The following is a 57,016-nucleotide window of genomic DNA, read 5'->3' as shown; positions in this document are numbered from 1 at the left end:
GTGAAGCCGACGAAGGCGACGAGGAGAAGAGCTGCGACCGCAAGCGCGCCAAGCACATAAAGGCAATAGCGCAGCGTCGCGCGAAGGAAGCGGACGACGTGATTCATGATCTACCCATAACGCAACTTGTGTCGCTGCGGAATCTTTGCAGGCAGAAACTCCGGGCGCTCGTGCGAAATTTGCCGGCTGCGGCGCAGAAATCGGCTGGAACCGGCGCGGATCAGAAGGATTGGCCGATACCGGCATAGATGCCGTAGCTGGTGCCGCCGGGATATTTGTTGAGCGGCATCGCCACATCGAGACGGATCGGTCCGAACGGCGTCTGATAGCGAAGGCCGATGCCGGCGCCGGCGCGAATGTCGGAGAAATCGGGCGTGGTGCTGGCAGACACGGTGCCGGCGTCGATGAAGGGCACGATGCCGATCGTGTCGGTGATGGCGATGCGCGCCTCGACCGAAGTGTTGACATAGGAGCGTCCGCCGGTCTCGTCGTTGTTGCTGTTGCGCGGGCTGATCTCCTGGTAGGAATAACCGCGCACCGAGCCGCCTCCGCCAAGATAGAAGCGGCGGTTTGCCGGTATGTCGGCAAGGCCGTCGCCGCCGACCAGAACGCCCGCACCGATCCTGCCGGCAAGAACGAAACGCTTCTCGTCGCCGAGCGCTTGGTAACCCGATGCCGCTGCTTCGAAGGACGAGAAGAAGGTCTGGCCCTTGATCTCGTAGCTTGGTTTGGCGTTGACCAACGCCCGGTAGCCCTCGGTCGCGTTCAGCTTGTCATCGCGGGTGTCGCGCACATATTCGAGCGGAATGGCAGCTGTCAGGTAGGAATTGGAGCCGAAGGCGTCGTCGATATTCGCCCAGCTCAGCTCGCCGCCACCGGAAAAGGTGTCGGTCGGCGACAGTTCGAATGTGGCGCCGGCCGCACCGGTCAGGATCTTGGCGCGATAGGCATCGGGATCCTGGATGTTGGCCTTGAGGCTTGCGGTGAAGGTCGAGGCCGGACCGAAGGCGCCGGGCTTGGCAAAGAGGATGCCCGCGGAATAGTCGAGCTTATCGAGTTCCTGGGTCTCGCCGATACGGTCGATCGAGCCCTCGACACGCAGCGATTCCGCACGGCCGAACAGATTGCGGTGTCCCCAGTAGCCGGAAAGCCCGAGACCGTCCGTGGTCGAGACCTGGGCGCCGAAGCCGAAATACTTGTGCTTGCCCTCGGACACCTCGATCTTCATCGGGATCGAGCCGTCGGGCGAAAGCGTGTTGGCTTCCTTGATGGTCACGCTCGAGAACACGCCGAGTTGACGCAGCCGCTCGGACGCCTTGCGGATGTCCTCGGGCGAATAGGGGCGGCCCTCGTTGAGCCGCGAATAATCGCGAACAAACCCCGGATCGACGGTCTTGGTTCCGGAAACGCTGACTTCGCCAACGGGCGCCACCGGCCCGCTTTCGGCTGATATCACCACGTCGACGGTCGAATCTGCATGATCGGCAACGACGCTGCGCTCGGTCAGCTTGGCAAGCGGCCGTCCCTGCTCGCGCAGATCGTTGACGACCTTTTCGCCGGCCTTGATGATCCGCGTCGAATCCGCCCGGGTTCCGAGCGCGAGATCGTAGTCGGCGGGATTGAGGCCGGCGGCGTCGCCTTCGAACTTGACCGAGCCTAGCGAAAACACCGGGCCCGGCGTCACCCTGACGGTGACGGGTATGGCCTTGCCGTCAGGGAAAGATGGATCGGGTGGCAGGCTGTCGATGTCCTGACCATTGATCTGGATTGCGACGGTGCCGCCGTATCGGGCCTTCTCATAGAGTGCCGCCAGCAGGCGGTCGCGGTCGTCGCGGGCGCGGATCGCAAGGCCAAGGTTGCCTGAAACCGGTTTTTCCTGGCCCTGGACCAGCTGCGAGCTGTTCTCAAGCGCCTCTTTCAATTCCTTGTCGTCGGTACCGGCGTCGAAGGTGAGGGTGTAGTTGACGGGGTCGATGACCTGGGCCGCGTCCTCGTCACCCTCGAAAAACTTCATGCCGAAGATCTTGAACGCATAGGCCTTGGTGACGGACATCGGGCCGAGCGCGCACGAGGCGGCAACGGCGAGCGCAGTCGCTGCCTTCCAGTACGCAATACTCGACCGTGGTGGGGACATTCGCTTCCGCATCCCGTCTTAAGGCGACCCAATACAAACTGCCTTCATGCGGCGGGGTCACTATTGCATGCCTAAGGTTTTCCATCTGTTAACGATGACGGCCGGCCGCATCCACCCCTGAGGCCCAGATTCCGGGTCGATTTCCCTGAAAAAGAGCCGGAATGTTGTCAACGCAGCACAAAAACCGGGCGCCGCCGCCACAACGTCGGCGGTGGCTCCGTGCTCGGGATTGCCGTTTGCGGGGTGTCAGATGGTCGCGCTGATGCGGTTGAATGGGGTCAAGCCGGTTCGGGCAGGCCCTGCAAACGGGGAACCTGGGAGGCGATGATCACCAGGAACTGGATGAGGAACCCGGTCGCCGCGACCACGAGGCAAGCCTTGACGCCGAAGTGGGTGGCGACGAGAGCGCCGAGCGCCGCGCCGATCGGCCTTGCGCCGAATGTCGCCGTGGTAATGAAGGCTGAAACCCGCCCCAGCATCGCGTTTGGGGTGATGGCCTGCCTGAGCGTGAGGGTGGCGATCGACCAGAGAATCGGCCCCGCACCGAAGAGAAAGAAGCTCACTCCCGCAAGCGCGCCGAGGGGGAACCAGACCGTCAGCAGCATGACGACGGCGGCGAGCAGACCACCGAGCGGACCGAGCGCGATCATGACGCCGAAGGGGATACGGCGCGCAAGTGTCGGGGCGGCATAGGCTCCGATCATCATTCCGGCTCCATAGATGCCGAGCGTGACACCGACGCCCGTTGCCGTCAGTCCGAGTGTGCGGACAGCATAGGCGACATAGACCGCCTGCAGCACGAACCAGGATGTGTTGAACACGACCGCGGAGACAAGTATCGGCCGCAGGAGCGCATGGCCGGCAAGGAAGCGTGCGCCTTCGATCAGGTCATCAAGCAGATTGCGTTGCGGCCCGGCCGCTTGCTCCTGTTCGCGAAGGCCGGCGAGCAGCACGACGGCGAGAAGGGAGAGCGTGGTGGCCGCAACATAGGCGAGCGAGGCACCGGTCCAGGCGATGATTGCTCCGCCGATTGCCGGACCACCGGAATAGGCGAGGCTGCGGGCAAGCTCCAGCCAGCGATTGGCGTCGGCGAGCTGCGTGCGCGGAACGATGGCCGGGATCAATGCCGGGGCGGCGACACTGTAGCAGACCGTTCCGATTGCGCCGACAAAACCCATGATCGCCAGAAGCGGCAGGGTGAGCATACCGCTCGCAATCAAAAGCAGAGTGGCGACCAGGGAGAGGGCACGCAGCATTTCCGAGAAGACCATTAGCATTCGCCGCGAGGCGCGGTCGACGAGCAGGCCGGCCGGAATGGAGAGCAGCAGAAACGGCAGCGTCTGGGCCATCTGCAGCCAGCCCGATTCCGCGGGGCCAGCCGAAAGCAGAAGGACTGCCGCAAGCGGTGCTGCGGCCAAGGCGATTTGCTCGGAGAATTGCGCAAACAGGTTGGACCAGGCGATGTGTTTGAAAGCTGGCGGCAAGGTAGTTGCAGGCGGTTTCAGCATGGAGTGGGCCTCGATCAAGCTATTTCGAGGCAGCTGACAGGATTGTGTTGTCGCGGGCCACCCGATTCCTGCGCGCTCGATACGGCTGCCGGGATCTGATGGCTGATCGGCAGATTGCCGAGACAGTCAGGAAAACGAAAACCCCTCACGGCAGGTGGCCATGAGGGGCGATGTTTCGTCCGGTCCGTCATTTGACAGGTGGACGTCGTGTCGATGTTGTCGACCGTCCTTGCGGCTTAGCGCGGGCAGGAGTCGATGTAGCGGCGGCCGTAGCGGTCGCGGTAGTAGCACTGGCCCGGCTGTTCGGTGACATGGCCGATGACCGCGCCCGAAACGCCGCCGATCGCAGCGCCCACAGCTGCGCCACGAACGTCACCGGTGATCGCGCCGCCGATGATCGCGCCCGAGACGGCGCCGATGCCGGCACCCTTTTCAGTCTGGGTGCAGCTCGCAACCGACAACGCAACCAGCACAAGTGCGATGGCTTTCTTCATTATTGTTCTCTCCGATCTCTACGGATTTCAGCCTGTCGCCTCGTCCGTCCCTGAGTGATTGGCGCAAAGACGAGATGTCTTTCTCCACTTGAACTTGCAAATTCAGAAAATAAACCGGCCGCTGTGAAAGTCTACAGGAGGTCTGGCGGATTCTCTTCGCCGCCAACATAATGATATCGTTCCTGAACGGGACATGAAGGCCCGATTTCAGCTAACACAACCATCACGCAAAATTTTTATCGCGCCTGACCCTTGGGCGGTTGCGACATTCCAAAAAAAGACAATGATACAAACAAGCCGCGGGAACCCGGAGGAGGGATATCGAGGCGAAGGGCATCGATAGCAGTTGGCGCGTACCTGGTCGCGTGAACAGATCATCACCCGGCTTACCGTTCGCGCTCGTGTTGGCATTGACCCACCCGGAGGAGCGAAATGGCGAAAATTACAATGACGGTCAACGGCCGTCAGGTGAGCGGTCAATGTGATGACCGGACGTTGCTGGTGCATTTCATTCGTGAGAACCTTGGGCTGTCCGGCACCCATGTCGGCTGCGACACGTCGCAATGCGGCGCGTGCGTCGTTCATATGGACGGAATGTCGGTCAAGAGCTGTTCCACCCTCGCTGCGCAGGCGGCGGGCTCACAGGTCACCACCATCGAAGGACTGGCCGCCAATGGCGAGCTGCACCCGGTGCAGGCCGCCTTCAAGGCCAATCATGGCCTGCAATGCGGTTTCTGCACACCCGGCATGGTGATGACAGCGGTCGACATGATCCGCCGGCATGGCGGGCAGCTCGATGAGGCGACCGTGCGCGCCGAACTCGACGGCAATATCTGTCGTTGCACCGGCTACCACAACATCGTCAAGGCGATCCTTGCGGCGGCAGCCGAGATGGGCGGCGCCCGCGTCGCTGCCGAATGAAGTCCGGCCCGCGGCGATGACGTTTCGCCGCGATCACATTTCACCGCAGGACTTTCGCTGGATATCTCGGGAGGAGATCGGCAATGGGCGTTGAAGGTATTGGCGCGCGGGTGGCGCGCAAGGAAGACAAACGGTTCCTGACCGGCAAGGGGCGCTATACGGACGACATGTCGGTGCCGGGCATGAAATATGCGATCTTCGTGCGCAGTCCCTATGCGCATGCGAAGATCAAGTCGATCGACGCGGCGGCGGCCAAGGCCATGCCCGGCGTGATCGGCGTGCTCGACGGCGAGCAACTGCTCGCCGACGGTATCGGCAATCTCATCTGCGGCTGGATGATCCATTCCAAGGACGGATCGCCGATGAAGATGGGCGCCTGGCGGCCGCTCGCGCACGAGACGGTGCGTTACGTCGGTGACGCCGTCGCCATCGTCGTTGCCGACAGCATTGCGGAAGCGAAGGATGCCGCCGAAGCCGTCGTCGTCGATTACCAGGAACTGCCCGTCGTCACCGATGCGACCAAGGCGCTGGAGCAGGGGCAGCCGCAGCTTCACCCGGAAGCACCCAACAACTTGATCTTCGACTGGCAGATCGGCGATGCCGCCGCCACCGACAAGGCGATCGCCTCGGCTGCGCATGTGACCGAGATCACTATCCACAACAACCGCCTGTCGCCGAACGCGATGGAGCCGCGCGCCACGCTCGGGATCTATGATGGCGGCGACGATCACTACACCTGCTACACCACCAGCCAGAACCCGCATGTGGCGCGGCTGGTGATGAGCGCGTTCTATAATGTCGCGCCCGAAAACAAGCTGCGTGTCATCGCGCCGGATGTCGGCGGCGGCTTCGGCTCGAAGATCTTTATCTATCCGGAAGAGGTCGTCTGTCTCTGGGCCTCCAAGCGTACCGGCGTGCCGGTGAAATGGACCTCCGACCGCACGGAAGCCTTCCTGACCGATGCGCATGGCCGCGACCACCACTCGAAGGTGAAGATGGCGTTCGATGCCAACAACCGGATCATCGGGCTGAAGGTCGATACGGTTGCCAATCTCGGCGCCTACATGTCGTTGTTCTCCTCGTCGGTGCCGACCTATCTCTATGCGACGCTCCTGTCGGGCCAGTACGACATACCGGCGATCCACGCCAATGTGCGCACCGTCTACACCAACACTGCCCCGGTCGATGCCTATCGCGGCGCTGGCCGCCCGGAAGCGACCTATCTCCTGGAGCGCACCATGGAGACGGCGGCGCGAGAGCTTGGAGTTTCGCCGGCGGAACTCCGGCGGATCAACTTCATCCGCACCTTCCCGCACCAGACGCCCGTCATCATGAATTACGATGCCGGCGATTACGAAACCTCGCTCAATGCCGCGATGCAGGCCTCCGACTGGAACGGGTTTGCTGCCCGCAAGGCGGAAGCCGCTAAACGCGGGATGAAGCGCGGCATTGGCATGAGCTGCTATATCGAGGCCTGCGGCATCGCGCCGTCGGCGGCGGTCGGCTCGCTCGGTGCCGGCGTCGGTCTCTGGGAATCGGCCGAGGTCCGAGTCAATGCCGTCGGCACCATCGAGGTTCTGACCGGGTCGCACAGCCACGGGCAGGGGCATGAAACCACCTTCGCCCAACTGGTCGCCGATCGCTTCGGCGTGCCGATCGACAGCGTCAACATCGTCCACGGCGACACCGACAAGGTGCAGATGGGCATGGGCACCTACGGCTCGCGCTCGGGGGCGGTCGGCATGTCGGCCGTCGTCAAGGCGCTCGACAAGGTTGAAGCCAAGGCGAAGAAGATCGCCGCCCACCTGATGGAGGCGGATGAAAGCGACATCGTCATCGAGAACGGCGAACTCAAGGTCGCCGGCACCGACAAGACGGTACCGTGGTTCCAGATGGCGCTTGCCGCCTATACCGCCCACAACCTGCCGCCGGGCATGGAGCCGGGGCTGAAAGAGGGCGCGTTCTACGATCCGGCCAACTTCACCTTCCCCGCCGGCTGCTACATCTGCGAAGTGGAGGTCGATCCCGATACGGGGCAGACCAAGATCATCCAGTTCGTCGCCGCCGACGATTTCGGCAACATCATCAACCCGATGATCGTCGAGGGGCAGGTGCATGGCGGCCTGGCGCAGGGCATCGGCCAGGCGCTGCTCGAGGGCGTTCACTACGATCCGGCAAACGGCCAGCTCTTGACGGCAAGCTACATGGATTATGCCATGCCGCGGGCCGACGACCTGCCGTCATTCACGGTCTCGACCTCGAACACGCCCTGCCCGAACAATCCGCTCGGGATCAAGGGCTGCGGCGAGGCCGGCGCCATCGGCTCSCCGCCGGCGCTGATCAACGCCATCACCGACGCCATCGGCAACAACCGGCTGACGATGCCGGCGACGCCGCAAAAGGTGTGGGCTGCCGCCCATGCCGCAAACTGAGCGGGAGGACGTGTCATGTACGAGACCCATTATCACCGGGCGTCCTCTATCCAGGATGCCGTCAAACTCAAGCAGGCCGCAGGCGAGGGCAAATATCTCTCCGGCGGGATGACGCTGATCCCGACGATGAAGCAGCGGCTTGCCGCACCGACCGACCTCATCGATCTCAGGCATGTCGCGGAAATGAAGGGCATCAAGGTGACGGGGCGAACCGTGAGGATCGGTGCTGCGGCCACCCATTTCGACGTGGCGTCCTCCGCCGAGCTGGCGGCCGTGTGCCCGGCGATCTCAGGGCTTGCCAGCCATATCGGCGACCCGCATGTGCGCCACATGGGCACGATCGGCGGCTCCATCGCCAACAACGATCCGGCTGCCGACTACCCTTCGGCGATGCTGGCGCTCGATGCGACCATTGTCACCGATAGGCGGGAAATTGCCGCCGGCGATTTCTTCACCGGTCTTTTCGAGACCGCGCTCGAAGACGGCGAACTGGTGACCGCGATCGCCTTCGAGGCTCCGGCAAAGGCAGCCTACCAGAAGTTCGCCAACCCGGCCTCGCGCTACGCCATGACCGGCGTCTTCGTCGTGCGCCGGGACAATGGCGATGTTCGCGTCGCGGTGACGGGGGCCGGATCGAGTGGCGTCTTCCGGCACAAGGACATGGAGGCGGCGCTTTCGTCGCAGTGGTCGCCGGATGCGCTTGCCAATGTGCCGGTCGACGCTTCCGACCTGCTTTCCGACATCCACGCGGATGCCGCCTATCGCGCCAATCTGGTCAAGGTGATGGCAAAACGCGCGGTGGCTGCAGCATGAGCAATGCGGGCCTGTCTTGATGCGTCAAAAAGGGCGGTTTCGGCCGCCCTTTTTTCGTCCAAGCTTGACTTCGATCAAGCTTGGAGGGATTTACATGCGCTAAGGCTTTCTTTGGAACGGTTCAAAACTAGAGGCCTTTTGCCGCAGGCGGCGGCCGCGTCGCATTGCGGGGTTGACCCCCGGTCGCTTTGAATCAAAAAAAGCGGCAGGGCACTGGAGAAGATGATGGATTTCGAGAATTTCTTTAAAACCGAGCTGGACGGGCTGCATCAGGAAGGTCGCTACCGGGTTTTCGCCGATATCGCTCGCCATCGCGGCAACTTTCCGAAGGCCGCGCGCCACACGGCTGAAGGCATTCAGGAAGTCACCGTCTGGTGTTCCAACGACTATCTCGGCATGGGCCAGCACACCATCGTCACCGAGGCGATGAAACGCGCCATCGACGAATGCGGCGCCGGTGCCGGCGGCACCCGCAACATTTCCGGAACCAACCACTACCATGTGCTGCTCGAGCGCGAGCTCGCAGATCTGCATGGCAAGGAATCGGCGCTTCTGTTCACCTCGGGTTACGTGTCCAACTGGGCCGCCCTTGGAACGCTCTGTTCGAAGATTCCCGGTGTCATCGTCTTCTCAGACGCCGGGAACCACGCTTCGATGATCGAGGGGATTCGTCATTCCAAGTGCGAACGCGTCATCTTCAAGCACAACTCGGTGGCCGACCTCGAAGCCAAGCTTGCCGCAGCCGATCCGCGCGCGCCGAAGATCATTGCCTTTGAATCCGTCTATTCGATGGATGGCGACATTGCCCCGATCAAGGAGCTCTGCGATCTCGCCGACAAATACGGCGCGATGACCTATCTCGACGAAGTGCACGCCGTCGGCATATACGGCCCGCGTGGCGGCGGTATCGCCGAGCGCGAAGGCCTGATGCATCGCCTCACCGTCATCGAAGGCACGCTCGGCAAGGCCTTCGGCGTCATGGGCGGCTACATCACCGGCTCGACGGCGCTTTGCGATTTCATCCGCTCCTTTGCTTCGGGCTTCATCTTCACGACGGCGCTGCCACCGACGCTTGCGGCCGGTGCGCTTGCCTCCATCCGTCATCTGAAGGAAAGCCAGATCGAACGCTTCGCCCATCAGGAGCGCGTGCGCCGGCTGCGCTCGCTGCTCGACCAGCGCGGCATTCCGCATATGCCGAACCCGAGCCATATCGTGCCGGTCATGGTCGGCGACGCCGCCAAGTGCAAGTGGATCTCCGACCTGCTGCTCGACCATTTTGGCGTCTATGTGCAGCCGATCAACTACCCGACGGTGCCGACGAAGACCGAGCGCCTGCGCATCACTCCGACGCCGCTGCATTCGGATGCCGATATCGACCATCTGGTCGGCGCGCTGCATTCGCTGTGGTCGCGCTGCGCGCTGGCACGGGCCGTCGCGTAAGGCTTCACTTATCTTTCGAGAAATCTGCCCCTAACCTTCTCTCCGCGTGCGGGGAGAAAGTGGCGGCAGCCGGATGAGGGGCGGGAACGCCCGATCAGCAAACTATCGGATCAGCCCGGCAGCCAGTTGTCGGGCTTTTTCGTCGGCGGCAAAGACATCGTCCATGGTGACGGCCGCAGGCAGGTCCGAGAGCTTGTCCATTACCTGCTCGACAATTTCGGCCATGTCCAGGAACCCGGCCCGACCGGCGATGAAGGCTTCCAGCGCCGTCTCCTTGGCGCCGTTCAGCACGGCCCCCTGCACGCCGCCCTGTTCCATGGCGCGGCGCGCCAGGCGGATTGCCGGAAACCTGATTTCATCGGGCGCTTCGAAATCGAGGCGCGACAGCTTGGCGAAGTCGAGCCGTTCGATCGGCAGGTCGCAGCGGCTGGGATAGGAGAGCGCATAGCCGATGGCGGTGCGCATGTCGGGGCAGCCGAGCTGCGCCAGCACCGAGCCATCGGTGTAGCCGACCATCGAGTGGATGACCGACTGCGGATGCACGATCACCTCGATCTGCTCCGGCCTGAGGCCGAACAGGTGCTTGGCTTCGATCATCTCCAGCGCCTTGTTGAACATCGAGGCGCTGTCGATCGAGATCTTCAGACCCATCGACCAGTTCGGATGGGCGCGGGCGACGTCGGCCGTCACGTGGCGCATCTCTTCGAGTGTCTTGGTGCGGAAGGGGCCGCCGGAGGCTGTGAGGATGATGCGCTCGACGGCATGGCGCTGGTGCTCTTCCAGCACCTGGAAGATGGCGTTGTGTTCGCTATCGACCGGCAAGAGGCGGCCGCCGCCCTTCCTGACCGCTTCGATGAACAGGCTGCCGGCGGAAACCAGGCATTCCTTGTTGGCAAGCGCGATGTCGGCGCCGCGGCTTGCGGCGGCCAGCGTCGGGGCAAGTCCGGCATTGCCGACGATTGCCGCCATCACCCAGCCGGCGTCGCGCTCCGCCGCCTCGATCAGGCCGCTCCTGCCTGACGCAACCTCAATGCCGGTGCCGGAGAGCGCTGTCTTCAGGCTGGCGTAATGGCTGTCGTCGGCGGTAACGGCAAGCTCTGCGCCGTGGACAATCGCCTGCTGCGCCAGCAGCGGAATGTTGCCGTTTCCGGTCAGAGCGACGATCTCGAAACTGTCGCGACCGCCCAGCCGCTCGACGACATCGAGCGTATTGGTGCCGATGGAGCCGGTCGAGCCCAGGATCGTCAGTCGGCGCTTCGCGTTTTCGCGGGATGCCATGCCAATTCCCATGTTCTTGTTCGTTCTTCCAGCCTTACAGCGGGGCGGGGGCGCAAGCGCCCGGCCGAGCGCCTAACGCTCGCTCCGACAGAGGGAAGCCGCGTTTTGGTTTTGCCGAAAACCGATGCCGATCTTCATTGTATGCGCTAGGCTCTACAGGCGAAATCGACGTGCAACAAGGGCGCGGTCTTCAATCCGGCGTGTGATCGGGCTAAGAATCGGACGACGAGTCGAAGCGCGAAGGAGTTCCCGATGCTGAAAGTCGCCACCGCCCTTTCCTGCGCCTGCGTGCTGATCGAAATGGCCTCAATGCAGACGGTCGCTGCCGAAAACGTGCCGCAACAGCTTGTCGGCATCTGGCTTGCCGAAGATATCGCCGGCCGCGGGGTGATCGACAATCTTCAGTCGACGCTGGAGATCCGCGACGATGGAACCTATGGCGGCATGGCCGGCTGCAACCACTTTACCGGTACTTTCAGCCTTTCCGGTGCGAAGATCACCTTCGGCCCGGCGGCCTCGACCCGCAAGATGTGCGTGCCGGCGGTGATGGATCAGGAACAGAAATTCCTGGCGGCACTGCGCACCGAGCTTTCCTGGGATGTCGAAGGGTCGAAACTGGTCCTCGGCAAGTCGGCCGGCGCGCCGGCGCTGACGCTGGCGTCGATGGCAGCGGGCGGATCGGGCAGTGTCGATGTCACGATTTCGGTTCCGGGGGCAGAGACCGTCGATCGCCAGTCGGCGCGCTATGACTGCGGCGGCAAGACGGTCGAAGCCGAATACATCAATGCCGGCCCGGCCTCATTGGTGACCTTCACCCTCGACGGCAACTTCACCGTCGCCTCTAACGTGATTTCCGCATCGGGTGCCAAGTATGCCGGCGGCCAGTATATCTGGTGGACGAAAGGTGACGAGGCAACGCTCTACGATGCGACGAAGGGCGAGAATGATGCCGGGATCGCCTGCAAGGCGGCCGGCTGACACCCTTCTCCCGATCTTCCATGCAATCAACGCTGATGAGCCAGTCGTGCGCGGCATGATCGCCGCGAGCTCTGATTTCGTGTGCGCGGAACTGCTGCCAGTCGGCAGGGACGGAGGCCGGAACCCAGCCTTATCTAAATAAGTATTTGCCAGTATTGGAACTTTTCGGCTCGCCTCATAGTTACAACTCAGACGACTTCGCGTCGCCTTGAAAAGGGAGTTTGTCTATGGGGCTTCTTATCAGCATTCTGATCACGTTCCTCGTCATCGTGCTCGTGCTTTATCTGGTTCAGCGCCTGCCGCTGGACGGCCGGGCGAAACAGATCGTGCAGGCTATCGTGCTCGTTATCGGTATCATCTCGCTGTTGAAATATCTGGCCGTCTTCTGACGCAGACGCCGACCTCAGTGGTTAGCATGGTCCGACAAGGCCGCCGGCTCCATCCTCGGAGCGGCGGCTTTTTTGCGCCGGGCATGATTTCGATGCTGACAAAAGCTGACAGTGGCACGCGCTAGCTTGCGACCATCGAACAACGGAGATGATCGACGATGCTGACCCCGAACCTCATCCTGCTTTACGTGGAAGATCCTGAACAGAGCGCCGCCTTCTACACACGGCTGCTTGGCCGTGGGCCGGTTGCGGCCTTTCCGGCCTACGTCGCCTATGCCCTCGATAACGGCCTGAACTTCAGCCTCTGGTCCACCAAGGCCGCGAACTTCGTCTCCTCCGGTTCGGGCCACCGGATGGAGATCGCCTTCATGGTCAAGGACGACGCCGAGGTCGAGCGGCTTTACGCGGAATGGCGCAAGGCTGGGATCCCGATCGAGCAGGACCTGATGACCGCCGTCTTCGGCCGCACCTTTGTCGCGCTCGATCCCGATGGCCATCGCCTGCGCGTCTGCACGCCAGACAAGTGACGGCGCGGTTTTAAGCGCCCGCTTTCTACACTTGCACGAAGTGCTCCGCCGAAATCTGGCGGTACTGCCGCTCGCCCACGACATAGTCGGGCGCGCGCATCGGGCTCTTGATCTCGTCGCTGGCGACATTGCGCCTGGTGTGCCGCCGGGTCGGATCGGCGATCGGCACGGCTGCCATCAGCTTGCGGGTGTAGGGGTGCTGCGGGTTTTCGAAGATATCGGTGCGCGGGCCGATCTCGACGATCTCGCCGAGATACATTACCGCGACACGGTGGCTGACGCGTTCGACGACGGCCATGTCGTGCGAGATGAAGAGATAGGCAAGGCCGAGGCTCGCCTGCAGGTCGAGCAGAAGGTTGATGACCTGCGCCTTGATCGAGACGTCGAGGGCCGAGACCGATTCGTCGGCAACGATGACCTTCGGATCGAGCGCCAGCGCCCGCGCAATGCAGACACGCTGGCGCTGTCCGCCGGAGAATTCATGCGGGTAGCGCGCGGCCATGTCGGCCTGCAGGCCGACGCGCTCCAGCAGGTCGGCGACCTTGTCGCGGGCCTGGCTCGCGGTGCCGAGCTTGTGCTCGAGATAGGGTTCGGCGATCGCAGCCCCCACGGTCATGCGAGGATTGAGGCTGGCGAAGGGATCCTGGAAGATCATCTGCATGGTCCGGCGCATTTCGCGCAAGCGTTTGCGATCCATGGCCAGCACGTCCTGGCCGTTGAGAACGACCGACCCGCTCTGCGGTTCGATCAGCCGCATGATGGCGCGACCGGTGGTCGACTTGCCGCAGCCGGATTCGCCGACGAGCGACAGCGTTTCGCCCGGCTGCAGGCTGAAGGAGACGTTTTCGATGGCGTGCACGCGGCCCTGCAGCTTGCCGAGCAGCCCGGCATGAATGTCGAAGCGCTTGACGAGGTTTTTCACCTCAAGGATCGGGCGGGTCTGAGCGACCGTGCTCGTTCCCTCGGCCGGCGTATCCGGCAGGCCAGTGACGCTGTCGATAACAGGAAAACGCAGCGGCTGCGGCTTGCCCTTCATCGAGCCGAGCATCGGTACGGCCGAGAGAAGTGCGCGGGTATAGGGATGTTTGGCGCGCAGGAAGATGTCGTCCGTCCGGCCGGTTTCCACCGCTTCGCCGCGGAACATCACCACGGTGCGGTCGGCGATCTCCGCAACCACGCCCATGTCGTGGGTGATGAACAGGACGGACGTTCCTTCCTCCTCCTGCAGCACCTTGATGAGGTCGAGGATCTGTCCCTGGATCGTCACGTCGAGGGCGGTCGTCGGCTCGTCGGCGATCAGGAGCTTCGGACGGCTGGCAAGCGCCATGGCGATCATGACGCGCTGGCGCATGCCGCCGGAGAAGCGGTGCGGGTATTCGTCGAAACGGGAAGCGGCCGACGGGATCCTGACCTTGTCGAGCAGGCGAATGGTCTCGGCCTTCGCTTCCGCCTTGCTCATCGGTCGATGGCAGAGCAGCGCTTCGGAAATCTGGTCGCCGATGGTGAACAGCGGGTTCAGGCTGGTCATCGGCTCCTGGAAGATCATCGCCACTTCGTTGCCGCGCACGCGGCGCATGTCGCTTTCCGGCAGATCGAGGATGTTGCAGCCGCCGAGCATGACTCGCCCTTCGGTTCGGCTCATGTCCTTCTGCAGCAGGCGCATGATCGAAAGGGACGTCACGCTCTTGCCCGAGCCGGATTCACCGACGATCGCCACCGTCTCTCCCGGCATGACCGAGAACGAGATGTCCCGCACCACAGGCTTCCAGGCGCCGTCGACCAGAAACGAGGTTGTCAGGTTCTCGACCGAAAGCACAGCTTTCGACGGATCGGTGGCAGCGTCGGTGCGGGTCATGTCTCACATTCCTTGTCGTTCTGCACGGGGTGGGCGGATCGGTCTCAGTCGGGCCAGCGCAACAGGCCGGCGAAGCGGCGGGCATTGCGCTCATGAAGCGGCGTGGCGATGATCTCGTTGGAGCTGCGCGCCTTTGTCAGCTCCTCGGAAAGGCGGTCTGCCACGATGGTTTCCTGGCCGGGGTGCAGGTTGCAGGGGTCGAGATAGAAGTAATTGTGCTCGACCTCGTGGTCGCGCACGATGATCGGCGGCTGACCGCGCGCCAGCGCATCGGCGAGATCCCAGGCGGTGATGTGGGCTTCCTGCGGATCGATGGTGACGCGCAGGCGGTCGAGCGGATTGCCGGTCGGGTCAGCTTCGATCACGTGCTTGACGCCCGGGCGGCCGTCGAGCGTGTCGCGCCAGAGATGGAGATAGCCGGCCTCGCGGTCGCGGATCCCCTGGTGGTCGCGCGTTTCCCAGGCGATGAGGGCTGCCATCACGCCGAGCATGCTTTCCTTGCCGACCTTCATGCCGCGGCCGATGCCGAGGTTCTGCAGGAAGGCGTTGCGCACCAGCGTCTTTTCGCCGGCGACGATGCCGGAGGTCGGGCCGCCCAGGAATTTGTGACCGGAATAGAGGACGATGTCCGCGCCCTGTTCGAGGAAGATCTTCAGATCATATTCGGATGCGGCATCGACGATGACCGGCACGCCCTTGGCATGGCAGGCCTCGGCGAATTCCTTGAGCCCGATAAGGCCGTACTGAACCACATGGTGGGAGACGACATAGATGGCAGCCGCCGTGCGCTCGTTGATGGCGGCTTCGATGTGATAGCGATAGGCCGACGTCGCCTGGCCGACGAGCACCGGCTTGCCGCCGGCAATGCGGATCGCCTGGTCGACCGGCGCACCATAGCTGACGACATGGCCCATCTGGATGATGACTTCGTTCTTCAAGCCCGTGGCATCGGGCAGGCGCTCGATCGCGGCGAGGTCGTTGCCGGTCATGGTGCCGGCGACTGCAAGGCTGATGCCGGCGGAGCAGGAGGCGGTGATGAAGCCGGCCTCGGCGCCCGTCAGCCGGGCAATCACCGGGCTGATCTTGCGCTGCAGGTCGTTGATCTCGACGAATTGCGGCAGTATGCCTGTCATCGCGGCGATCGCTTCCGGAACCACGATCGATGCGCCGAGGCTGGTCATCGTGCCGGATACGTTGATAACGGGCCGAAGTCCGAGAGCTTCGCGGATGTCGCGGTCAGGCATGGTGGTCTCCATATGATTTTCTGGCAGTCGGAACAGGTTAAGCTATTCCGTTTTCGCGGAATATCTACCATAGTAATGAGATATGAACGGGCCGTTTCGGATCGCCGAACCGGCCGTTGTCGCGGGTGAGACGGAAAGCCGTTGCTGACCGCCCATCTGATGCGAATTTCGAATTGCATGGGAGTAGACCCTTGGACAAGACGACGATTGCCGCCGAAGCCGGCGACGACATGGAGCCGACCGGCAAGACCCGCCGTTCGCGCGTAAGCGGCATGGATCGGGCATTGCAGGTGCTCGACTTCCTCTACGAGACCGGTTCTCCGAGCGGCGTCTACGCGATTGCCAAAGCGGTCGGCGCGCCGCTGTCGACGGCCTATGTCATCGTCGACGACATGGTGGAAAAGAACCTGCTCAGCCGCGATGCCGACGGCCAGGTCTGGCTCGGTGACAGGCTCTACCATTACGGTCTCGCCTATGCGCGCTCGCTCGATTTCCTCGGCGTGGCGACGCGGGAGATGCATGATCTCGGTCGCGAGGTTGCCGAAACCATCCAGCTCTGCGGTCGCGACGGCGACTACATGCAGGTGCTCGCCATGGCGGACGGCCCCGGCCATTTCCAGGTGACATCCAGGGTCGGCACCCGGGTGCCGCTTAACTGGACGGCCTCCGGACGATTGCTGGTCGGCCATCTGCCCTCCGACGAGAGGTTGGAGCTGTTCCGCCGTTGCGCCCGCACATCGCCGACGGGCCGGGCCGATGTAGATCCGGCCGCACTGTCGAGCCAGGCCGAGACGGCGCTTGCCGCCAAGCTTTCGATCCAGGCCGGTGAATCCGACTATGCGGTCGCCTGCGTCGCCGCCCCGATCCTCGACGACAAGGGCAGCTGCGTCGCGACCATCTCCATCGTTCTGCCCGAACAGAAGATCGTCGACGATCGCAACTTCTACGCCGATCACGTCAGGGTTTCCGCCGAGCGGATCGAGAAGATGATGGGCTGGCGCAGCCATTGATCCGACCTCCCTTAAACCGTCACTCGTGAAGCGAGACGATCGCTTCGATCTCGACGGTGATGTTGCCGGGAAGCGATCCGAAACCGACGGCCGAGCGGGCATGCTGCCCCGCTTCGCCGAAGACGTCGATCAGCAGGTCGGAGCAACCATTGATCACCTGCGGATGATCGGCGAAGTCCGGTACGGCGTTGACCATGCCGAGGAGCTTGACGATGCGCTTGACGCGGCCGAGATCGCCGAGCGCATCATGCATCACCGCCAGCAGATTGATGCCCGTCAGCCGCGCGTGCTCATAGGCGCTTTCAACGTCGACGTCGGCGCCGACCTTGCCGGCATGCAGGTGGCCGTCGACCTCGCGCGGGCCCTGTCCGGAGAGGTAGAGAATGTTGCCCTCCTGAACATGGGTGACGAAGTTGGCGATCGGCGGCGGTGCCGGGGGCAGGTCGATGCCGAGGGCTGCAAGCCTCTGGTAGGGCGAAGCCGGCACACGGCCCTTGGTCTTATGGTCCAAACTGTTCACGCGATATCCTGCCAGTTTCTGTGTTCTGTGATGGTTCAACGGTAGCTGAAGCCGTGGCTGTGGTCGGGGCATTCGACATGCTGCGGCTGGTATCTGTTTGCCGCCACGACGTCCGTGCCCATGAGCGCATATCGCGGCTCGAAGAGGCGGTTGAGATGCGCTTCGGCTCCAAGTGAATCGAAGACGCGCAGTTCGGAATCGACGAGATCGAAGAGGGTGAACTCGGCGCGCGCGCCGACGGTCAGAAGCCCGTCCATCGGCAGGCGAATGACCGAGGCCGGAGCCTGCGTCACGGCCTCGACGACCTTTTCGAACTGCATGCCGACGCTCAAGAGCTTCGACATGGTGGTGCCGAGGTCCCAGACTGACTGGTTCATGCTGCGCAGGTGCACATCGGTGGAGATCGAGAAGGGCAGCAGGCCGCGGGCAATGGCGACTTCCGCGACGCGGAACGAAAACGACGCGCCGCCATGGCCGATGTCGAGCCGGATGCCTTCGCCGGCGCAGCGCTCGGCAAGCTCGAACAGGTCTTCGTCCTCGATGATGCTACTGCCGGCCTTGCCGTTGAAGCAATGGGTGACGATGTCGCCGGGGCCGAGGATTTCAAGCACTTCGTCATAGAGCGCCGGCGGTTCGCCAACATGCACCATCATCGGGATCTTGAGGATCTTGGCGATCTTCTTGCCGAGCTTGACCGGGGTTACGCCCCAGGAGCCGGTGATCACGTGGCTGGCGCGCACTTTCAGGCCGACGATATGCTCGCGGTTTTCCTGGTAGCAGGCGATGATGCGGTCGATGTCAATCGAGCGGATGTCGCTGAGCTCGCTGACGCGGTTGCAGGCGACGAGGCCGATCGAGCCGAGATTGAGGAAGGCCTTGATGCGCTCGCGCGCCGGCTCGATGATGTATTCGCGAAAACCATGGAAGTTGGCTTCGCCGGCCGAACCGGCGTCGACGATGGTGGTGACGCCGCGCTCCATGCCGCAGAGTTGCGGCCGGACCGAAATGTCGGTGCCGCCATGCCAGACATGGGCGTGCAGATCGATCCAGCCGGGCGAAATCCAGGCACCCTTGCCGTCGATGCGCTGGGTGCCTTCAGGCGCCGACAACTGGCTGCCGATGCGGGCAATGGTGCCGTCGCCACCGATCAGGATGTCGACGGTTTCGCTCGGTGCCGCCATGCCGAAGGCGACGGGCTTCACGTTGCTGATCAGCACGGGGCTGGTGCTACGGGTTGCGGTGGGCATGGATCACAGGTCCTTTCTGAGGCGGGGGTCGAGCATGTCGCGCAAACCATCGCCAACCATCTGCAGGGACAGAACCGAAAGCACGATGGCGATGCCGGGAAACAGCGTCACCCAATCGGCCTGTCCGATATATTGCCGGCCCGAGGCGATCATCGTGCCCCAGGTCGGGATCTCAGGACTGACGCCGACGCCGAGGAAGGAAAGCCCGGCTTCGGCCAGCATGGCATGGGCAAATAGGAACGTGCCCTGCACCAGGATCGGCGAGAGCAGGTTGCGCAGCACATGCCGCGTCATGATGTGCGGCGTCGAGATGCCGAGCGCGCGAGCCGCCTCGACATAGGGCAGCTCGCGGATCACCAGCGTCGAGGCGCGCACCACCCGCGCCAGCCGCGGCGCGTAGACGACGCTGAGCGCGACGATCACCGTCGTCAGCGACGGGCCGAGGGCGGCGACGAGCGCGATCGCCAGCAGGATATCGGGAAAGGCCATCATCGCGTCGATCAGGCGGGCGATCGGCGCGTCGAGCTTCGGAAAGAAGCCGGCGACGAGGCCCATGACGACACCGACGATCGTTGCGAGCGTGACGACGGCGGCGCCGACGAGCAGCGAAAGCCGGCCGGCATAGAGCGTGCGCGAAAACACGTCGCGCCCGAATTCGTCAGTGCCGAAGAACCATTGCAGGCTCGGCGGCGACAGGCGGTTGACGATCGACAGCTTGCCGGGCGCATAGGGCGCGATCAGCGGCGCGAAGACGGCCAGGAGCACGAAGACGACGAGAACGAAGAGACCGAAGGCAACGGTCTTGCGCTTGAGCAGGCGGCGCAGGAACTTGGCACGCTCGCTTGCGACAGGGGTTGATACGGTGGCGGTCATCAGTAGCGAACCCTTGGATCAACGAGGAGATAGAGCATGTCGATCGCGAAATTGATCAGCACGTAAAGAGCGGCGATGACGAGCAGCGCGCCCTGGATCACAGGGTAGTCGCGCCTGAGCACGGCGGAGACGACGAGATTGCCGACGCCCGGAAGGCCGAAGACGGTTTCTGTGACGACGGCGCCGGAGATCAGAACCGCGGCGGTGAGACCGATGATGGTCAGGATCGGGATGAGGGCATTCTTCAGCGCGTGTTTCATTACCACCTTGCGTTCGCCGAGACCCTTGGCGCGGGCGGTGCGGATGAAGTCGTCGCCGAGCACATCGAGCATCGAGGCGCGGGTAAAGCGCAGGATCAGCGCCGAGGAGACGACCCCGAGCGCAATGGCCGGCAAGGTCAGATGGTACATGCGCTCTGCGAAGGATGAACCCGGCCCGCCGTAACCCGAAACCGGGAACCAGCCGAGGCGGACCGCGAGGAACTGGATGAGGATCAGGCCGAGCCAGAAGCTCGGAATGCTGGCGGCAAGCATCGCCAGCGTGGTGGCCGCCTGGTCGACGAAGGAGCCGCGGCGGTAGGCGGCGTAGATGCCGATCGGCAGCGCAATGCCGCTGGCGATCAGAATCGAGAACAGGGTCAGGAAGAAGGTCGGCTCGGCACGCTCGGCAAGCGCCGAAGTGACCGGCTGGTTGAGGAAGATCGACTGGCCGAGATCGCCCTGCAGCAGCTGCCCGATATAGTAGACATATTGCAGGCCGAGCGACTGGTCGAGACCAAGCTTGGTGCGCAATTCGGCGATGTCTTGCTGCGTCGCTTCCGGTCCGAGCATGACGGCGGCGGGATCGCCGGGTGTCACGCGGACGATGACGAAGACAATGGTGACGACGAGCGCCATGACCACGATCATGCCGAACAGGCGCTGGAGAATATAGCGTATCATGGGTGCCTCGAACTTCTTCCGCACGGGCACTGGCAAGGCAGCGCCGGGCTATCCGGCGGGCAGCAATCCGTGAAGGGAAAGACCGCCCGCCGAAGGCTTCAAGTGGATGAAAGCTTACTTCTTGATCGAAGCGTTCCAGAAGTAGGGCCACGGCGCGGGGGAGACGCCGTCAAGCGTCTTGGTCTTTGCCGACAGGGCGTTGAAGTCGCCGATCTTGATGAACGGCACTTCCTCGTAGATCACCTTCTGGACGTCGGCCCAGAGTGTGACGCGCTTGCCAGCATCCGATTCGGCGTTGAAGGCATCGACGGCCTTGGCGCGGGCCGGCGTATCCCAGTTTCCGGGCGCCTTGGTCGACATCATGCCGATCAGCGCCGGTTCCGGCAGGAACGGGCTGTGGGTGATATAGATATCCCAGAGTGTCGGGTCGGCGCGGCGCTGGGTGAGCGTTGCCCAGTCGACCACCTGCAGATCGACGGTGAAGCCCGCGAGCTTCAGATACTCGGCGGCGACCTGTGCCATTTTGTAGTGGAACTCGTACTGGCGGCTGGTCAGGATGCGCAGCGGCTCACCCTTGTAGCCGGTAGCCTTCAAGAGTTCGCCTGCCTTTTCCGGATCGGCGACATTGTAGCCGCCTTCCGTGCCGGCTTCGGTGCGCCAGACATACTGCGCCGGGTAGAGGGCGGCATCGAGCGCGTAGAAGTCGGTGCTGCCGAAGGCGGCCGCCATCATGTCTTCCATGCTGAGTGCGGCGCGGATCGCCTTGCGCAGTTCCAGATTCTTGGTCATGCCGTTGCCTGAGTTGAGGACAAAGACAGGCCAGCCGAAAGGCTGCAGCATCACAGGTTCGGAAGCGCTCGAGCCTTTCACCCGTTCGAAGGATTCGACCGGCAGCGAATCGACGTAGTCGTACTGACCGGAGACGGCGGCCTCGACACGGGTGTTCGGGTCGGGAACCGGCACGAAGCGGATCTCGTCGGCATACTGGTGACGCGCGCCGCCATAACCGTTGCTTTCGCCCTCGGGCGAGACATAGCCGTCGTAACGCTCAAGCTGGATGTACTGGTCGGCCTTGCGCTCCTTGAGCTTGTAGGGGCCGGTGCCGACGAAATCGACCATCGGCTCAGCCTGCTTTTCCGAAGGCAGTACGATTGCCGCGGAATTGTTGAAGGCGAGCAGCGAGACCAGCGGCGCATAGGGGGTGTTGAGCGAGATCTTGACCGTGGTCGGGTCGACGGCCTCGATGCCGGCGATCGTCGTTGCCGTCTGCTTGCCGCGCGAGGCGGTCTTCGTCCAGCGCTCGAGCGAGGCGACGACGTCGGTCGCATCCATGTCGGTGCCGTCATGGAACTTGACGCCGGAGCGCAGCTTGATCGTGTAGGTTTTGCCGTCGGCGCTGATTTCCGGCATGGCCACAGCCAGAAGCGGCGTCGGCTTCCAATCCTTGTCGAAGGTGTAGAGCGTCTCGAACATATGCTGCGAGACGATGCCGACCAGGTCGGCCGTCGAAGCCATAGGGTCGAGCGTCGGCGGCTCGCCGACCGTGGCGACGTTGATGACGCCGCCCTTTTCCTGCGCGAAGGCGAAGGACGAGGAGGCGATGAGTGCCGTTCCCAGAAGCAGTGCAATCCTTGCTGATTTCATCTTATGTTCCTCTCTTATAGTTATATCATAGTTATGTACTAAGATACTTTATATTGGAATGATAAGGTCAGCCTTACGGAAATGTCAAGCCGCAGCCAAAACCGACGGTCATCATGGCAGCGGGGCCGGCGACGCTGATCAGTCAGGGGAGGGATCGATGAGGGAGCACTTTTCGCTTTGGGCGGGCACGCATTGATCAAGCGGAGCGCGCTGCTCGACGCTTGAACACGACGAAATCGGCTGTCCTGCGCTCAGGAAAGTGCTTGCCTTACATCAGGTTATGCTTTCACCCGCCGCCCAGACGGGCGGCAGGGCCTTCATCGCAGGTTTACCGATAAGGCGAGTAGCAGGCGCGGCGGGCGCCATAATAGGGCTGGAAGGTATTGTCCCATGCCCGGTAGGAGCTGTATCGACTGTAGCACCAGCTCGTATGGGCGTTGCCGCCATAGTACCGTCTCGGCTGGGCCATCAGCCCGCCGATGATGGCGCCGGCGGCAAGGCCGCCGATGATCGCGCCTACATTGTCATCGTCGTCGTCGTCATCCCAGTGGCGGTGACGGTAATAGCGCCGATCGCCCCGCCATCGGTAGCCATCGTATCCGCGATACCAGCGGCGGTGATAGTACTGCACGGTCTCGACGTCGGAGATGCCTGCCTTCATGGGTGTTACCGACGGGAATGCCTGTACCGGGGCTGCGCTGGAGAAGGCCGTTGCCAGCGAAAGCGCAACAATTGCCAGCTTTTTCATTGGCTTCACCATTTCCTTTCATTGGGGAAATGGATGAGGGCATGTTTTGTGCCGGAGAACGGGCAGAAACTCACGGCTTCGTGAATGCGCGGCAATCGGTTGGCTAGACGCTGAACTCTTCGAGCCTCTGCATGAAAATGCCGAAGCCGGCGCGGCGATAGGTGTCCTGTGCCTTGGCGTGATCCCAGGTATCCGTGTGCAGCCAGACGCGATCCGGTGCCCGATCCCAGATGGCACGCAGTGAGCCATCGAGAAGAAACGGCCCCAGCCTTCTTCCCTGCGCTTGCGGGATCAGGCCGAAATGGGTGAGTTCGACATCGGAAGTGTCAGCGCGCTCGAATTCGCAGAGCCCGACGGCACTGCCTTCCACCCGCAGGATATAGAGCGCGGTCGACGGGCTGCGCAAAAAGGCATCGAGCTCATCGGCAGGCATGCGCAGTCGCTGATCCCAGCGCAAAGGTTCGGCGACTGCGCGGTAGAGCGAGAGGAATTCCTCTGCTGCCAAGCGCTCAGGCGCAAACGCCGTGCCCTCGACAGGCGGCAGCAAAGGCTCGCCAGTCGGCCGAGTGCGCATTTCCATGTAGGTCACAAGCAGCTGAACCATGATCGCTTACATCGGCATCGGGTGCATCGGCATCGCAAGAGCCGGCTCGGCGGAGCGTCGCGCCTGTGATTTGTCCTGCTGACGAGAAGGATGGTGATCCCGGCGCGATTCGAACGCGCGACCCCCAGATTAGGAATCTGGTGCTCTATCCTGCTGAGCTACGGGACCACTCGGATAGCACCCATACAAAAGCAAGGCCTCTTCGCCAAGTGTTTTTGCGCGGTGCCTTCGCGAAATAGGGCATGGCGTGCGGTGCCGGGAATGCAGGGGATAGCGGAAGGCGCCTGTCCAATCCGGTTTCCTCCTCTACCGAGGCGTGCCGAAATCGGGGGCTGGTGTTTCCCGTCTTTCGGATGCTAAGCAGTGATCAGCGCCGGCTTGAGGAGGCTGGCGCTCCTTCATGCGACCTTCACCCAGAGACCTGATCCAGACATGTTCATCGGAATTGATTGGGGCGGCACGAAAATGGAAGTCATCGCGCTTGATCGCGATGGTGAAACGCGCGCCCGCCACCGCGTCGCGACCCCGACCAGCGGCTATGACGACTGCATTCTGGCCGTTCACGGCCTTGTTGCCGCCGCCGAAAAGACGGCGGGCGAACAAGGATCGATCGGCATCGGCATTCCCGGCAGTCCCAATCCGCGCACCGGTATCGTGCGCAACTCCAACGCTGTGCTGATCAACGGCAAGCCGCTCGGGCGCGACCTCGAACAGGCGCTCGGCCGCAAGGTGCGGCTCGCCAACGACGCCAATTGCCTGGCGGTGTCGGAGGCAGTCGACGGTGCCGGCAAGGACGCGCAGACAGTGTTCGGCGTGATTGTCGGCACCGGCCATGGCGGCGGGCTGGCGATCGGCAAGAAGGTGCATGCCGGCTACCAGGGCGTCGCCGCCGAAATCGGCCACTATCCGCTGCCATGGATGACCAAGGACGAGTATCCCGGCCACAAATGCTGGTGCGGCAAACACGGCTGCCTCGACATGTACGCCTGCGGCACCGGGGTCGAGCTCGACTATCGCCTGACCACCGGCGTCGAAAAGCGTGGTCGCGATATCATCGAGGCGAAGCGGGCCGGCGATCCGGCGTCAACAGGCGTCTACAATCGTTTCGTCGACCGGCTGGCGCGCAGCCTTGCGCTTTTGACCAACATCGTCGACCCGGATGTCTTCGTGCTCGGCGGGGGCATGTCGAATGTCGACGAGATCTATGAGGATGTGCCGCCGCGGGTGGTCAACTACCTCTTTGGCGACAGTTTCGAAACGCCTGTTCGCAAGGCGATGCACGGGGACAGTTCCGGCGTGCGCGGCGCGGCTTGGCTCTGGAAGGATTGAGCGGAGGCTTCATGAATATCGACAATGATCTCAAGCGCATCGGCCAACAGGAGCGCGAGCTGCAATTCGACAGTTTCGACCTGGAAATGGCATGGCAACTGGGCACGACGTTGCGCCGCATGGCCGCCGAACGCAAGCTCGGCGTCGTCATCGATGTCACGCTGTTTTCGATGCAGGTGTTTTATACCGCGCTTGAGGGCGCGACGCCTGACAATCCGAACTGGGTGCGCCGCAAGCGCAACACCGTTTTTCGCCTGTTCAAGAGCAGCTACTCGACCGGCCTCGGGCTGTTGAAGCAGCAGACCAATCTGCAGGCGAAGCTCGGGCTTCCGGATGCCGAATATGCGGCCCATGGCGGCAGTTTCCCGATCGTCGTCAAGGGCACGGGCTGCATCGGTGCGGTGACCGTGTCCGGCCTGCCGCAGCGCGAGGACCACAACATGGTGGTCGAGGCGCTGGCCGAGCTGCTCGGCAAGAACCATGATGAACTGAAGCTCGAGGGCTGAACCGTTGCCGCAGGATATTTTCTCGCAATCCGCTATCTTGTCGGCGTGGCTGGCCGAAAGGGCCCTGCCGCTCTGGCGCGAAAAGGGCGTCGATGCCACGGGCGGCGGTTTCGCCGAAACCATCGACATGGCCGGCGAGCCAACGCGGGCCAATCGCCGGGCGCGGGTGCAGCCGCGTCAGGTCTACTGTTTCGCCGAGGCCGGCAGGCGCGGCTGGGCGGGCGACTGGAAGAGTGCCGCCGAGGGCGGGCTTGCCTATTTCGATCGGGTCTATCTGCAGCCGACGGGCTTTTACGGCGCGCTTGCGGATGCCGACGGCAACCTCATCGATGCCGCCTTCGACCTCTACAATCAGGCTTTCGCGTTGCTGGCCTTTGCCTATCTGGCCGAGGTCTTCCCCGAGCGCAGGCCGGAAATGATCGAGCGCAGCAACGGTTTGCGCCAACGCATCGAGGCCCACTGCAAGCACCCGCTCATCGGCTTTGAAGAGGACGATCCGTCGCGGCTGCCGCTCTGCTCCAATCCGCACATGCATCTGTTCGAAGCGTGCCTGGCGAGCGAGGAGGTCGTCGGCTTTGATCGCGTCGCCTGGTTCAACCTTGCAGACGAGATCGCGCATCTGGCGATGGATCATTTCATCGACGGCGGTACCGGCGCGTTGCGGGAGTTCTTCGACCACGACTGGGCGCCGTTCCCGGGTGACAAGGGGCGTATCGTCGAGCCCGGCCATCTGTTCGAATGGGCGTGGCTGTTGCTGCGCTGGGCCGAGCGGCGCGGCAATGCCGAGGCGATCGTCAAGGCGCGGCGGCTGTTTGCGATCGGCGAGGCGCACGGCATCTGCCCGACCCGCAATGTCGCGGTCATGACGCTCTTCGACGATTTCTCGGTCGCCGACCCGATCGCACGGCTTTGGCCGCAGACGGAATGGCTGAAGGCTTCGGTTCGTTTTGCAGCCCTCACAGAAGGCGCGGAGCGTGAGCGCTATCTCGCCTCGGCGGCGCGGGCGGCTTCGGCACTCAACCTGTTCCTGGAGACACCGGTGGCCGGGCTGTGGCGCGACAAGCAGAAACCAGATGGCAGTTTCGTCGACGAACCGGTGCCGGCGAGCAGTTTCTACCATATTCTCTGCGCCATCTATGAAACGCAGGATTGCCTCGGCCGTCTTTAGAGCATTTCCAGGAAAAGTGCGAAGCGGTTTTCCGTCAGGAAATGCGGAAAAACGAAGCGACAGAGCGTTTCCGCGGCTCAATTTAAGCCAGAAACGCTCTGAGTTTGTCTTCTGATGGCATTCGCATGGCTCGCTGCGGTCGCGGCGGGCCATTTTCTTTGCCGTGGCGTTCACCCAAAAGGCGGAATCGCCTTTCTGTCGCTCCTGTGCGCAGACTGAAACCGCATGCGCCAAGGCTACCAAGCCAACGTCATTGCGGCAAATTAAATCCGTTCATATGTTGACATAAAGATGTCTTTATGTGATTGACTTGACTATTGCTTGTCGTTTTCAGAACGGGAGATTTCCCATGTCCGCCATCGACGCCCTTTTCGGCGACCTTTCCTCCAAGCCGGATGGCTCCGAAGTCATGCGGGCGCTGAAGCAGGCGGCCAGCGAGCGCATCCTGATCATGGATGGTGCAATGGGCACGGAAATCCAGCAGCTGGGTTTCGTCGAGGATCACTTCCGTGGCGATCGCTTCGGCGGTTGTGCCTGCCATCAGCAGGGCAACAACGACCTGTTGACCCTGACGCAGCCGAAGGCGATCGAGGACATCCACTATTCCTACGCCATCGCCGGCGCCGACATCCTGGAAACGAACACGTTCTCCTCGACCCGCATTGCCCAGGCCGACTACGGCATGGAAGACATGGTCTACGACCTCAATCGTGACGGCGCCCGCCTGGCGCGCCGGGCGGCAAGGCGCGCCGAAGCGCATGACGGCCGTCGCCGGTTCGTCGCCGGAGCGCTCGGCCCGACGAATAGGACCGCGTCGATTTCGCCTGACGTCAACAATCCGGGCTACCGGGCGGTGACCTTCGACGATCTCAGGATCGCCTATGCCGAACAGATCCGCGGCCTGATCGACGGCGGCGCCGATATCATCCTGATCGAGACGATCTTCGATACGCTCAACGCCAAGGCGGCGATCTTCGCCACCAAGGAAGTGTTCGCAGAGAAGGGTATCGAACTGCCGGTGATGATCTCCGGCACGATCACCGATCTTTCCGGCCGTACGCTGTCGGGCCAGACGCCGACGGCGTTCTGGCATTCCGTGCGCCATGCCGAGCCTTTCACCATCGGGCTCAACTGTGCGCTCGGCGCCAATGCCATGCGCGCGCACATCGACGAACTTTCGAGTGTCGCCGACACCTTCGTCTGCGCCTATCCGAACGCCGGCCTGCCAAACGAATTCGGGCGATATGACGAGACCCCGGACCAGATGGCAGCCCAGGTCGAAGCCTTTGCCCGCGACGGTCTCCTCAACATCGTCGGCGGCTGCTGCGGCTCGACGCCCGCCCATATCAGCGCGATCGCCAAGGCGGTTGCCAAACACCCGCCACGCCTGATCCCCGATGTCGCGCCGCTGATGCGGCTCTCGGGCCTCGAGCCCTTCACGCTCACCTCAGACATTCCCTTCGTCAATGTCGGCGAGCGCACCAACGTCACCGGCTCGGCCAAGTTCCGCAAGCTGATCACCGCCGGCGACTATTCCGCAGCGCTCGATGTCGCCCGCGATCAGGTCGCCAACGGCGCGCAGATCATCGACATCAACATGGACGAGGGCCTGATCGATTCGAAGCAGGCGATGGTCGAGTTCCTCAACCTTATCGCTTCCGAACCTGATATCGCCCGCGTGCCCGTCATGATCGATTCGTCGAAGTGGGAGGTGATCGAGGCCGGATTGAAATGTGTCCAGGGCAAGCCGCTGGTCAACTCGATCTCGATGAAGGAAGGCGAAGAGGCGTTTCTGCATCACGCCAGGCTTTGCCGCGCCTATGGCGCTGCCGTCGTCATCATGGCCTTCGACGAGGTTGGGCAGGCAGATACCAAGGCGCGCAAGGTCGAGATCTGCACCCGCGCCTACAAACTGCTGACCGAAGAAGCCGGCTTCCCGCCCGAAGACATCATCTTCGACCCGAACATCTTTGCCGTCGCGACCGGCATCGAGGAACACAACAACTACGGCGTCGACTTCATCGAAGCAACGCGCGAAATCATTGCGACGCTGCCGCATGTGCACATCTCCGGCGGGGTCTCCAACCTGTCGTTCTCCTTCCGCGGCAACGAACCGGTGCGCGAGGCGATGCACGCCGTGTTCCTCTACCATGCCATCCAGGCGGGCATGGACATGGGCATCGTCAATGCCGGCCAGCTTGCCGTCTATGACGGCATCGATGCCGAGCTGCGCGAGGCCTGCGAAGACGTGGTCCTGAACCGCCGCGCCGATTCGACCGAACGCATGCTGGAGATTGCCGAGCGCTATCGCGGACAGGGCGGCGCCCAGGCCAAGGAGAAAGATCTTTCCTGGCGTGAATGGCCGGTCGAAAAGCGACTCGAGCACGCGCTGGTCAACGGCATCACCGAATATATCGAGGCCGATACCGACGAGGCGCGGCTTTCGAGCGCCCGGCCGCTGCATGTCATCGAAGGTCCGTTGATGGCCGGCATGAATGTCGTCGGCGATCTTTTCGGCTCGGGCAAGATGTTCCTGCCGCAGGTGGTGAAATCGGCGCGCGTGATGAAGCAGGCGGTTGCCGTTCTGCTTCCGCACATGGAAGCCGAGCGGCTGGCCGCCGGTGGCGAAGGCGAGCGCCAGAGCGCCGGCAAGATCCTGATGGCGACGGTCAAGGGCGACGTGCACGACATCGGCAAGAACATCGTCGGCGTCGTGCTTGCCTGCAACAATTACGAGATCATCGATCTCGGCGTCATGGTGCCATCCGCCAAGATCCTCGAGGTGGCCAAGGCGCAGAAGGTCGACATCATCGGCCTTTCCGGCCTGATCACGCCATCGCTCGACGAGATGGTGCATGTTGCCTCGGAGCTCGAGCGCGAAGGTTTTGATATCCCGCTGTTGATCGGCGGCGCGACGACGAGCCGGGTGCATACGGCGGTCAAGATCAATCCGCGCTACGACCGCGGCCAGACGGTCTACGTCACCGATGCGAGCCGTGCGGTCGGGGTCGTCTCCAGCCTGTTGTCGTCGGAAGCCAAGGGCTCTTACGTCGAGACGATCCGCGCTGAATATCGCAAGGTTGCCGACGCCCATGCTCGCAACGAGGCGGAAAAGCGCCGCCTGCCGCTATCGCAGGCGCGCGCCAATGCTCACAAGATCGACTGGAGCGGCTATCAGGCCAAGGCTCCCTCGTTTCTCGGTACGCGGGTGTTTCAGGGGTGGGAGCTGGACGAGCTGGCGCGCTACATCGACTGGACGCCGTTCTTCCAGACCTGGGAACTGAAGGGCGTCTATCCCAAAATCCTCGATGACGAGAAGCAAGGGCAGGCCGCACGTCAGCTGTTCGAGGATGCGCAGGCCATGCTTGCCAAGATCATCGCCGAGAAATGGTTTGCCCCGAAGGCGGTCGTCGGCTTCTGGCCGGCCGGAACCGTCGGCGACGACATCCGGCTGTTTACCGAGGAAACGCGCGGCGAGACGCTCGGCACCTTCTTCACGCTGCGTCAGCAGCTGAGCAAGCGCGACGGGCGACCGAACGTGGCGCTGTCGGATTTCGTCGCACCTGTCGACAGCGGCAGCAGAGATTATCTCGGCGGCTTCGTCGTCACGGCCGGTATCGAGGAAGTGGCGATCGCCGAGCGCTTCGAGCGCGCCAACGACGACTATTCGTCGATCATGGTCAAAGCACTGGCCGACCGGTTCGCCGAAGCCTTTGCCGAGCGCATGCATGAATACGTGCGCAAGGAACTCTGGGGTTATGCTGCGGACGAGACATTCTCGCCGCAGGACCTGGTCGGTGAGCCCTATGCCGGTATTCGCCCGGCACCTGGCTATCCGGCTCAGCCCGACCATACGGAAAAGGAAACGCTGTTCCGGTTGCTCGACGCCGAAAAGGCGATCGGCGTGACCTTGACCGAGAGCTTTGCGATGTGGCCCGGTTCGTCCGTCTCCGGTCTCTATGTCGGCCATCCCGAGGCCTATTATTTCGGTGTCGCCAAGGTCGAGCGGGATCAGGTGGAGGATTATGCGGGGCGCAAGCGTATGCCGGTGCGCGAGGTCGAACGCTGGCTGTCCCCGATCCTCAACTACGTGCCGATGCCCGAAGCAGAGGCAGCCGAGTAATCTCGGGAATCCAACAATAGTGCTGGCGGGCAATCATGCCCGTCAGTCTCGCGCTTGAAGCGAGGCGGTCTGCAAGGCCGGTCATGCGGCGAAACCGTCTTTCCCACTTGCCTCAATCCAAGATGAAACTGCGCCGAGCGCTTGGCGATGCCGGCACTTGCCGATTTCTTGAAGCCTCTATGCTTTCCTGAACTGGGCTATTGCTCTGTATTCGTCGTTTATGGTCGGTAGCGCCAATATATTTCTTGAGGCGCCCAAAAATAATGGGATGGAAATTCCGAAAGGATTCCAATCGAAACGAACGTGATTCAACGTTGTTTTTCGGCAGTGCCGCTGCATTTCGGGCCGTATTCCAAATGAAACATTGAAAATCCCGAAAAAAGAATTATATGGGTGCAATCGAATATTGCTTGCGACCTTTGTCAAAGCGCTGAAAAGCGTTGTCAGATTTCCTCTCAACATCGACACGGCTCGGCGAATACCCGTCGAGCGAAATCAACGATTGAAAGGAGATCGTTATGAATTCAGGCACTGTAAAGTGGTTCAATGGCACCAAGGGTTTTGGCTTCATCCAGCCGGATGACGGTACGACCGACGTGTTTGTTCATGTTTCCGCTGTAGAGCGTGCAGGCATGGGCTCGCTGGCGGAAGGCCAGAAGGTCACCTACGACATCGTCCGCGACCGCAAGACCGGCAAGAACTCTGCCGACAATCTCCGGGCGGAATGAATCGTCATCTGCCTCCCCCGACCACGGATGTACTGGCTGGGGACGTTTGATTGACGGGAAGAGGTCGGGTGAAGCCCGGCCTTTTTGCGTCCGGACCCTGCACATTCCGGGGAAGGAAACTATCATGACCCGCAGAATTTGTGCCGTTGGCGACACGGTGACCGTAAGGGCCGATTTCACCAAGCTGGCACCCGCCGTCAGGACGTGCCGGATCATCGGTGTTCTGCCCGCCGACCACGGCGAGACCCAATATCGCGTCCGTTTCGACGGCGAGAACTTCGAACGTCGCATCGTTGCAAGCGACGTCGAGACCACTGAGGCGGCCTCTCCCATCGAAGAGGGACCGTCGCGCATCATTGCCAAGGGTGAACCCTGGCTGAAACCGTCGCGCATCCGGATCGGAAGATAGCTACAGCAATCTCGGTCCGCCGATGTGCGGCCCCAACCAAAGGGAAGGATACATCTTGCAGGTACTCGTCAGAGACAACAACGTCGACCAGGCACTCCGCATTCTGAAGAAGAAAATGCAGCGCGAGGGACTGTTCCGCGAATTCAAGGCGCGCAGCGCCTATGAAAAGCCGTCGGAAAAGCGCGTTCGCGAAAAGGCCGAAGCCGTTCGTCGCCAGCGCAAGCTCGCGCGCAAGAAGCTTCAGCGCGAAGGCCTGCTGCCGGCACCGAAGAAGGCTGTCCGCACCCGCTAAATCTGAGGTACCGATGCCGATTTCGGCATCGGTCCACGCCCGAGCGAGGAGGTACGCATGACGTCGACGAAGAAAGATCTTTTCAAGCCTGAGCGTTTGTCGGCAGCCGACAAGGCTGCGGCGACCGACCATACGGCCCGCGGTATCGTTGCGGCGGAAAAGCTGGCGCGCGAGAAGAAGACCGAAAAGCTCAAGGCTCAGCGGTTGTTGCAGGAGGCTGACGCCGAACCCGTGGCCCCGGCGCCCAAGCGCCAGCCGGCACGCAAGCGCACGAGCGCCTGATTGCGCTCATCGGCCGGGCGCAGCCATTGCCCGGCAATGTTCTGCCAACCAAGCCCGACATAACCTCCTTGATAGATCGTCCGCCCGCCGCGCATCCCACTCGACGCGCGGCTAGGCAATGTTTGTGCAGTTGGTTCCAACGCCGGGCTAGTTGACCGCGCTCGGCTCAGGAAACTGCCACTTTCCATCCAGTATTTCCTGCCGCGGCCGATAGAGACGCACCGCGTAGTTCCAGCCCTTGGTTGTCGGCAGGCAGTTGGCGATCTTGCCGTCGCAACCGCCGAACTGGATCGCCACCGTGCCATCATCGCCCTTCTTCGCGGTGATATCGTTGACCGTGTAGGCATCATACTTGTTCTTCTCGAAATACCCGGCAGCATTGTAGACGCTCACCGACCAGAATGCGTCGACGGGCACGTCTTTCACATCGAGCTTGTACACAGTCGCGCCGTCATTTTTGGTCGGCGTGATGTTGAGATAAACCGCATCCTTATCCGGATTCCCGCCCCAGCCCGACGCCGTGCCGATCAGATGGCGAACGGGATCGACTTGCTCCTTGGTCCCGAAGGCTTTCTTGAAGTCGGGCATCGTCGCGCCGAGCACGAGCAATGCCTCGCGCACCGTCTTCTGGCTCGCCGGATCCCAGGCGGGGACCTCGAAGCTGCCGCTCTTCGCCTGACTGGCCTTGATCGCGTCCTGCAAGGCATGGACCGCTTCGATATCCTTGGCGTCGGCCGGGTCGACGAGCGTGCGAATTGCCACGACGACATAGCGCGTGCCGACACCCTCCTTCGTCAGCGTGTGCTCTCCGGCATCGTAGACGACCTCGGGCACGTAGTGATCCTCGTTGATCACCTGCATCGACATGAAGCGCTTTCCTGCATCGGGCAGCGTGATGGTGACAGGACCGGCATCAAGGTCGAACACCGCCGAGGAATAGAGCGTGTCGCGGTTGAGGCGTATGACCGTCTGGTTGTCGATCGAGGCGGGCTCGCGGCGGTGCAGGAACTTGCCCAGCGCCCCGTCCTTGACCATGGCCGCGGCATACATGTCGCTCTCGGCGCGGATGAAATTGTCGACTCCGACGATTACAGGATCTGCGGCGGTGGCCGGCAGGATGCCGATCAAGGCAAGGGTCGCCGCGAGAGCAACAGTGGTTCGAAATGTATTCATGCTGGTCATCCTCTCTGCTCATGTCGCAGATTTCAGTGGCGGGGCTTTCCATTTGCCGTCGAGGGCATCGGGTTTTGGCCAGTAGAGGCGCATCACCACGAAGAACGGGCCCTTGGGAGCCGGTAGCCAATTGCTCTCCCGATCTGCGCCTGGGCTCTCGTTCTGGACATGAAGCGTCAGGCCGCCGTCGGCATCCTGCTTCAGGCTCGGGAGCATCGGCGAATTGATGAGATAACGGTTGAGCGGATTGGCGTAGAGCAGGCTTGCCGGCAGTTCGTAGAGCGTCAGCGACCAGAAGGCATTGACGGGGGGCAGTTGGCCGTGTTCGAAGCGCAACGCATATTTGCTCGCGCCGGAGAGCGGTTGCTTCTGATCGTCGATGAAATAGGCAGGATAGATCGCCTCTTCCTTGGAGTTGCCGTAGATGCCGAGCACAGCACCGGACATGCGCTGCATGTAGTCGTTCTTCAGGAAGGCTCGGGTTCCGAAGCAGTCGGCGCTCGAGAGCTTGCCGGTATCGATCATGGTTTCCTTGTGTTCCTTAAAGGCCGCCCAGCCGTCGGCCATGCCGTCGGTGATCGCCTTCTGGATATCCGGCGGGAAGGCCGTGAAGTCGAATGTCTTGCCAGCACCGATGTTGAGCTCGGAAAAGCGTGCCATCAGCTCCTTTTCCGAAGGATCGGTCGGGCAGAACTGCAGAATGAAGTTGAGTTCGCTGAAGACCTCGGGCGACGTCTTTTCCTCCTCCGCACTGAGCGGCGTGAAGAAGTCGACGGCGGGGGCGGGCGCAGGCGCCGGCTTTCCGAGAAATGCCGACAAGGGCTCGACCTTGTAGCCGGCCTGGATCTTCTTGACGTTCTCGATATCGCCAGGATTGAAGAGCTGCGTGCGGTAGAGCACGAAGGCAAACTCCGTTTCCGAGCGGATGACGTCCTTGATGCCGGGAGGGGTTTCGCCCTTCCAGTTCGGCCCGGCAAGCAGGTAGCTGCCGGCATCGTTGCCTGTCGCGCGGCTGCCGACATAGGCGAAGTTGAAGGTGTACTGTTCGATGAACTGAAGCGAGTAGTACCGTTCCTTCTCGATTGCCGGCACGGTGAACACCAACGGTTCGGCCCTGAGATCCGCGCCGACATAGGAGTAGGGCGTGTCTGAATTCGGCGTCTGGATCGCCTTGTCGTCCGGCGTATAGACCCGGGCATTGTTGAACAGCGTGTTCCACGGCGCCTTGAACTCCGGCCCGCCGGCGTCGACGAAATAGGAATGTTGCACGCGGTAATTGTCGACCAGCGGAAATCCGTAGATCGTTGCCTCCTTGGCGATCGCCCGCGCGTCATCAGGCGTGAGGGCCGCATCTGCGGCGAAGGACGGCAAGGCTGTCACATGGGGAAGCGCGGTAGCAAGCGCGCCGTACATCAGAATGGTCCGTCGTTTAATCATGGCAAAATCCTCCGGATGAGCGCGCAAAGCAGATAACCGAAGGACAATCCGACGGCATGCGCAAAGCCGTGCGGGGCCAGCAATGCTTCGATGGTGCGCGATGGGCGGAAAACCGCAAGTACGTAACAGTTACTACGGTGCTGGTGCCGTTCGCTGCCGACGCGATGGCGGCGCCTGACGACCTGCGGTAACATCGTCGCTGGAATACATCGCACGTGAAGAGACCGTCGATGGAGCGCCGCCTCGCAGCCGTCCTGATCGCCGACGTCGCCGGATACAGTCGCCTGAGCCGGCTCGACGAGGAGGGAACGCGCGCCAATTTCCAGAGCGACCTGCATGACATTCTGGAGCCGCAGTTTGCCGAACATCACGGCCGGCTGGTCAAGACCATGGGTGACGGGCTGCTGGTGGAATTCCGCAGCGTCGTCGATGCACTCCGCTGCGCGGTGGAGATCCAACAGCGCAAGGCCGAACAGGCCGACAAGGTCACAACTGACCGGCGGCTCGATTTCCGCATCGGCATCAATCTCGGCGACATCATCGTTGAAGGCGACGACATTCACGGCGATGGCGTCAACACCGCCGATCGGGTGCAGGGGCTGGCCGAGCCCGGTGGCATCGCGATATCGGGTACGGCCTACGACCAGGTTCGATTGAAGCTTAGTGTCGGCTACGCCTCGCTCGGCGAGCAGACGGTCCGGGGGATGGCCGAACCGATCCGCGTCTATCACGTGCTTCTCGACCCTGATGACGCTGGCAAGACCATCGTCAAGGATACGCAGCAGCATTTTGCGCGAAGGAGCATGCTCATTGCCGGCGCCCTCATGTTGCTCCTCGCATTTGTCGCCGCCTGGTGGCAGCCGTGGACGCTCATCCTGCCGGAGACGCCGACCGAGCGCTTTGCCTATCCCCTGCCGGACCAGCCATCCGTCGCAGTCCTGCCGTTCATCAATGTCAGCGGCGACCGGGATCATGACCATCTGGCCGAAGGGTTGACCGACGACCTGATCACCGAGCTTTCGAAGGTGTCCGGCCTGTTCGTAATCGCTCGCCATTCGGTGTTCGCGATGAAGGACAACGCTTCGAAGATCCAGGACGTGGCAGCGGAGCTTGGCGTTCACTACATTCTGGAGGGCACGTTGCAACGGGCCGACCAGCGGCTGCGCATCAACGTCAAGCTGATCGATGCGATGAGCGGTCTATCGCTCTGGGCGGAGCGCTATGACCGGCAATATGCCGATCTCTTCGCGGTCCAGGACGACGTCATCGGCAAGATCATCGCGGCGCTGGAGGTCAAACTCAGCGAAGGCGAACGCGACCAGCTGGCGCGCATCCCGACCGACAATCTCGAAGCCTACGACTACTACATGCGGGCCGAGCAGCAGGGGCTCATCTATAGCGATGTCGATACCTATCGCCAGACGCTGGCCTTCTATCAGAAGGCGATCGATCTCGATCCGCGTTTCGCCGATGCCCATGCGGGGATCGCGCGGGTCGCCGTCGACGTCTGGCGCAATGACTACAATTATCTCTGGTCGGCGGCCGTTGCCCGCAAGATCGCTTATGACGCTGCCGGCCAGGCCCTGAAGCTCGACGCCAACAATGCGCGCGCGCACACAGTGCTGGCATTGCTGCAGCTCGTCGACGGTCGCGAAACGGAGGCGCGGGAATCTGCCGCCAGGGCGGTCACGGCGCAGCCGAGCGATCCAGAGGCCTTTGCCAACCTGGCGCTGATCCTGGCGCAAACCGGCGAACACGAACAGGCAATCGCCGATCTGGAACGGGCATTGAGGCTCGATCCGTCACCGTCTCCGAGTTTCCGGCTGCTGGCGGGCATCGTCTACTACACCGCACGCGACACCGACCGGGCGATCCCGCTGATCGAAGCAGCCGGCGAGGCCCTACCGAATGCGGAGGCTGCACGGGAGTATCTGGCCTCGGCCTATGCCCAGCGCGGCGATCGGGCGCGCGCGGTGGCAGAGGGCGCAAAGCTGCTTCAGCTCTTTCCCGACACCAACCTCACCTATTACAGCTACCTCTATGATTACTGGCGCGAAGAGGACCTCAATCGCCACCTCTACGGACTGCGCACTGCCGGCATTCCGGAGTGGCCCTTCGGCTTCGTCGGGGCGGCGGCGGACAGGCTCGGGCCGGCGGAACTTGGCACGCTGACCCAAGACAAGACCTGGGCCGGGCAGCACAAGAATGGCACGAGCTTCGTGCAATTCTTCGATAAGGCCGGCAACACCGCCTATCGCAGCGCCAACACAAACATCACCGGGCGCGCCGAGGTGAAGGGCAACCAGCTCTGCGAGAAATTCGACGGATATTTCCTCGACCGCATGGTCTGCGGCTATGTCTATCGCAACACGGCCAAGGGCGAGCGCGGCGCAGACTTCATCCACGTGACGCCGCAGGCGCTAAAATTCTTCTCGATCGAGCAGTGATCGCTATCCGGTCAGCGCGCCGCCTGCCAGGTCGTGCCGAGCTTTTCCGAAATGAGCGTGTTCTCCACTTCAGACCAGTGCTTCTTCGAATCGACCAGCTTGTTCGGGTTCTTCTCGAAGCCTTCTGCCGCACCCGGATCGTAGCTCAGGAACAGCTTGCCCTCGATGATGCGCCAGGCCTTCGGATCGATATTGGTGGTCACCGTGCCAAACGACACACCGTCGGCGCAGTAGCCGCCATATTGCGGGGCGTAGCGGGTGGGTTCGCGGATGAAAAGCTCACGGTTCTCGGCGCTGGCAAACTGCCAGTTCGCTCCGAGCCAGCGGTAGGAAAATTGCGGCGAGCCTTCGAGCGCCTTGCTCTCGGTGAAATAGGCGACCGGGTCGTAGCCCTTGATGGCGACATCGCCGAAGTAGCCGGTGTTGACGAGGTCTTCCGCCATTATCGGCCCGGACAGTGCCAGAAACGCCGTCGCAGCGAGGCCGACGGCGCATGCGTATCGATTGTAAAACATTCCTCTTCTCCGATTCCGGATGCGGCTGGCGCACGCTCTGGCGTCACTTCCGCTTCGTGCATTCGGTATAAAGCCAGTCGCCGACGAGGTCGGCCTTCTGGCAGGTGGCGCCCGCTTTCAGCAGAAGCTCGGCGGCGTCCCAGTGCGAGCGCCAGCCGGCCTGTGTCAGTGGCGTGTAGCCGTTGCGTTCCTTCGCCTCGACCTCGGCCTTTTGGGTAAGCAGCACAGCCACGACATCGGCGTGACCCTCCTCGGCTGCGGCATGAAGCGGCGACATCTTGTAGAAGTTCTTGGTGTCGTTGACGTCGGCGCCCTTGGCGAGCAGCAGCTTGACGGTGTCGAGATTGCCGCCATAGGCCGCGGCGTGCAGGGCGGTCAGCCCGCCCTTGTTGCGGATCTCGATGTCGCAGCCGCGATCGAGCAGCAGGGCGACGACATCCGGCCGTCCGGCAAGGGACGCGACCAGCAATGCCGGCTCGCCGGCCGTATCCGGCTCGGTGATGTCGGTACCCTGATCCAGCAACAGGGTGACGCGCTTGACGTCGCCGTCTCTTGCCGCGTCATGCAAGGGACCCGCAAAAGCCGCCGAGGTGAAAAACGCTAGCCCGGCGACCGAAGCACAAACATAGTTCATAGCGCCACCTCCGCCCCAGCTTCGGTTTTGCATGTAAGAATGTTCGAAAATATCACAGAGTCCTTGCCGTCAACAAGGTCAATCGCCCGGCAAGGAGCGGGGGGCGAGGCGTTTGCTTAGAGCACTACCAGGAAAAGCGCGAAGCGGTTTTCCAGTTCTGACGGTCGATATATCGATCTGATGCGGGTCAGGCGTTGACCCGCATCAGATCGAGCACGCGCTCCACCGCACAAGGGATGGGGGCGATGATCGGCGTGGTGAAATGCGGCTGCAACTGTTCGGCCGCCTGGCCGAGCGGGCCGCCGCCGATGATGACGGCCTCGGCGCCATCAAGCTCGATGCATTGCCGCACCGCCTCGTCGAGTGCTTCCCGCAGCAGCTTTTCGTCGCCGGCAAGCGCGAGCGGATCGCCGGGCGTACAGCGGATGCCGGTATATTGGCCGGCAAGGCCGAGGTCGCGGGCGCGGTCGTCGATGGCCTCGATCAGGTCCGGCGTCGTGGTTGCGACGCCGAACTTGCGGCCGCTCAGCGCGGCTTCGATCATCGATGCCTCGCAGATGCCGACGACGGGGATGTCGACACGGTCCCTGAGGGTAGCAAGGCCGGGATCGCCGAAGGCACTGACGATGATGCCGAGGCAACCGGCGCCATGGGCCGCGCCGATCTCGATGACCTCGCCGGCCGCAGCGGTCAGCTGCTGCGGCGTGACGATCATCTGCGGGTTCCGCACGGCCGTGGCGACTGCCACGGCCGTGCGTCCGGTTACAGCCCGCTCAGCGATGGCGAGCATCATGCTGCTTGTTGCCTGCGAGCTGTTCGGGTTGATCAACAGGATATGTGCGGTCACGTTCTGACTTCCATGCCGACATTGACCTGTTTGGGCTCAGCCTTGGCGAGGTCGGCGTCCGCCGGCTGGTCCAGATCTTCCATCGACATGCCATAGGTCTCGGGACCGAGCTGGATGCAGAATGCGAAGACTGCGTACATGCCGGCTGCCAGCCCGAACACCCCGACCATGCCATAGGTGTCGAACAGCATGCCGGAGATCGTTGGCACGAAGGAGCCCGCGGCCGACCCTGTCGCCAGGATAAGTGCTACGCCGAAGGCGCGAATGCGTGTCGGGAAGAGCTCCGGCGCGTAGATCCAGATCGAGGTGTTGAGCAAAAGCACGAAGAACTGGAAGATCGCTCCAAACATCAGGACGAGGTAGATGTTGGTTCCGAGATAGGCGATCGAAATGGCCGCCAGGCACGCGAAGACCGCACCGAACGTCAGCACTTTCTTGCGCGGGAAATAATAGCCGAACATCGAGGCGGCGATGGCGCCGAGCACGCTGCCGCTCTGGATGATCATGCTGTAGAGCAGGCTGCCCTGCAGGGTGTAGCCCATCGACACGAAGATGATCGGCATCAATGTGAGCACCGATAGCTGGGCGCCGTAGCTCATCAGGATGGCGATTGCGACGGGAATGGTTCTGCCGATGAACGGTGCCCGGAAAAGCTCCTTCCAGTCGCTCTTGGCAGGTGCTTCGTCCTGGAGATGATCCTTGGTCAGGTATTCCTGAACCTTCAGATTGCGGGGCCGCAGTGATCCGGAGGCCAGAATCGACAGCACCTTGTTGGCCTCGTCGATCTTTCCCTGCGAAGCAAGGAAGCGCGGTGTCTCCGGCACAAACCGGCGATAGAAGACCACGAGCAGCGCGGGCAATGCCAGCGAGGCGAAAAGCCAGCGCCAGCTGTTTTCACCGGGAAAGAGCGTGAAGATCAACAGGCCGAAGGCGGGGGCAAGGAAGTTGCCGAAGCCGCCGGCGCCAACATTGACGAGGCCGGCCGCCGTCCCGCGGAATTTCGGCGAGCAGAATTCCGACAGCATCGTCACCGCGGTCGAGATTTCGCCGCCGACGCCGAAGCCGACAATGGCGCGGGCAAAGCACAGCGCTGCGAAATTCGGCGCGAGTGCGCAGGCGGCCGAGCCGATGGTGAAGAGCAGAAGGTTGATCGTCAGCATCACGCGGCGGCCGTAGCGATCGCCGAGAATGCCCGACAGCAACCGGCCGAGAGCGGCGCTGCCGAAGGTGATGGTGTTGAGGAAGCCGATATCCGTGCCGGTCAGGCCCCAATGTTCCTTGAGGATCGGGCCGGCGACGCCGATGGTGTTCTGCTCGAAACTGTCGAACAGGCAGCCGATCAGAACCAGGGCGATGATCTGTTTGTGGGCGCCGGTGACGCCGATCTTGGTGAAGGCTGATTCCAATTGTCGAATGACCGGCGAAGACTTGCCGGACGGCACCATATTTTCCGCTGCCATGGTTTGTTCCCCTTTATGGCTTAACTGGCGTGAAAACTTAGTTTCATGATGCTATATCAAGAAATCACAGTTTCATACAAGAATCTTGCTCCGAAACGGATGAGCCGGACGTTTCGCGCCTGACGGGCGCTCTTGCCGGACAGCACAATTCACCTTCGAAACAACGCCATTGAGGAATGCAGGTTTCATGCCAAAAGGTTAGAAACTACAGTTTCTCCTTTTCAATCAAAGATATGGAGCGCCGTTGGTCGGTATCTACGACTTGAAACTGTGGTTTCTTGTGATCGAATAATGCACTGCTGTTTCAGGCAGATGCCCAAACAACGATCACAGCTCTTCGAGCGCGTCGTTTAACGCTTCGATGCCGCGCAGACGGTTGCGGCCGCTGATGCCTGCCGTTTCGATGCAACGCGTCGTCAGCAGATGGCAGAGCGCCATGACCGAGACGTGGTTGAAGAGCGGCCCGGGTGCCAGCGTCTGGCAGCGGAAATGCCACTCGGCCTGGCTGAGGAAGGGCACGCCCTCGTCGGTGATATAAAGCAGGCGGGCACCGGATTTTTCCACCTGGTTGATGAGCGCATCCATCAGGGCGATGCGGCGGCGCAGGCCGAAGACGATGACGACGTCGTCGGGCGTGAAGCTGACGAGATGTTCGCCCAGCGTCTGGCCGCCTCCGGGAATGGCCGAGATGTTCTCGATCACCTGCGTCAGCTGCCATTGCAGATAGGTGGCGAAGGAGTGGCTGGCACGAAAGCCGATGACCCAGACCTTGCGTGCCTTCAACAGCGCTGCCGACGCAGCGTTGATCTGTGTTTCCGATATCGCAAGGAAGGTCGCCTCGATATTGGCGACCCCTTGGGCCACATGGGCGGTAACGGATTGCTCGCCGGCCGTATCGGCGCTTGTCGCCAGGAAGAGCCGTGATCCCGTCTGCTTGTCGGCGCGCGCATGGCGGCGCGCCTCTTCGTAGTTTTCATAGCCGAGCCGCTGGATGAAACGCGATACGGTGGCCTTCGACACATGCGCCAGTGCCGCCAGCTCCTGGGCGGAATAGCTGGCGACCTCGCCGGGAAAGTCGCAGAGAAAGTCTCCAAGGCGTCGCTCTGCCGGATGGAGTTCCGGCAGGACCTGACGAACGCGAGTGAGGAAGGATCGCTCTTTGGGACTCATTGCCAATTCCATGAAACTGTCGTTTCACGGACTGTCCGATTTCCACGGGGTGTTTGCAAGTGCGCAGGCCCGGAAAGCCAGGCCTGCGCCATTTCGCGTTGACGTCGCCTTAGTATTTTGACGGCACGTAGAGTTCAGGCGGCAGCACCTTGCGTTCGTAGTCCGGGTTGAACACCCGCTCCGGCAGGGTGATCTCCTCGTGCGGCACATCCTCATAGGGGATCTGCTGCAGCAGGTGGTCCATACAGTTCAGCCGCGCCCGCTTCTTGTCGTTGCCTTCGACGATGTGCCACGGCGCCTCGGGGATGTTCGTTCTGGCGAAGGTCTCTTCCTTGGCCTTGGTATAGGCCTCCCAGCGCACGCGCGATTGCAGATCCATCGGTGACAGCTTCCACTGCTTCAGCGGGTCGTGGATGCGCACCAGGAAGCGCATCTGCTGCTCCTCGTCGGTGATCGAGAACCAGTATTTGACCAGCCGGATGCCGGAGCGCACCAGCATGCGCTCGAACTCCGGCACGTCGTTGAAGAACTGCTCGACCTGGTCTTCGCTGGCAAAGCCCATGACGCGCTCGACGCCGGAGCGATTGTACCAGGAGCGGTCGAACAGCACGATCTCGCCGCCGGCCGGTAGATGCGGCACGTAGCGCTGGAAATACCACTGGGTCTTTTCGCGGTCCGATGGGGCGGGCAAGGCCGCGACCCTGACGACACGCGGATTGAGCCGCTGGGTGATGCGCTTGATCACGCCGCCCTTGCCGGCGGAATCGCGCCCCTCGAAGATCACCACGACCTTTTCCTTGTGGTGCACGACCCAGTCCTGCAGCTTGATCAGCTCGGACTGCAGCGCGATCAGAGCGCGGAAATAGTCGATGCGTGGCAGCGACGGCGGGTGGCTCTTGCGGTAGATCTTGCGGATCTCTTCCGAAAGCGCCGGCTCGGAAAGCTCGAGTTCAAAGTCTTCATCGAGCGTATCGGCGAGTTCCGCCTCGAGCCAATCCTGTCCTTCGAAGTCGCCAGTTGATCTGTTCATCGCATCCCTCCAGCGCGCAAATCGCGCAATGCGGCAGCCCCGCGGCATGATGCTGCCGTCATCTGGCTTATTCCATAGCCGCATGAAGGGAATTTGACGCTGTCCTTGGCGGCCGACGCCGTGCTGCGGGGCGCTCTACGCCTTGATGTACCAGCCCCACGGCTCGTCGGTATCGAAGCTGGTGATCTGCTTGGTCTCCAGATAGTTGGAAAGGCCCCAGCGACCGAGTTCGCGACCGATACCCGATTGCTTGTAGCCGCCCCAGGGCGCCTCGGGGAAGGTCGGTTGCGAGCAGTTGATCCAGATGATGCCAGCGCGTAGCGCCCGGGCGACGCGTTCGCAGCGCTCCTTGTCCTCGGACATGACCGCCGCGGCAAGGCCGAAGCGGCTGTCGTTGGCCATGCGCACCGCATCGGCCTCGTCCGCGAACGGCTTGACGCAGACGACAGGCCCGAAGATCTCCTCGCGCCAGACATAGCTGTCTTCGCTCATGTCGGTCAAAACGGTCGGCTCGATGAAGTAACCGCTGTTGAAACCGGCGGGCCTGCCGCCGCCCGCCGCGATGGTGGCGCCGTCCTGGCGGGCGCGGTCGATCGCGGTCAGGATCTTGTCATATTGTCCCTTGGAAACGATTGGCCCGAGCAATGTGCCCTCGTCGAGGCCGTTGCCGATGGTGATCTTGCCCGCCTCTTCGCAGAGCCTTTTGACGACGGTATCGTAGATCGGTTCCTCGATGAGCACGCGCGAGGTTGCCGAGCAGACCTGCCCCTGGTTCCAAAAGATGCCGAACATGATCCATTCGACGGCCTTTTCGATATCGCTGTCGGCAAAGACCACGAAGGGCGACTTGCCGCCAAGCTCGAGGCTGATGTTCTTGATGTCCTGGGCGCCGGCCATCATCACCTTTCGCCCTGTCGGTACCGAGCCGGTAAAGGCGAGTTTGTCGACCAGCGGGTGCTCGGTCAGCGGCTGGCCGGCATCCTGGCCGGTGCCGGTGACGATGTTGAGCACGCCGGGCGGAAGCTCGACCTCCTCGGCGATTGCGCCCAGTTCCAGAGCCGTCAGCGGCGTCAGCTCGGACGGTTTCAGCACCATGGTGCAGCCGGCGGCAAGCGCCGGCGCCACCTTCCAGGAAACCATCAGCAACGGATAGTTCCAGGGCGTGATCGCGCCGACGATGCCGAGCGGTTCGCGGATGGCACGGGCTCTGAACCTGGTGTCGCCGACGGCGATCGTTTCCTCCGGGTTGGCGTCGAGTTCCTCGGCAAGCCCGGCATAGTAGCGGAAGCACCCGGCGGCATCGTCGATATCCCACAGTGCTTCCGGCAGCGGCTTGCCGTTATCGGTGACTTCGAGATGCGCCAGCGCATGGCGTCTTTCCTCGATCTTCTCGGCAATCGCGCGGAGATAGACGGCCCGCTCCGTGCCGGTAAGCTTCGGCCATGGGCCGCTGTCGAAGGCGATGCGGGCAGCTTTGACGGCGCGGTCGATATCGTCGTAGGTGGCGGCCGGCACGCGGTGGATGACCTCCTCCGTTGCCGGATCGATCACGTCGAGCATACCGCCGCGGCGGGGTTTCTCCCATTTTCCGTCAATGAATAGTTTGTCTCGCATGCCCGTGCCCTCATTTCAGCCCGGGAGAGTATGACCCGCACGGTGGCGATCGCGCCAGCCGCCGGCCATACTTTTTCTGGGCCATGTCGCTTTCGGTTCAGGCCCTTACGATCTTCGGCAAGGTCTGAAGGCAAGAAACGGAAGAACGGGAAGGATAGCGCCGGCACTGGCGACGAACCAGAACTGCCGAAGCGTCATCCAGCCGCCGCTGTGCAAGGTGCCGGCGAGGACGCCCGCCACCATGAACAGATCCATCAACGGCAGGCTCAGCGCATAGAAGACGGCCTGGCGCTCAAGGTTCAGCCGCTGCTGGAGCAGCGTGAAATAGGCGGCAAAAGCCACCATCTCCGGTATGCCGCCGATGATCAGCACCACCGTCGCCAACGCATGGGTCGGGGCGAAGACCAGCGCAAGCGTCGTCACGCCTTCGAGAAGGCTTGCGACGAGATAGGCCATCAGCAGCGAGTGTGTATCGATCAGCGTTCGCGCCAGGCGGTTTGAGACCAGCGCGCCGATGACGGCACCCGTCCCTTGCGCTGCAAGCAGCACGGTCCACGTGGCGGCGCCAAGCCCGAACTGGTCGTGATTGAGCCAGAACAGGAAGGGCTGCAGCGCGCCGAGAGAAATCATGTAGCCGAGAGCAGGCAGGACGAGTACCCAAAGAACCGGGTTCTCGCGCATGGTCGCCGCGGCCTCTCGGAAAAGACCGGATCGAGCGGCTGGCTCCCGTTTGACCCGCATCTGCTCCGGTGTTGCAACGCCCCGGCAAAGGGCGAACGCGGCCACGAGGTGGCCGGCTGCAAGCGCAAGGAAGGTGAGGGCAGGGGATATAACCGTCAGCATGAGACCTGCCGTCGGCGGGCCAAAGATTTTGGCGAGACGATCGATCGTCTGAAACGTCGTGTTGGCTTCCATATTGCGGCCGGAAGGCACGGCGGCGGCGCGCAACGCCAGCAGGCCTGGAACGACAATCGTGTCTGCAAGGCCGATTGTCAGAACCACCATCTGAAGCGTGCCTGCGTGTTCGACGTCGGCAAGGGCGAAGAGGCACAATGCAGTGACGATCAGCCCCGCACCAACGGGCAGCCGAGAGCCCGCGCGGCGGATCAGGCTGGCGGCAGCCGGGGCAAACAGGATGCGCGGTGCGAGCCGCAGCGCAAGGCTGCCGACAAGGTCTGTGCCGGTGCCGAACCGTTGGGCGACGAGAAGTGGCAGTGCTGCGACCAGCATCCACGAGCAGAAGGAATAAAAGGCGAGAGCGAACCCGACGCGCCGGAAGTCGGCCGATTTCCAGGGGGATGGCGATGTCATAACGAGCCCGAATGGCAGTCGATTGCCTCGCGCTCCCGATCATCGTGGCGACCTGTCGTTGGGCCGTGCCGTCGATCTAGGAGAAGGAGATCAATCGAATCAACGAAGACCAGCCCGTGAGACACGGGCGACTTTGGGCTCGCTGCTGCAAGCCCCGCCTTGCGGGGCTCGTCACGCCATCAGGTGTGGTTCGGTCGACATGACCGTGTGTTAACATGCTTGCGGGGTCAGCGACAAGAATTGTGGTTGGAGGCGTGCATGCTCACCGGGCCTGGCTTGCCAGCGCGGGCATGGTGCTTGCAATTTGCGTGATGACCATACCGCCGATGATCAGCGCAACGCCGACGAGGCGGGCGAGGCTGACCGGCTTTTCCGGAAAGCCCATCAGGCCGAAATGATCGATGACGACAGAGACCGCCATCTGTCCGGCGATCACCGCGACAATGAAACTGGCGGCGCCGAGTTTTGGGGCGAGCAGCAGTGCGGCAGTGATGTAGATGACGGCCGCCGATCCAGATCCACCAGGGACCCTTCAGTGTCTCACCGAGCGTTGGCATCGGTACGCGAACGGCGATCATGATGGGAATGATGAGGGCGAGGCTGGCGCCGAGCGAAACGACCGTCGCCCAGAGGGGATGACCGATTAACCGGCCAAGCATGGCGTTGGCGCCGGGCTGGAACGGCACGACGGCTCCGGCGAAGACAGCGGCGAGGATGAGGAGGAGTGATCCGGCATTTGGCATGACAATATTCCGATCTGTTTGACCGCCCGATGGTTCATCATCCAAATGAAGAATGGAAATTCGCAGTTCGCACGATCTATATTCGTTGAATGAATAATCTGACTGGAATCGATCTGAACCTGCTGGTCGTGCTCGATGCGTTGCTGACTGAGCGCCATGTCTCGCGTGCGGCAGTCCGTCTGAACAAGAGCCAGCCTGCGGTCAGCCATGCGCTGGCGCGCTTGCGCGAACTCTTCGATGATCCCCTGCTGGTGCGCCACGGCGGGCGGCTGGAGCCGACCATACGGGCGCTTGAGCTCGCGCCACGGCTCGTGGAGGCCATGGGTCGCGTGCGGTCGTTGCTTGCGCCCGCAGGTTTTGATCCCGCAACGGAGCGGCATGTGTTCCGATTGGCAATGTCGGATTACGGGGCTGCCGTTCTGCTGCCGAAGCTGATGGCGACCCTGCGGGCCGAGGCACCATATATCGATCTGATCGTCAGCCAGGCGAGCCGCGAGGTCATGGCGTCGCAGGTGGTGGACGGCGAGATCGATCTGGCGCTGGGCGTGTTCCCGACGCACGGCGGAGGCATCCGATCATCGTTGCTCTTTCGGGAAAGCTTTGCCTGCCTTGCCGACGCGTCACAGCTTGGCGGATCGCTGGCCATCGATCTTGGTGACTATCTCGCCCGACCGCATGTGCTGGTGTCATTGCGTGGCGACGCCGGCAACGAGATCGATCTTGCGCTCGCGGCGACCGGCAAGACGCGCCGCATCTGTCTTGCGGTTCCGCATTGGAGCGTCGCACCGGGCTTGGTGCGCGGCACGGATCTTGTCCTGACCGTGGCGCGCCGCATCCTTCCACAGGGGGACGGTCACGGGCTGGTCGTCTTCGAGCCGCCCTTTGCCATTCCGCTGTTCGACTTCGAGCAGATCTGGCATCGTCGTCGCGACGGCGATCTGGGGCATCGCTGGTTGCGGACGCTGATCGAGCGCCTTCTCGGCGATGAGGAGCCGGTTGCGGGCTGATGCGGAGTTATCACTCGTCTGCGTCCTTGCACGAACCAGGTGGGCCTGCGCTTCACCCCGTCGCGCGCTAGAGTCGGGCGGTGTCGCAAGCGCAAAAAAAGACCCGGTCGGATGGGCCGGCCGGGTCTCAAAGGTTTTGGATTGTTGGCGCTATCAGGCGTGCCCGACGCCCTGGATCGCCGACACCTGCCATTCGCCTTCGGGCTTGCGTACGAAGGTCCAAAGCTCGACGGCTTCGGTCAGGTTGTCCGGATCGCCGCTGATCACCTTGCCGGTCGTACGGTCGCGCATGACGTCGATGCTCTCGTAGCGCATGGCGACGGTCGCGAAGTCGGTGCCGTTTTCCGACCAGGCCTCGGCGACATCGCCCTGGACGAGATGGACTTCGGTGACGTCGTTCTTGACGCCGCTGGTGGCGTTGTCGCTGAGTTCTTCGGCCAGGTAGGACATGGCTTCCGGCGTCGTCAAACGACGCAGGGTGCCGTAGTCCTCTGCCGCATAGGCTGCTTGAACGTCCTTCAGCATCTTCTCGAACTGTTCGAGATCGGACTGGCCGACACCGATTTCATCGGCCGGGCCGTCGGTGACGGGGGCTGGTGTCGGTACGACGGTCGGGCGTGCATTCGATTGGCCGCCTGCCTGGCCACCGCCGATGCTCGGGATCTTGAACGACGGTACGCCAGTCGAAGGCGAGTGGGCCGACGAACGCTCGGACGGACCGGCATAGGCCGGCTGGCGGTTGCGGCCGAAGAAGCGCATAGCGAGCATGATCACGCCACCGATCAACAGCATCTGCACGATCAGGCCGAGGAAGCCGGCAGCACCGCCGAAGCCGCCGCCCATCAGCATGCCGATCAGGCCGCCGACCATGAGGCCACCGAGGAGCGAACCACCGAAGCCGCTGAAGAAGCCGGGCCGTGCGTTGGGCGTGTTGGCGCCGGCGGGGCGCGTCTGAGCTGCCCCGGGATTGGTCGTCGTTGGGCCGGCGTCCTGGCGCGGCGTCATCGTGCGGTCGATCGGTGCCGCGTTTGTCGGCGCGGTGCGGGTGGCTGGCGACTGCGAAAAGGTGCGCGTGCCACGGCTGCCGAAGCCGCCGCCCGAGCGCCGGGCCTCGGCGACATCCACAACCGTGAGCGCGACAGTGAGACCGATCGCCATCATCGCCAGAGCTCGTCCAAAACGCTGCATTGCCATTCAAACCCCTTGTATTGTGCTTGGGCCCATGAGGCCTTCACGGGCTCATATAGAGGTTCCGGTCCCGGAATTTAAGGTTTTCGAGTCGCTTTTGGCCTGGTTTACCGTAATCCCGACGGTGAAATCGGCCCGGAAAAGCCCTCAGCGGTTGGCTTCCAGGATCATCGTCGCCGCTTTTTCGGCGATCATGATCGTCGGCGAATTGGTGTTGCCCGAGGTGATTGTCGGCATGATCGAGGCATCGGCAATCCGCAGGCCTTGCAGGCCACGCAGCCGCAATTCCGGGTCGACGACGCTTTCCGGATCCGCGCCCATCCGGCAGGTGCCGACCGGGTGGAAGATCGTCGTGCCGATATCGCCGGCAGCACGCCGCAGATCCTCGTCGCTCTCATAGGAAGGTCCCGGCTTGAACTCGGTCGGGTTGAAACGGGCGAAGGATGGCTGGCTGACGATGCGACGCGTCAGGCGAATGGAACGGACCGCGACATCGCGGTCGGCCTCTGCCGTCAGATAGCGCGGGCGAATGTCGGGTGCTGCGGCGAAATCGGGCCCTTTGAGATGCACCGACCCCCGGCTTTCGGGGCGAAGATTGCAGACGCTGGCGGTAATCGCCGGAAAGGGATGAACCGGCTCGCCGAACTTTTCGAGCGTCACCGGCTGGACGTGATATTGCAGGTCCGGCGTTTCCTTCTCGGGGCCGGAACGGGTGAAGATGCCGAGCTGGCTCGGTGCCATGGCCATCGGGCCTGAGCGCCTGGCGAGATATTCGAGGCCGATCGCCGCCTTGCCGAGAAACGTGCTTGCCTTCTCGTTCAGGGTCGGCACCCCGGTCACCTTGTAGGCGAGGCGCAGTTGCAGATGATCCTGCAGGTTTTCGCCGACGCCGGCCAACTCGTGCCGGACCTCGATCCCATTATCCCTCAGGACATTGCCCCGGCCAACACCGGAAAGCTCCAAGATCTGCGGCGAGCCGATGGCGCCCGCCGAAAGAACGGTTTCGCGGCGACAACGAACACGCTTGACCAAACCATCGTGCTGGAATTCGACGCCGGCGATGCGACCTTCCTCGATCACCAGCCGCCGGACATGCGCCTTGGTCAGAATGGTGAGATTGCTCCGGCCGCGTGCGGGCCGCAGAAACGCCTTTGCCGTGTTCCAGCGGATGCCGGAACGCTGGTTGACGTCGAAATAGCCGGAGCCTTCATTATTGCCGCGGTTGAAATCGGGCGTTTCCGGGATGCCGGCCTCGGTCGCTGCCTTCTGGAAAGCGTCAAGCACGGCCCAGCGAACGCGCGCCTTCTCTACCCGCCACTCGCCGCCGGCGCCATGCATTTCGTCGGCGCCGCGATAGTGGTCTTCCGATTTGCGGAAGTGCGGAAGGACGTCATCCCAGCCCCAACCGGTGCACCGGAGCTGGCGCCAGTGATCGTAGTCGCGCGCCTGGCCACGCATGTAGATCATGCCGTTGATCGACGAGCAGCCGCCGAGCACCTTGCCACGCGGGTAGCCGAGAGCACGACCGTTCAACCCTTCCTCTGCAGCTGTGGTGAAACACCAGTCGGTGCGGGGGTTGTTGATGCAATAGAGATAGCCGACCGGAATGTGGATCCAGTGATAGTTGTCGCTGCCGCCGGCCTCGAGCAGCAGGACGCGGCGATCCGGGTTTTCGGAAAGGCGGTTGGCCAGAACGCAACCGGCGCTACCCGCTCCGACGACGATATAGTCGAACGTGTCCATGGGCTCATCACTCTCTTGTCGATGCCCGGTCCGGCCGTGAGCCAATGTCTCCGACCTGTCTAGAGAGCGTTTCCGGTTAAACGGCGTCGCGGAAACGCTCTAGCTCTCTGTTTTTACGCATTTCCTGACGGAAAACCGCTTCGCACTTTTCCTGGAAATGCTCAGTGTCGATGTTCAAAGCCGAGCTTGCGGCCGAGCCTCGAATTATAGAACTCGCCGACGATACCGCGCCGGAAGAGCAGCACGCAGACCATGAAGACCAGGCCGGTAATGATGGTGACCGGGAATTCGGAGGTCGCGAGATAGTTCTGCAAGGTCACGACCAGGCCGGCGCCGAACAGCGGTCCGATCAGCGTGCCGATACCGCCGAGCAGCGTCATGAGGATGACCTCACCGGACATCTGCCAGCTGACGTCGGTCAGCGTCGCGAACTGGAAGACCAGCGCCTTCACGCCGCCGGCAAGGCCGGTGAGTGCCGCCGACATGACGAAGGCCGCAAGCTTGTAGTTGCGCACGGAGTAGCCGAGCGACACGGCGCGCGTCTCGTTCTCCCTGATCGATTTCAGGATCATGCCGAAGGGCGAGTGAATGATCCGCCAGATGATCGCCACGCCGATGATGAAGACTCCGAGCACGAAGTAATACATGTTCGCCGACTGGCTGAGATCGATGAAGCCGAAGAGATGGCCGCGCGGCACGGACTGGATGCCGTCCTCGCCCTTGGTAAACTCGGCCTGCAGGCAGAAGAAATAGAACATCTGCGCCAGCGCCAGCGTGATCATGGCGAAGTAGATGCCCTGCCTGCGGATAGCGAGGAAACCGATGATCGCGCCAAGAAACGCGGCTCCTGCGACACCGACGAGAATGCCGAGTTCCGGCGGCAGCCCCCATTCCTTCACCGCATGGGCGGTGAAATAGGCGGCGCCGCCGAAGAAGGCCGCGTGTCCGAAGGACAAGAGGCCGGTGTAACCGAGCAGCAGGTTGAAGGCGCAGGCAAAGAGCGCGAAGCACAGCAGCTTCATCAGGAATACGGGATAGAAGAACAGAGGGGCGAGCACCAGCAGCGCAAGACCCGCCGCCAGGAAGATCGTTTGTGCGACGACCGGCTTCTTTTCCCTGGGCTTATCGATATCGAGTGTCAGTGTCATATCAAACATCCCGGCCGAAGAGGCCTGCCGGCCGTATCAGGAGAACGATGGCCATGATCACGAAGATCACGATGTTGGAGGCTTCGGGGTAGAACACCTTGGTCAACCCCTCGGCAACGCCAAGCAGATAGCCGGTGATGATTGCTCCCATGATCGAGCCCATACCGCCGACCACCACCACGGCGAAGACGACGATAATGATGTTCGATCCCATCAACGGCGAGACCTGGTAGATCGGCGCCGCAAGCACCCCGGCAAGGGCGGCAAGTGCAGCCCCCAGCGCGTAGGTGAGCGTCAACAGGAACGGCACGTTGATGCCGAAGGACTGGACGAGAATAGGGTTTTCTGTCGCCGCCCGCAGATAGGAGCCGAGCTTGGTCTTTTCGATCACCAGCCAGGTGCCGATGCAGACGACGAGCGAGAAGGCGATCACCCAGCCGCGATAGACGGGCAGGAACATGAAGCCGAGATTGGTGCCGCCGGCAAGGGCTGCCGGCGTGGCATAGGGCTGGCCCGAAGCGCCATAGAGATAGCGAAAGGTGCCTTCGATCGTCAGCGCCAGGCCGAAGGTGAAGAGCAGGCCATAAAGCGGATCGAGCGTGTAGAGCCTTCTCAGCATCGTGCGCTCGATGACGGCGCCGACAAGCCCGACGGCAAGCGGTGCCACGATCAGCGCCGGCCAGTAGCCGATGCCGAAATAGGAAAGCAGCATCCAGGCGAAGAAGGCGCCGAGCATGTATTGCGCGCCGTGAGCGAAGTTGATGACGCGCAAGAGGCCGAAGATGATCGCAAGGCCGAGGCTCAGGAGTGCATAGAACGAGCCGTTGATCAGGCCGATCAGCAGTTGGCCGAGGAAGGCTTGCAGTGGAATTCCAAAGATCATGGTCATGGCTCAGACCCCCAGCACGTCATGCAGCATGCCCATGCGATCGGAGAGCTCCGAGACCCGAAACTCGCCGACCATGCGGCCATGATCCATCAGGTAGAAACGGTCGGCAACCTTGCTGGCGAAGCGGAAGTTCTGTTCGACCAGAAGAACGGTCATGCCGCGCTCCTTCAATGTCTTGAGCACGTCGCCGATGCGCTGGACGATGACCGGGGCGAGTCCCTCGGTCGGTTCGTCGAGCAGCATCATGCGCACGCCGGTTCTCAAGATCCGGGCAATCGCCAGCATCTGCTGTTCGCCGCCGGAAAGCTTGGTGCCCGGGCTGTTGCGGCGCTCGTGCAGATTGGGAAAAAGCTCGAAGATTTCGTCGACCGTCATGCCGCCCTTGGCCACGGCCGGCGGCAGCAGCAGGTTTTCATAGACCGAGAGCGTCGAGAAGATGCCGCGCTCCTCGGGGATGAAGCCGAGGCCGCGATGGGCGACCCGGTGCAGCGGAACCTTGATCAGGTCCTCGCCAGAAAAATCGATCGCGCCCTTGCGATTGCGCACGATTCCCATGATCGAGCGCAGGGTGGTGGTCTTGCCGACGCCGTTGCGCCCGAGCAGGGTGACCATCTCGCCTTCGCCGACCGTCATGTCGACGCCGTGCAGGATGTGGCTTTCGCCGTACCAGGCGTTGAGGCCGGAGACTTTCAGCAGCGGTTTCATCTCAAGCCTCCTCGGTGCCCATGTAGGCGGTGCGCACCCGCGGGTCGGCCGACACTTCTGCATAGTCGCCCTCGGCGAGGATTTCTCCCCGCTGCAGCACGGTGACGTGGTGGCAAAGGGTCGAGACGACGGAAAGATTGTGCTCGACCATCAGCACGGCGCGTTCGCGCGCCACCTCGCGGATGATCTCGGCCACCATGCCGACATCCTCGTGGCCCATGCCGGCCATCGGCTCGTCGAGCAAGAGAACCTTCGGGTCGAGCGCCAGCGTGGTGGCGATCTCCAGCACCCGCTTGCGGCCATAGGAAAGATCGGCGGCAACCGCGTTTCTTTCCTTATCGAGACCAACGGAGCGGATGAGCTGATCGGCCTTTGCCGTCAGCCCGTCGAGCGCCGACATCGGCTTCCAGAACTGGGTGGCAAGTCCGTTCGGCCGCTGCAGCGCCACCCGCACATTTTCGAGCACGCTCATATGCGGAAACACCGCCGAGATCTGGAACGAGCGCACCAGCCCCATGCGCGCCACCTTGTCCGGCGCCATGCGGGTGATGTCTTCGCCGAGCAGCGTGATCGTGCCGTCGGTCGGCTGCAGGAACTTGGTCAGAAGGTTGAAGACGGTCGTCTTGCCGGCGCCGTTCGGACCGATCAGTGCGTGGACCCGTGCATCGTGGACGTCGAGGTTGACGTTGTTGACGGCGGTGAAACCGCCGAAATCGCGACGGAGACCGCGGGCGGACAAAACCACCCGCGGCGCTCCATTCTGTTCTGGCAAGACAGCGGTCATCGCGATCCGACCGCTCACGACTTCACGAGGTCGCAGCCGCTCTTGGCCGGATCGATGAAGGCGTCGGAACCGGGGATGGTGGCGAGCACTTTGAAATAGTCCCAGGGCTCCTTGCTTTCGTCCGGCTTTTTCACTTCCAAGAGATACATGTCGTGGATCATGCGGCCGTTCTCGGCGACCTTGCCGTTTTCGGCAAAGACGTCGTTGACGGGCAGCGCACGCAGTTCCTTCGAAACGGCATCGCCGTCATCGCTGCCGGCCTTTTCGATCGCCTTCAGATAGGAAAGCACGGCGGAATAGGTGCCGGCATGGACCATGTTCGGCATCTTGCCGGTGCGCTCCATGAAGCGCTTGCCGAATTTTGCCGTTTCCTCGTTGCGGTTCCAGTAGAAGCCTTCGGTCAGCGTCAACCCCTGTGCCGCTTCAAGGCCGAGGCCATGGACTTCCGCGAGCGTGAAGAGCAAGGCCGCCAGGCGCTGGCCGCCCTGGACGATGCCGAATTCGGCGGCCTGCTTGATGGCGTTGGAGGTATCGAGGCCGGCATTGGCGAGGCCGATGACCTTGGCGCCGGAAGACTGCGCCTGCAACAGGAAGGATGAGAAGTCGGTGGTCGCCAGCGGATGGCGAACCGAGCCGACGACGGTGCCGCCGTTTTCCTTGACGTAGTTGCCGGTGTTTTCCTCGAGCGAGTAGCCGAAGGCGTAGTCGGCGGTCAGGAAGAACCAGCTGTCGCCGCCCTGCTTGACCAGCGCGCCACCGGTGCCGACCGCAAGCGCATGGGTGTCATAGGCCCAGTGGAAACCATAGGGCGAGCATTGCTTGCCGGTAAGCTCTGTGGTGGCAGCGCCGGTATTGATGGTGATCTTCTTCTTTTCCTTCGACAGTGCCTGGACGGCGAGGCCGACCGAAGAACTCGTCAGCTCCATGATGCTGTCGACCTGCTCGGTGTCGTACCATTGCCGGGCGATGTTGGAGGCGATGTCGGCCTTGTTCTGGTGGTCGGCGGTAATCACTTCCACCGGCACACCCAGAACCTTGCCGCCGAAATCCTCGACCGCCATCAGCGCTGCCTCGTAGGAGGATTTGCCGCCGAAATCGGCATAGACGCCGGACTGGTCGTTCAAGATGCCGATCTTGACCTTGCCGTCGGATGCATCGGCGAGCGCCGCGGTGCTGCTGGCAAGCATCATGGCAAATGCGGTAAGCAGTTTCTTCGTCATCGTGTCCTCCTCCAAGGGTCATCAGTCCGGCACAAACCATGCGAAATCCCGCTCGGCTCCGGCAAGCGCATGGCGTTGCCGGACCATCGGTCCCGTTCTGTTCAAATTTGGCCAGACATGCTCCTCAGATGTCGGCTCCGACGATACAATCCGGAAAAATTCGCTTGGACGCAAGCGCTGCTGCCCGTAAATTGCAAACAGGGTCTGTTCATTTTCGAACAGATGGGGGCAGCGAGATGAATCCGAACTTCACCTGGGACGACCTGCAGTTCTTTCTGGCGGTCGCCCGCACCGGGCAATTGTCGACCGCGGCAAGGCGGTTGCGCACCAGCCACGCGACGGTTTCCCGTCGGATCGACCGGCTGGAATTTGCGCTCAAGGTCAAGCTGTTCGAGCGCAATCCGCGCGGCTACGTGCTGACGGCGATCGGCCAGCGGTTCGTCGAGACCGCCGAGCGCATCGAGCGCGAGACCGAGCAGCTGCAGCTCGATATCAGCGACGGCCTGACGGCGCAGCGCGGCGTCGTCAGGCTGAGCACACTCGAAGGTTTCGGTAACTTCTTCCTGTCGGACAGGCTTTCGAGCTTCGCCGCGACCTACCCCAACATTTCGCTGGAGCTGGTGGCGATCCAGCAGATCATGTCGCTGTCGCGCAAGGAGGCGGATCTGTCGGTGGCGCTGACGGCGCCAAAGGCCGGCCCTTACCATTCAGAGGTGCTGACACCCTATACGCTGCATGTCTATGGTTCCCGCAGCTATCTCGCCAGTCATCCGCCGATCAGGAGCCGCAACGATCTCGCTGCCCATCGTTTCGTGGGTTACATCGAAGACATGATCTTCGCGCCCGGGCTCGATTATCTCGGCGAGATCCAGCCGGGCCTCAGGGCGCATTTTCAGAGTTCCAGCATCCTCACGCAGCTGAAGGCCGTACGCCAAGGGCTTGGCCTCTGTGTGCTGCCGCATTTTATGGCGCGCGACGAAAAGGACATTGAGATCGTGCTGCCCGACGAGATCGAGTTGAAGCGGACCTATTGGATGATCTGCCACCGCGACTTGATTGCCGTGCCGCGGGTGAGGGCGGTGCGCGAGTTTCTGACGCAGATCGTGCGGGAGAACCGGGGGTGTTTCAGCCGCGAGCGAGTGTTGGCGGTGGTGCCAGGTGGTCTGGCGCTGCGGCCATAATCGGCTGCCGGCCAGATCCCTTCCGCGGTTCCCTGGCTCTTGGCAACGCTTTTTGACCGATTGGCCAATGATTCTGGTTTTGGTTTTGCTGGTCTGGTGATGCGGAGCGGGCTGTTGATAACTCTCGCTTCCAATTCGTTTGTATTTTCAATGTGTTGTTCGATCTTGTCGATTTTTTGCGATTGAGTGTTGACGTATGTGAGGGGTGGGGTCTATAAGCCCGATCACTGAACGAGGGCGGCGGCGCTGCTGGCGACGATGTCCTTCGTTTTAAGGTTCCTCACGAGCTCCGCCGCCCACGTTTCTCTTTCTCTATATTCAACTGTCAAAGAA

At 62.4% G+C, this 57,016-nt stretch carries 51 protein-coding genes, 1 tRNA gene and 1 pseudogene (1 of these 53 cut by a window edge); 20 read left to right on the top strand and 33 right to left on the bottom strand.

The window, feature by feature from the left end; translation table 11 throughout:
* From ASD52_RS30725 to ASD52_RS30710, 4 genes are all read right to left on the bottom strand, one after another.
* Positions 1–107, bottom strand: partial view of a translocation/assembly module TamB domain-containing protein gene (locus tag ASD52_RS30725; RefSeq protein WP_057210825.1) — the beginning only. 4,069 nt of this gene lie to the left of the window's left edge; 107 of the gene's 4,176 nt are visible here — the first part of the coding sequence; it begins with the start codon at positions 105–107; the stop codon falls past the left edge of the window.
* Between the two features lie 113 nt (positions 108–220).
* Positions 221–2,134, bottom strand: coding sequence for an autotransporter assembly complex family protein (locus ASD52_RS30720; RefSeq protein ID WP_025425022.1), 1,914 nt, complete (start codon positions 2,132–2,134; stop codon positions 221–223).
* 278 nt (positions 2,135–2,412) lie between these two features.
* Positions 2,413–3,642 carry an MFS transporter gene (locus tag ASD52_RS30715; RefSeq protein WP_057221811.1) on the bottom strand — a complete coding sequence of 410 codons (1,230 nt, stop codon included), beginning with the start codon at positions 3,640–3,642 and terminating at the stop codon, positions 2,413–2,415.
* Positions 3,643–3,878: 236 nt separating this feature from the next.
* The gene (locus ASD52_RS30710) at positions 3,879–4,136 is read right to left on the bottom strand and encodes a glycine zipper domain-containing protein (protein ID WP_025425020.1); all 258 of its coding nucleotides are present in this window, start codon (positions 4,134–4,136) and stop codon (positions 3,879–3,881) included.
* A gap of 432 nt (positions 4,137–4,568) precedes the next feature.
* Between ASD52_RS30710 and ASD52_RS30705 the strand changes: the two genes are divergently transcribed.
* From ASD52_RS30705 to hemA, 4 genes are all read left to right on the top strand, one after another.
* Positions 4,569–5,057: a (2Fe-2S)-binding protein gene (locus tag ASD52_RS30705; RefSeq protein ID WP_025425019.1), complete on the top strand. Its 489-nt coding sequence runs from the start codon at positions 4,569–4,571 to the stop codon at positions 5,055–5,057.
* A gap of 83 nt (positions 5,058–5,140) precedes the next feature.
* Positions 5,141–7,489, top strand: coding sequence for a xanthine dehydrogenase family protein molybdopterin-binding subunit (locus tag ASD52_RS30700; RefSeq protein WP_057210822.1), 2,349 nt, complete (start codon positions 5,141–5,143; stop codon positions 7,487–7,489).
* A gap of 15 nt (positions 7,490–7,504) precedes the next feature.
* The gene (locus ASD52_RS30695; RefSeq protein ID WP_025425017.1) at positions 7,505–8,302 is read left to right on the top strand and encodes a xanthine dehydrogenase family protein subunit M; all 798 of its coding nucleotides are present in this window, start codon (positions 7,505–7,507) and stop codon (positions 8,300–8,302) included.
* A 225-nt stretch (positions 8,303–8,527) separates the two neighbouring features.
* Complete coding sequence (gene hemA / locus ASD52_RS30690) at positions 8,528–9,742, top strand: 5-aminolevulinate synthase (protein WP_025425016.1); 1,215 nt, start codon at positions 8,528–8,530, stop codon at positions 9,740–9,742.
* A 102-nt stretch (positions 9,743–9,844) separates the two neighbouring features.
* On the opposite strand, the gene dxr is transcribed toward hemA, so the two are convergent.
* Positions 9,845–11,020, bottom strand: a complete 1,176-nt coding sequence (gene dxr, locus ASD52_RS30685; protein ID WP_025425015.1) for a 1-deoxy-D-xylulose-5-phosphate reductoisomerase — start codon at positions 11,018–11,020, stop codon at positions 9,845–9,847.
* Between the two features lie 252 nt (positions 11,021–11,272).
* Between dxr and ASD52_RS30680 the strand changes: the two genes are divergently transcribed.
* From ASD52_RS30680 to ASD52_RS30675, 3 genes are all read left to right on the top strand, one after another.
* On the top strand, positions 11,273–11,998 hold the full coding sequence (locus ASD52_RS30680; RefSeq protein WP_057221774.1) for an META domain-containing protein: 726 nt from the start codon (positions 11,273–11,275) through the stop codon (positions 11,996–11,998).
* A gap of 227 nt (positions 11,999–12,225) precedes the next feature.
* Positions 12,226–12,387, top strand: a complete 162-nt coding sequence (locus tag ASD52_RS39495) for a Thivi_2564 family membrane protein (RefSeq protein WP_107027568.1) — start codon at positions 12,226–12,228, stop codon at positions 12,385–12,387.
* A 158-nt stretch (positions 12,388–12,545) separates the two neighbouring features.
* Positions 12,546–12,914: a VOC family protein gene (locus tag ASD52_RS30675; protein WP_025425013.1), complete on the top strand. Its 369-nt coding sequence runs from the start codon at positions 12,546–12,548 to the stop codon at positions 12,912–12,914.
* Positions 12,915–12,939: 25 nt separating this feature from the next.
* Here the strand turns inward: ASD52_RS30675 and ASD52_RS30670 are convergent, their stop codons facing one another.
* Both ASD52_RS30670 and ASD52_RS30665 read right to left on the bottom strand, forming a co-directional pair.
* Positions 12,940–14,769: an ABC transporter ATP-binding protein gene (locus tag ASD52_RS30670; RefSeq protein WP_025425012.1), complete on the bottom strand. Its 1,830-nt coding sequence runs from the start codon at positions 14,767–14,769 to the stop codon at positions 12,940–12,942.
* A 44-nt stretch (positions 14,770–14,813) separates the two neighbouring features.
* Positions 14,814–16,013 carry an aminotransferase class V-fold PLP-dependent enzyme gene (locus tag ASD52_RS30665; protein ID WP_057226506.1) on the bottom strand — a complete coding sequence of 400 codons (1,200 nt, stop codon included), beginning with the start codon at positions 16,011–16,013 and terminating at the stop codon, positions 14,814–14,816.
* A 230-nt stretch (positions 16,014–16,243) separates the two neighbouring features.
* Here ASD52_RS30665 and ASD52_RS30660 point away from each other — a divergent pair, with 230 nt between their 5' ends.
* A complete protein-coding gene (locus ASD52_RS30660; protein WP_051509186.1) occupies positions 16,244–17,023 on the top strand; it encodes an IclR family transcriptional regulator in 780 nt (259 codons plus the stop codon).
* Between the two features lie 19 nt (positions 17,024–17,042).
* Here the strand turns inward: ASD52_RS30660 and ASD52_RS30655 are convergent, their stop codons facing one another.
* From ASD52_RS30655 to ASD52_RS30620, 8 genes are all read right to left on the bottom strand, one after another.
* On the bottom strand, positions 17,043–17,534 hold the full coding sequence (locus tag ASD52_RS30655; RefSeq protein WP_025425009.1) for a RidA family protein: 492 nt from the start codon (positions 17,532–17,534) through the stop codon (positions 17,043–17,045).
* A gap of 44 nt (positions 17,535–17,578) precedes the next feature.
* On the bottom strand, positions 17,579–18,790 hold the full coding sequence (locus ASD52_RS30650; protein WP_025425008.1) for an amidohydrolase/deacetylase family metallohydrolase: 1,212 nt from the start codon (positions 18,788–18,790) through the stop codon (positions 17,579–17,581).
* A gap of 3 nt (positions 18,791–18,793) precedes the next feature.
* Positions 18,794–19,663, bottom strand: coding sequence for an ABC transporter permease (locus ASD52_RS30645; RefSeq protein ID WP_025425007.1), 870 nt, complete (start codon positions 19,661–19,663; stop codon positions 18,794–18,796).
* Positions 19,663–20,604 (bottom strand): ABC transporter permease, encoded by a 942-nt coding sequence (locus ASD52_RS30640; RefSeq protein ID WP_025425006.1) that lies wholly within the window; start codon positions 20,602–20,604, stop codon positions 19,663–19,665. Before ASD52_RS30640 ends, ASD52_RS30645 begins: the two co-directional genes overlap by 1 nt.
* Before the next feature lie 114 nt (positions 20,605–20,718).
* Entirely contained in the window at positions 20,719–22,248 is a 1,530-nt protein-coding gene (locus tag ASD52_RS30635) for an ABC transporter substrate-binding protein (protein WP_025425005.1), read from the bottom strand.
* 328 nt (positions 22,249–22,576) lie between these two features.
* Positions 22,577–22,996 carry a BA14K family protein gene (locus tag ASD52_RS30630; protein WP_038576546.1) on the bottom strand — a complete coding sequence of 140 codons (420 nt, stop codon included), beginning with the start codon at positions 22,994–22,996 and terminating at the stop codon, positions 22,577–22,579.
* Between the two features lie 103 nt (positions 22,997–23,099).
* Entirely contained in the window at positions 23,100–23,600 is a 501-nt protein-coding gene (locus tag ASD52_RS30625; RefSeq protein ID WP_025425003.1) for a GNAT family N-acetyltransferase, read from the bottom strand.
* Positions 23,601–23,691: 91 nt separating this feature from the next.
* Positions 23,692–23,768: transfer RNA gene (locus ASD52_RS30620), tRNA-Arg, on the bottom strand.
* Between the two features lie 264 nt (positions 23,769–24,032).
* Between ASD52_RS30620 and ASD52_RS30615 the strand changes: the two genes are divergently transcribed.
* The 8 genes from ASD52_RS30615 (at position 24,033) to ASD52_RS30580 (ending at position 32,437) form a co-directional block, all read left to right on the top strand.
* The gene (locus ASD52_RS30615) at positions 24,033–24,929 is read left to right on the top strand and encodes an ROK family protein (RefSeq protein ID WP_025425002.1); all 897 of its coding nucleotides are present in this window, start codon (positions 24,033–24,035) and stop codon (positions 24,927–24,929) included.
* A gap of 11 nt (positions 24,930–24,940) precedes the next feature.
* Positions 24,941–25,435, top strand: a complete 495-nt coding sequence (locus tag ASD52_RS30610) for a heme-degrading domain-containing protein (RefSeq protein WP_025425001.1) — start codon at positions 24,941–24,943, stop codon at positions 25,433–25,435.
* 4 nt (positions 25,436–25,439) lie between these two features.
* Positions 25,440–26,603 carry an AGE family epimerase/isomerase gene (locus ASD52_RS30605; protein WP_025425000.1) on the top strand — a complete coding sequence of 388 codons (1,164 nt, stop codon included), beginning with the start codon at positions 25,440–25,442 and terminating at the stop codon, positions 26,601–26,603.
* Between the two features lie 349 nt (positions 26,604–26,952).
* Entirely contained in the window at positions 26,953–30,726 is a 3,774-nt protein-coding gene (metH, locus tag ASD52_RS30600) for a methionine synthase (RefSeq protein ID WP_025424999.1), read from the top strand.
* A gap of 518 nt (positions 30,727–31,244) precedes the next feature.
* Positions 31,245–31,454, top strand: coding sequence for a cold-shock protein (locus tag ASD52_RS30595; RefSeq protein WP_025424998.1), 210 nt, complete (start codon positions 31,245–31,247; stop codon positions 31,452–31,454).
* Positions 31,455–31,578: 124 nt separating this feature from the next.
* Entirely contained in the window at positions 31,579–31,863 is a 285-nt protein-coding gene (locus ASD52_RS30590) for a hypothetical protein (protein WP_025424997.1), read from the top strand.
* Between the two features lie 55 nt (positions 31,864–31,918).
* Complete coding sequence (gene rpsU / locus ASD52_RS30585) at positions 31,919–32,155, top strand: 30S ribosomal protein S21 (RefSeq protein ID WP_025424996.1); 237 nt, start codon at positions 31,919–31,921, stop codon at positions 32,153–32,155.
* 57 nt (positions 32,156–32,212) lie between these two features.
* On the top strand, positions 32,213–32,437 hold the full coding sequence (locus tag ASD52_RS30580) for a hypothetical protein (RefSeq protein WP_025424995.1): 225 nt from the start codon (positions 32,213–32,215) through the stop codon (positions 32,435–32,437).
* Positions 32,438–32,584: 147 nt separating this feature from the next.
* On the opposite strand, the gene ASD52_RS30575 is transcribed toward ASD52_RS30580, so the two are convergent.
* On the bottom strand, positions 32,585–33,610 hold the full coding sequence (locus ASD52_RS30575) for a DUF1254 domain-containing protein (RefSeq protein WP_025424994.1): 1,026 nt from the start codon (positions 33,608–33,610) through the stop codon (positions 32,585–32,587).
* Between the two features lie 18 nt (positions 33,611–33,628).
* Positions 33,629–35,023: a DUF1254 domain-containing protein gene (locus ASD52_RS30570; RefSeq protein WP_057210812.1), complete on the bottom strand. Its 1,395-nt coding sequence runs from the start codon at positions 35,021–35,023 to the stop codon at positions 33,629–33,631.
* Between the two features lie 80 nt (positions 35,024–35,103).
* Here ASD52_RS30570 and ASD52_RS40680 point away from each other — a divergent pair, with 80 nt between their 5' ends.
* Together ASD52_RS40680 and ASD52_RS30565 are read left to right on the top strand one after the other, a co-directional pair.
* Complete coding sequence (locus ASD52_RS40680) at positions 35,104–35,238, top strand: hypothetical protein (protein WP_255569867.1); 135 nt, start codon at positions 35,104–35,106, stop codon at positions 35,236–35,238.
* Positions 35,239–35,277: 39 nt separating this feature from the next.
* Entirely contained in the window at positions 35,278–37,494 is a 2,217-nt protein-coding gene (locus ASD52_RS30565; RefSeq protein WP_025424992.1) for an adenylate/guanylate cyclase domain-containing protein, read from the top strand.
* 11 nt (positions 37,495–37,505) lie between these two features.
* Here the strand turns inward: ASD52_RS30565 and ASD52_RS30560 are convergent, their stop codons facing one another.
* From ASD52_RS30560 to ASD52_RS30520, 9 genes and pseudogenes are all read right to left on the bottom strand, one after another.
* Positions 37,506–37,937 (bottom strand): YHS domain-containing (seleno)protein, encoded by a 432-nt coding sequence (locus ASD52_RS30560; protein ID WP_107027573.1) that lies wholly within the window; start codon positions 37,935–37,937, stop codon positions 37,506–37,508.
* A 115-nt stretch (positions 37,938–38,052) separates the two neighbouring features.
* Entirely contained in the window at positions 38,053–38,643 is a 591-nt protein-coding gene (locus ASD52_RS30555; RefSeq protein ID WP_025424990.1) for an ankyrin repeat domain-containing protein, read from the bottom strand.
* Between the two features lie 187 nt (positions 38,644–38,830).
* Positions 38,831–39,490 (bottom strand): aspartate/glutamate racemase family protein, encoded by a 660-nt coding sequence (locus tag ASD52_RS30550; protein WP_057210809.1) that lies wholly within the window; start codon positions 39,488–39,490, stop codon positions 38,831–38,833.
* Complete coding sequence (locus ASD52_RS30545) at positions 39,487–40,950, bottom strand: MFS transporter (protein WP_057210807.1); 1,464 nt, start codon at positions 40,948–40,950, stop codon at positions 39,487–39,489. The genes ASD52_RS30550 and ASD52_RS30545 overlap by 4 nt, the downstream gene beginning before the upstream one ends.
* Before the next feature lie 327 nt (positions 40,951–41,277).
* Complete coding sequence (locus ASD52_RS30540; RefSeq protein WP_025424989.1) at positions 41,278–42,120, bottom strand: MurR/RpiR family transcriptional regulator; 843 nt, start codon at positions 42,118–42,120, stop codon at positions 41,278–41,280.
* A 109-nt stretch (positions 42,121–42,229) separates the two neighbouring features.
* Complete coding sequence (gene ppk2, locus ASD52_RS30535) at positions 42,230–43,150, bottom strand: polyphosphate kinase 2 (RefSeq protein WP_057226433.1); 921 nt, start codon at positions 43,148–43,150, stop codon at positions 42,230–42,232.
* Positions 43,151–43,285: 135 nt separating this feature from the next.
* Complete coding sequence (locus ASD52_RS30530; protein ID WP_025424987.1) at positions 43,286–44,764, bottom strand: aldehyde dehydrogenase family protein; 1,479 nt, start codon at positions 44,762–44,764, stop codon at positions 43,286–43,288.
* Between the two features lie 105 nt (positions 44,765–44,869).
* Complete coding sequence (locus ASD52_RS30525) at positions 44,870–46,075, bottom strand: MFS transporter (RefSeq protein ID WP_057226431.1); 1,206 nt, start codon at positions 46,073–46,075, stop codon at positions 44,870–44,872.
* A 262-nt stretch (positions 46,076–46,337) separates the two neighbouring features.
* Positions 46,338–46,818 (bottom strand): annotated as a pseudogene (locus ASD52_RS30520) (DMT family transporter).
* 89 nt (positions 46,819–46,907) lie between these two features.
* On the opposite strand from ASD52_RS30520, the gene ASD52_RS30515 reads away from it, so the two are divergent.
* Complete coding sequence (locus ASD52_RS30515) at positions 46,908–47,825, top strand: LysR family transcriptional regulator (protein WP_025424985.1); 918 nt, start codon at positions 46,908–46,910, stop codon at positions 47,823–47,825.
* A gap of 153 nt (positions 47,826–47,978) precedes the next feature.
* On the opposite strand, the gene ASD52_RS30510 is transcribed toward ASD52_RS30515, so the two are convergent.
* The 7 genes from ASD52_RS30510 to ASD52_RS30480 all read right to left on the bottom strand — a co-directional run bounded on the left by ASD52_RS30510 (position 47,979) and on the right by ASD52_RS30480 (position 55,502).
* Entirely contained in the window at positions 47,979–49,013 is a 1,035-nt protein-coding gene (locus ASD52_RS30510; protein WP_156613069.1) for a Tim44 domain-containing protein, read from the bottom strand.
* Between the two features lie 147 nt (positions 49,014–49,160).
* The gene (locus ASD52_RS30505) at positions 49,161–50,756 is read right to left on the bottom strand and encodes a GMC family oxidoreductase N-terminal domain-containing protein (protein ID WP_025424983.1); all 1,596 of its coding nucleotides are present in this window, start codon (positions 50,754–50,756) and stop codon (positions 49,161–49,163) included.
* Between the two features lie 161 nt (positions 50,757–50,917).
* The gene (locus ASD52_RS30500) at positions 50,918–51,913 is read right to left on the bottom strand and encodes a branched-chain amino acid ABC transporter permease (protein ID WP_025424982.1); all 996 of its coding nucleotides are present in this window, start codon (positions 51,911–51,913) and stop codon (positions 50,918–50,920) included.
* Complete coding sequence (locus ASD52_RS30495) at positions 51,906–52,793, bottom strand: branched-chain amino acid ABC transporter permease (RefSeq protein ID WP_025424981.1); 888 nt, start codon at positions 52,791–52,793, stop codon at positions 51,906–51,908. The genes ASD52_RS30500 and ASD52_RS30495 overlap by 8 nt, the downstream gene beginning before the upstream one ends.
* A 3-nt stretch (positions 52,794–52,796) precedes the next feature.
* On the bottom strand, positions 52,797–53,498 hold the full coding sequence (locus ASD52_RS30490; RefSeq protein ID WP_057226427.1) for an ABC transporter ATP-binding protein: 702 nt from the start codon (positions 53,496–53,498) through the stop codon (positions 52,797–52,799).
* Position 53,499: 1 nt separating this feature from the next.
* Positions 53,500–54,282: an ABC transporter ATP-binding protein gene (locus tag ASD52_RS30485; RefSeq protein WP_057210885.1), complete on the bottom strand. Its 783-nt coding sequence runs from the start codon at positions 54,280–54,282 to the stop codon at positions 53,500–53,502.
* A gap of 14 nt (positions 54,283–54,296) precedes the next feature.
* Entirely contained in the window at positions 54,297–55,502 is a 1,206-nt protein-coding gene (locus ASD52_RS30480) for an ABC transporter substrate-binding protein (RefSeq protein ID WP_025424978.1), read from the bottom strand.
* Positions 55,503–55,738: 236 nt separating this feature from the next.
* Here ASD52_RS30480 and ASD52_RS30475 point away from each other — a divergent pair, with 236 nt between their 5' ends.
* A complete protein-coding gene (locus ASD52_RS30475; RefSeq protein ID WP_025424977.1) occupies positions 55,739–56,683 on the top strand; it encodes a LysR family transcriptional regulator in 945 nt (314 codons plus the stop codon).
* Positions 56,684–57,016: the final 333 nt, after the last annotated feature.

It is taken from the genome of Ensifer sp. Root142 (assembly GCF_001426785.1).
Taxonomy (GTDB): Bacteria; Pseudomonadota; Alphaproteobacteria; order Rhizobiales; family Rhizobiaceae; genus Ensifer; species Ensifer canadensis.
This window is presented reverse-complemented; position numbering and strand designations above follow the sequence as displayed.

Excerpts from the sequence above, each read along its gene's own strand:
- ASD52_RS30720 (WP_025425022.1), bottom strand. The coding sequence starts at position 2,134 with ATGTCCCCACCACGGTCGAGTATTGCGTACTGGAAGGCAGCGACTGCG.
- ASD52_RS30715 (WP_057221811.1), bottom strand. The coding sequence starts at position 3,642 with ATGCTGAAACCGCCTGCAACTACCTTGCCGCCAGCTTTCAAACACATC.
- ASD52_RS30710 (WP_025425020.1), bottom strand. The coding sequence starts at position 4,136 with ATGAAGAAAGCCATCGCACTTGTGCTGGTTGCGTTGTCGGTTGCGAGC.
- ASD52_RS30705 (WP_025425019.1), top strand. The coding sequence starts at position 4,569 with ATGGCGAAAATTACAATGACGGTCAACGGCCGTCAGGTGAGCGGTCAA.
- ASD52_RS30695 (WP_025425017.1), top strand. The coding sequence starts at position 7,505 with ATGTACGAGACCCATTATCACCGGGCGTCCTCTATCCAGGATGCCGTC.
- hemA (WP_025425016.1), top strand. The coding sequence starts at position 8,528 with ATGGATTTCGAGAATTTCTTTAAAACCGAGCTGGACGGGCTGCATCAG.
- dxr (WP_025425015.1), bottom strand. The coding sequence starts at position 11,020 with ATGGCATCCCGCGAAAACGCGAAGCGCCGACTGACGATCCTGGGCTCG.
- ASD52_RS30680 (WP_057221774.1), top strand. The coding sequence starts at position 11,273 with ATGCTGAAAGTCGCCACCGCCCTTTCCTGCGCCTGCGTGCTGATCGAA.
- ASD52_RS39495 (WP_107027568.1), top strand. The coding sequence starts at position 12,226 with ATGGGGCTTCTTATCAGCATTCTGATCACGTTCCTCGTCATCGTGCTC.
- ASD52_RS30675 (WP_025425013.1), top strand. The coding sequence starts at position 12,546 with ATGCTGACCCCGAACCTCATCCTGCTTTACGTGGAAGATCCTGAACAG.
- ASD52_RS30670 (WP_025425012.1), bottom strand. The coding sequence starts at position 14,769 with ATGACCCGCACCGACGCTGCCACCGATCCGTCGAAAGCTGTGCTTTCG.
- ASD52_RS30665 (WP_057226506.1), bottom strand. The coding sequence starts at position 16,013 with ATGCCTGACCGCGACATCCGCGAAGCTCTCGGACTTCGGCCCGTTATC.
- ASD52_RS30660 (WP_051509186.1), top strand. The coding sequence starts at position 16,244 with ATGGAGCCGACCGGCAAGACCCGCCGTTCGCGCGTAAGCGGCATGGAT.
- ASD52_RS30650 (WP_025425008.1), bottom strand. The coding sequence starts at position 18,790 with ATGCCCACCGCAACCCGTAGCACCAGCCCCGTGCTGATCAGCAACGTG.
- ASD52_RS30645 (WP_025425007.1), bottom strand. The coding sequence starts at position 19,663 with ATGACCGCCACCGTATCAACCCCTGTCGCAAGCGAGCGTGCCAAGTTC.
- ASD52_RS30640 (WP_025425006.1), bottom strand. The coding sequence starts at position 20,604 with ATGATACGCTATATTCTCCAGCGCCTGTTCGGCATGATCGTGGTCATG.
- ASD52_RS30635 (WP_025425005.1), bottom strand. The coding sequence starts at position 22,248 with ATGAAATCAGCAAGGATTGCACTGCTTCTGGGAACGGCACTCATCGCC.
- ASD52_RS30630 (WP_038576546.1), bottom strand. The coding sequence starts at position 22,996 with ATGAAAAAGCTGGCAATTGTTGCGCTTTCGCTGGCAACGGCCTTCTCC.
- ASD52_RS30625 (WP_025425003.1), bottom strand. The coding sequence starts at position 23,600 with ATGGTTCAGCTGCTTGTGACCTACATGGAAATGCGCACTCGGCCGACT.
- ASD52_RS30615 (WP_025425002.1), top strand. The coding sequence starts at position 24,033 with ATGTTCATCGGAATTGATTGGGGCGGCACGAAAATGGAAGTCATCGCG.
- ASD52_RS30610 (WP_025425001.1), top strand. The coding sequence starts at position 24,941 with ATGAATATCGACAATGATCTCAAGCGCATCGGCCAACAGGAGCGCGAG.
- metH (WP_025424999.1), top strand. The coding sequence starts at position 26,953 with ATGTCCGCCATCGACGCCCTTTTCGGCGACCTTTCCTCCAAGCCGGAT.
- ASD52_RS30595 (WP_025424998.1), top strand. The coding sequence starts at position 31,245 with ATGAATTCAGGCACTGTAAAGTGGTTCAATGGCACCAAGGGTTTTGGC.
- ASD52_RS30590 (WP_025424997.1), top strand. The coding sequence starts at position 31,579 with ATGACCCGCAGAATTTGTGCCGTTGGCGACACGGTGACCGTAAGGGCC.
- ASD52_RS30580 (WP_025424995.1), top strand. The coding sequence starts at position 32,213 with ATGACGTCGACGAAGAAAGATCTTTTCAAGCCTGAGCGTTTGTCGGCA.
- ASD52_RS30575 (WP_025424994.1), bottom strand. The coding sequence starts at position 33,610 with ATGAATACATTTCGAACCACTGTTGCTCTCGCGGCGACCCTTGCCTTG.
- ASD52_RS30570 (WP_057210812.1), bottom strand. The coding sequence starts at position 35,023 with ATGTACGGCGCGCTTGCTACCGCGCTTCCCCATGTGACAGCCTTGCCG.
- ASD52_RS40680 (WP_255569867.1), top strand. The coding sequence starts at position 35,104 with ATGCGCAAAGCCGTGCGGGGCCAGCAATGCTTCGATGGTGCGCGATGG.
- ASD52_RS30565 (WP_025424992.1), top strand. The coding sequence starts at position 35,278 with ATGGAGCGCCGCCTCGCAGCCGTCCTGATCGCCGACGTCGCCGGATAC.
- ASD52_RS30560 (WP_107027573.1), bottom strand. The coding sequence starts at position 37,937 with ATGGCGGAAGACCTCGTCAACACCGGCTACTTCGGCGATGTCGCCATC.
- ASD52_RS30555 (WP_025424990.1), bottom strand. The coding sequence starts at position 38,643 with ATGAACTATGTTTGTGCTTCGGTCGCCGGGCTAGCGTTTTTCACCTCG.
- ASD52_RS30545 (WP_057210807.1), bottom strand. The coding sequence starts at position 40,950 with ATGGCAGCGGAAAATATGGTGCCGTCCGGCAAGTCTTCGCCGGTCATT.
- ASD52_RS30540 (WP_025424989.1), bottom strand. The coding sequence starts at position 42,120 with ATGAGTCCCAAAGAGCGATCCTTCCTCACTCGCGTTCGTCAGGTCCTG.
- ppk2 (WP_057226433.1), bottom strand. The coding sequence starts at position 43,150 with ATGAACAGATCAACTGGCGACTTCGAAGGACAGGATTGGCTCGAGGCG.
- ASD52_RS30530 (WP_025424987.1), bottom strand. The coding sequence starts at position 44,764 with ATGCGAGACAAACTATTCATTGACGGAAAATGGGAGAAACCCCGCCGC.
- ASD52_RS30525 (WP_057226431.1), bottom strand. The coding sequence starts at position 46,075 with ATGACATCGCCATCCCCCTGGAAATCGGCCGACTTCCGGCGCGTCGGG.
- ASD52_RS30515 (WP_025424985.1), top strand. The coding sequence starts at position 46,908 with ATGAATAATCTGACTGGAATCGATCTGAACCTGCTGGTCGTGCTCGAT.
- ASD52_RS30510 (WP_156613069.1), bottom strand. The coding sequence starts at position 49,013 with ATGCAGCGTTTTGGACGAGCTCTGGCGATGATGGCGATCGGTCTCACT.
- ASD52_RS30505 (WP_025424983.1), bottom strand. The coding sequence starts at position 50,756 with ATGGACACGTTCGACTATATCGTCGTCGGAGCGGGTAGCGCCGGTTGC.
- ASD52_RS30500 (WP_025424982.1), bottom strand. The coding sequence starts at position 51,913 with ATGTTTGATATGACACTGACACTCGATATCGATAAGCCCAGGGAAAAG.
- ASD52_RS30495 (WP_025424981.1), bottom strand. The coding sequence starts at position 52,793 with ATGACCATGATCTTTGGAATTCCACTGCAAGCCTTCCTCGGCCAACTG.
- ASD52_RS30490 (WP_057226427.1), bottom strand. The coding sequence starts at position 53,498 with ATGAAACCGCTGCTGAAAGTCTCCGGCCTCAACGCCTGGTACGGCGAA.
- ASD52_RS30485 (WP_057210885.1), bottom strand. The coding sequence starts at position 54,282 with ATGACCGCTGTCTTGCCAGAACAGAATGGAGCGCCGCGGGTGGTTTTG.
- ASD52_RS30480 (WP_025424978.1), bottom strand. The coding sequence starts at position 55,502 with ATGACGAAGAAACTGCTTACCGCATTTGCCATGATGCTTGCCAGCAGC.
- ASD52_RS30475 (WP_025424977.1), top strand. The coding sequence starts at position 55,739 with ATGAATCCGAACTTCACCTGGGACGACCTGCAGTTCTTTCTGGCGGTC.